General features: G+C 65.5%; 62 protein-coding genes and 1 tRNA gene (2 of these 63 only partly in view). 29 read left to right on the forward strand and 34 right to left on the reverse strand.

Annotation, left to right across the window (positions count from 1 at the left end):
• Together ACZLZY_RS17495 and ACZLZY_RS17500 are read right to left on the reverse strand one after the other, a co-directional pair.
• On the reverse strand, nt 1–157 hold the 5' portion of the coding sequence (locus tag ACZLZY_RS17495) for a helix-turn-helix domain-containing protein (RefSeq protein ID WP_472935490.1). It extends 254 nt beyond the left edge of the window; only the first 157 of its 411 coding nucleotides appear in the window; its start codon is at nt 155–157; the stop codon falls past the left edge of the window.
• 127 nt (nt 158–284) lie between these two features.
• Nucleotides 285–1040, reverse strand: coding sequence for an SOS response-associated peptidase (locus tag ACZLZY_RS17500; protein WP_472935491.1), 756 nt, complete (start codon nt 1038–1040; stop codon nt 285–287).
• A 71-nt stretch (nt 1041–1111) separates the two neighbouring features.
• Here ACZLZY_RS17500 and ACZLZY_RS17505 point away from each other — a divergent pair, with 71 nt between their 5' ends.
• Both ACZLZY_RS17505 and ACZLZY_RS17510 read left to right on the forward strand, forming a co-directional pair.
• Nucleotides 1112–1387: a helix-turn-helix transcriptional regulator gene (locus ACZLZY_RS17505; RefSeq protein ID WP_472935492.1), complete on the forward strand. Its 276-nt coding sequence runs from the start codon at nt 1112–1114 to the stop codon at nt 1385–1387.
• Nucleotides 1388–1536: 149 nt separating this feature from the next.
• On the forward strand, nt 1537–1734 hold the full coding sequence (locus ACZLZY_RS17510; protein WP_472935493.1) for a hypothetical protein: 198 nt from the start codon (nt 1537–1539) through the stop codon (nt 1732–1734).
• Nucleotides 1735–1831: 97 nt separating this feature from the next.
• Here the strand turns inward: ACZLZY_RS17510 and ACZLZY_RS17515 are convergent, their stop codons facing one another.
• Complete coding sequence (locus tag ACZLZY_RS17515; RefSeq protein ID WP_472935494.1) at nt 1832–2002, reverse strand: hypothetical protein; 171 nt, start codon at nt 2000–2002, stop codon at nt 1832–1834.
• 261 nt (nt 2003–2263) lie between these two features.
• Between ACZLZY_RS17515 and ACZLZY_RS17520 the strand changes: the two genes are divergently transcribed.
• A complete protein-coding gene (locus ACZLZY_RS17520) occupies nt 2264–2407 on the forward strand; it encodes a DUF1127 domain-containing protein (RefSeq protein WP_472935495.1) in 144 nt (47 codons plus the stop codon).
• A gap of 144 nt (nt 2408–2551) precedes the next feature.
• Here ACZLZY_RS17520 and ACZLZY_RS17525 read toward each other — a convergent pair whose 3' ends face one another.
• The 4 genes from ACZLZY_RS17525 to ACZLZY_RS17540 form a co-directional block, all read right to left on the reverse strand.
• Nucleotides 2552–2989, reverse strand: a complete 438-nt coding sequence (locus ACZLZY_RS17525) for a response regulator (protein ID WP_472935496.1) — start codon at nt 2987–2989, stop codon at nt 2552–2554.
• A 148-nt stretch (nt 2990–3137) separates the two neighbouring features.
• Nucleotides 3138–3581, reverse strand: coding sequence for a helix-turn-helix domain-containing protein (locus ACZLZY_RS17530; RefSeq protein WP_472935497.1), 444 nt, complete (start codon nt 3579–3581; stop codon nt 3138–3140).
• Between the two features lie 596 nt (nt 3582–4177).
• Nucleotides 4178–4429, reverse strand: a complete 252-nt coding sequence (locus tag ACZLZY_RS17535; RefSeq protein WP_472935498.1) for a hypothetical protein — start codon at nt 4427–4429, stop codon at nt 4178–4180.
• A 52-nt stretch (nt 4430–4481) separates the two neighbouring features.
• The gene (locus ACZLZY_RS17540) at nt 4482–4733 is read right to left on the reverse strand and encodes a DUF2934 domain-containing protein (protein ID WP_472935499.1); all 252 of its coding nucleotides are present in this window, start codon (nt 4731–4733) and stop codon (nt 4482–4484) included.
• 416 nt (nt 4734–5149) lie between these two features.
• Between ACZLZY_RS17540 and ACZLZY_RS17545 the strand changes: the two genes are divergently transcribed.
• Nucleotides 5150–5458 carry a helix-turn-helix domain-containing protein gene (locus tag ACZLZY_RS17545; RefSeq protein ID WP_472935600.1) on the forward strand — a complete coding sequence of 103 codons (309 nt, stop codon included), beginning with the start codon at nt 5150–5152 and terminating at the stop codon, nt 5456–5458.
• Between the two features lie 60 nt (nt 5459–5518).
• The gene (locus ACZLZY_RS17550) at nt 5519–5896 is read left to right on the forward strand and encodes a helix-turn-helix transcriptional regulator (protein ID WP_472935500.1); all 378 of its coding nucleotides are present in this window, start codon (nt 5519–5521) and stop codon (nt 5894–5896) included.
• Nucleotides 5897–5997: 101 nt separating this feature from the next.
• Here ACZLZY_RS17550 and ACZLZY_RS17555 read toward each other — a convergent pair whose 3' ends face one another.
• The 3 genes from ACZLZY_RS17555 to ACZLZY_RS17565 all read right to left on the reverse strand — a co-directional run bounded on the left by ACZLZY_RS17555 (nt 5998) and on the right by ACZLZY_RS17565 (nt 8743).
• Nucleotides 5998–8031 (reverse strand): hybrid sensor histidine kinase/response regulator, encoded by a 2034-nt coding sequence (locus ACZLZY_RS17555; protein WP_472935501.1) that lies wholly within the window; start codon nt 8029–8031, stop codon nt 5998–6000.
• Nucleotides 8032–8210: 179 nt separating this feature from the next.
• A complete protein-coding gene (locus ACZLZY_RS17560; RefSeq protein ID WP_472935502.1) occupies nt 8211–8447 on the reverse strand; it encodes a toprim domain-containing protein in 237 nt (78 codons plus the stop codon).
• A gap of 220 nt (nt 8448–8667) precedes the next feature.
• Nucleotides 8668–8743, reverse strand: a tRNA-Ala gene (locus ACZLZY_RS17565).
• Between the two features lie 266 nt (nt 8744–9009).
• Between ACZLZY_RS17565 and ACZLZY_RS17570 the strand changes: the two genes are divergently transcribed.
• Together ACZLZY_RS17570 and ACZLZY_RS17575 are read left to right on the forward strand one after the other, a co-directional pair.
• Complete coding sequence (locus tag ACZLZY_RS17570) at nt 9010–9312, forward strand: YggT family protein (protein ID WP_472935601.1); 303 nt, start codon at nt 9010–9012, stop codon at nt 9310–9312.
• 44 nt (nt 9313–9356) lie between these two features.
• Nucleotides 9357–9641, forward strand: a complete 285-nt coding sequence (locus ACZLZY_RS17575; RefSeq protein WP_472935602.1) for a DUF167 family protein — start codon at nt 9357–9359, stop codon at nt 9639–9641.
• A gap of 356 nt (nt 9642–9997) precedes the next feature.
• On the opposite strand, the gene ppa is transcribed toward ACZLZY_RS17575, so the two are convergent.
• On the reverse strand, nt 9998–10549 hold the full coding sequence (gene ppa / locus ACZLZY_RS17580; RefSeq protein WP_472935503.1) for an inorganic diphosphatase: 552 nt from the start codon (nt 10547–10549) through the stop codon (nt 9998–10000).
• Between the two features lie 207 nt (nt 10550–10756).
• Between ppa and ACZLZY_RS17585 the strand changes: the two genes are divergently transcribed.
• Together ACZLZY_RS17585 and ACZLZY_RS17590 are read left to right on the forward strand one after the other, a co-directional pair.
• Entirely contained in the window at nt 10757–12127 is a 1371-nt protein-coding gene (locus tag ACZLZY_RS17585; RefSeq protein ID WP_472935504.1) for an L-serine ammonia-lyase, read from the forward strand.
• Between the two features lie 190 nt (nt 12128–12317).
• On the forward strand, nt 12318–12842 hold the full coding sequence (locus tag ACZLZY_RS17590; protein WP_472935603.1) for a DUF2585 domain-containing protein: 525 nt from the start codon (nt 12318–12320) through the stop codon (nt 12840–12842).
• 93 nt (nt 12843–12935) lie between these two features.
• On the opposite strand, the gene ACZLZY_RS17595 is transcribed toward ACZLZY_RS17590, so the two are convergent.
• Entirely contained in the window at nt 12936–13442 is a 507-nt protein-coding gene (locus tag ACZLZY_RS17595; RefSeq protein ID WP_472935505.1) for a GNAT family N-acetyltransferase, read from the reverse strand.
• A gap of 144 nt (nt 13443–13586) precedes the next feature.
• Entirely contained in the window at nt 13587–13970 is a 384-nt protein-coding gene (locus ACZLZY_RS17600; RefSeq protein WP_472935506.1) for a PH domain-containing protein, read from the reverse strand.
• Nucleotides 13971–14104: 134 nt separating this feature from the next.
• On the opposite strand from ACZLZY_RS17600, the gene ACZLZY_RS17605 reads away from it, so the two are divergent.
• Nucleotides 14105–15754, forward strand: a complete 1650-nt coding sequence (locus tag ACZLZY_RS17605) for a flavin monoamine oxidase family protein (RefSeq protein ID WP_472935507.1) — start codon at nt 14105–14107, stop codon at nt 15752–15754.
• A gap of 305 nt (nt 15755–16059) precedes the next feature.
• Here the strand turns inward: ACZLZY_RS17605 and ACZLZY_RS17610 are convergent, their stop codons facing one another.
• On the reverse strand, nt 16060–16521 hold the full coding sequence (locus ACZLZY_RS17610; RefSeq protein WP_472935508.1) for a DUF3828 domain-containing protein: 462 nt from the start codon (nt 16519–16521) through the stop codon (nt 16060–16062).
• Nucleotides 16522–16713: 192 nt separating this feature from the next.
• A complete protein-coding gene (locus tag ACZLZY_RS17615) occupies nt 16714–17565 on the reverse strand; it encodes a polysaccharide deacetylase family protein (RefSeq protein WP_472935509.1) in 852 nt (283 codons plus the stop codon).
• A gap of 195 nt (nt 17566–17760) precedes the next feature.
• Here ACZLZY_RS17615 and ACZLZY_RS17620 point away from each other — a divergent pair, with 195 nt between their 5' ends.
• Complete coding sequence (locus ACZLZY_RS17620; protein ID WP_472935510.1) at nt 17761–18261, forward strand: GNAT family N-acetyltransferase; 501 nt, start codon at nt 17761–17763, stop codon at nt 18259–18261.
• A gap of 74 nt (nt 18262–18335) precedes the next feature.
• On the opposite strand, the gene typA is transcribed toward ACZLZY_RS17620, so the two are convergent.
• Both typA and ACZLZY_RS17630 read right to left on the reverse strand, forming a co-directional pair.
• The gene (gene typA / locus ACZLZY_RS17625) at nt 18336–20159 is read right to left on the reverse strand and encodes a translational GTPase TypA (protein ID WP_472935511.1); all 1824 of its coding nucleotides are present in this window, start codon (nt 20157–20159) and stop codon (nt 18336–18338) included.
• Nucleotides 20160–20387: 228 nt separating this feature from the next.
• Nucleotides 20388–22421 carry a M3 family metallopeptidase gene (locus tag ACZLZY_RS17630; protein ID WP_472935604.1) on the reverse strand — a complete coding sequence of 678 codons (2034 nt, stop codon included), beginning with the start codon at nt 22419–22421 and terminating at the stop codon, nt 20388–20390.
• 198 nt (nt 22422–22619) lie between these two features.
• On the opposite strand from ACZLZY_RS17630, the gene ACZLZY_RS17635 reads away from it, so the two are divergent.
• On the forward strand, nt 22620–23120 hold the full coding sequence (locus tag ACZLZY_RS17635) for a MarR family winged helix-turn-helix transcriptional regulator (protein ID WP_472935512.1): 501 nt from the start codon (nt 22620–22622) through the stop codon (nt 23118–23120).
• Nucleotides 23121–23291: 171 nt separating this feature from the next.
• Here ACZLZY_RS17635 and ACZLZY_RS17640 read toward each other — a convergent pair whose 3' ends face one another.
• From ACZLZY_RS17640 to ACZLZY_RS17655, 4 genes are all read right to left on the reverse strand, one after another.
• On the reverse strand, nt 23292–24302 hold the full coding sequence (locus tag ACZLZY_RS17640; RefSeq protein WP_472935513.1) for an LLM class flavin-dependent oxidoreductase: 1011 nt from the start codon (nt 24300–24302) through the stop codon (nt 23292–23294).
• 205 nt (nt 24303–24507) lie between these two features.
• Nucleotides 24508–24657: a lmo0937 family membrane protein gene (locus ACZLZY_RS17645; protein WP_472935514.1), complete on the reverse strand. Its 150-nt coding sequence runs from the start codon at nt 24655–24657 to the stop codon at nt 24508–24510.
• A gap of 165 nt (nt 24658–24822) precedes the next feature.
• Complete coding sequence (locus tag ACZLZY_RS17650; protein WP_472935515.1) at nt 24823–26043, reverse strand: argininosuccinate synthase; 1221 nt, start codon at nt 26041–26043, stop codon at nt 24823–24825.
• Nucleotides 26044–26198: 155 nt separating this feature from the next.
• Nucleotides 26199–27131: a phosphatase PAP2 family protein gene (locus ACZLZY_RS17655; protein ID WP_472935516.1), complete on the reverse strand. Its 933-nt coding sequence runs from the start codon at nt 27129–27131 to the stop codon at nt 26199–26201.
• Nucleotides 27132–27317: 186 nt separating this feature from the next.
• Between ACZLZY_RS17655 and ACZLZY_RS17660 the strand changes: the two genes are divergently transcribed.
• Nucleotides 27318–27959: a LysE family translocator gene (locus ACZLZY_RS17660; protein ID WP_472935517.1), complete on the forward strand. Its 642-nt coding sequence runs from the start codon at nt 27318–27320 to the stop codon at nt 27957–27959.
• A gap of 15 nt (nt 27960–27974) precedes the next feature.
• Here the strand turns inward: ACZLZY_RS17660 and ACZLZY_RS17665 are convergent, their stop codons facing one another.
• The 7 genes from ACZLZY_RS17665 to thpR form a co-directional block, all read right to left on the reverse strand.
• Nucleotides 27975–28631, reverse strand: a complete 657-nt coding sequence (locus ACZLZY_RS17665; protein WP_472935518.1) for a glutathione S-transferase family protein — start codon at nt 28629–28631, stop codon at nt 27975–27977.
• Nucleotides 28632–28773: 142 nt separating this feature from the next.
• Complete coding sequence (locus ACZLZY_RS17670; RefSeq protein ID WP_472935519.1) at nt 28774–29019, reverse strand: BrnA antitoxin family protein; 246 nt, start codon at nt 29017–29019, stop codon at nt 28774–28776.
• 55 nt (nt 29020–29074) lie between these two features.
• On the reverse strand, nt 29075–29548 hold the full coding sequence (locus ACZLZY_RS17675) for a hypothetical protein (RefSeq protein ID WP_472935520.1): 474 nt from the start codon (nt 29546–29548) through the stop codon (nt 29075–29077).
• 25 nt (nt 29549–29573) lie between these two features.
• The gene (gene rlmN / locus ACZLZY_RS17680) at nt 29574–30740 is read right to left on the reverse strand and encodes a dual-specificity RNA methyltransferase RlmN (protein WP_472935605.1); all 1167 of its coding nucleotides are present in this window, start codon (nt 30738–30740) and stop codon (nt 29574–29576) included.
• 258 nt (nt 30741–30998) lie between these two features.
• Nucleotides 30999–31505 carry an invasion associated locus B family protein gene (locus ACZLZY_RS17685; RefSeq protein ID WP_472935521.1) on the reverse strand — a complete coding sequence of 169 codons (507 nt, stop codon included), beginning with the start codon at nt 31503–31505 and terminating at the stop codon, nt 30999–31001.
• Between the two features lie 327 nt (nt 31506–31832).
• A complete protein-coding gene (locus tag ACZLZY_RS17690) occupies nt 31833–32216 on the reverse strand; it encodes a YkvA family protein (RefSeq protein WP_472935522.1) in 384 nt (127 codons plus the stop codon).
• 128 nt (nt 32217–32344) lie between these two features.
• Complete coding sequence (gene thpR, locus ACZLZY_RS17695) at nt 32345–32938, reverse strand: RNA 2',3'-cyclic phosphodiesterase (RefSeq protein ID WP_472935523.1); 594 nt, start codon at nt 32936–32938, stop codon at nt 32345–32347.
• A gap of 190 nt (nt 32939–33128) precedes the next feature.
• Between thpR and ACZLZY_RS17700 the strand changes: the two genes are divergently transcribed.
• Nucleotides 33129–33794, forward strand: coding sequence for a GNAT family N-acetyltransferase (locus ACZLZY_RS17700; RefSeq protein WP_472935524.1), 666 nt, complete (start codon nt 33129–33131; stop codon nt 33792–33794).
• A gap of 32 nt (nt 33795–33826) precedes the next feature.
• On the opposite strand, the gene ACZLZY_RS17705 is transcribed toward ACZLZY_RS17700, so the two are convergent.
• Entirely contained in the window at nt 33827–34486 is a 660-nt protein-coding gene (locus ACZLZY_RS17705) for an arylesterase (RefSeq protein ID WP_472935525.1), read from the reverse strand.
• A gap of 81 nt (nt 34487–34567) precedes the next feature.
• Between ACZLZY_RS17705 and ACZLZY_RS17710 the strand changes: the two genes are divergently transcribed.
• From ACZLZY_RS17710 to ACZLZY_RS17730, 5 genes are all read left to right on the forward strand, one after another.
• Nucleotides 34568–35311: an ABC transporter ATP-binding protein gene (locus tag ACZLZY_RS17710; protein ID WP_472935526.1), complete on the forward strand. Its 744-nt coding sequence runs from the start codon at nt 34568–34570 to the stop codon at nt 35309–35311.
• Nucleotides 35308–37899, forward strand: coding sequence for an ABC transporter permease (locus ACZLZY_RS17715; RefSeq protein ID WP_472935527.1), 2592 nt, complete (start codon nt 35308–35310; stop codon nt 37897–37899). Before ACZLZY_RS17710 ends, ACZLZY_RS17715 begins: the two co-directional genes overlap by 4 nt.
• A 176-nt stretch (nt 37900–38075) precedes the next feature.
• A complete protein-coding gene (locus ACZLZY_RS17720; RefSeq protein ID WP_472935528.1) occupies nt 38076–39998 on the forward strand; it encodes a methyl-accepting chemotaxis protein in 1923 nt (640 codons plus the stop codon).
• Nucleotides 39999–40249: 251 nt separating this feature from the next.
• On the forward strand, nt 40250–41014 hold the full coding sequence (locus tag ACZLZY_RS17725) for a Bax inhibitor-1/YccA family protein (RefSeq protein ID WP_472935529.1): 765 nt from the start codon (nt 40250–40252) through the stop codon (nt 41012–41014).
• A gap of 108 nt (nt 41015–41122) precedes the next feature.
• Complete coding sequence (locus ACZLZY_RS17730; protein WP_472935530.1) at nt 41123–41695, forward strand: GNAT family N-acetyltransferase; 573 nt, start codon at nt 41123–41125, stop codon at nt 41693–41695.
• A 48-nt stretch (nt 41696–41743) separates the two neighbouring features.
• On the opposite strand, the gene ACZLZY_RS17735 is transcribed toward ACZLZY_RS17730, so the two are convergent.
• The 3 genes from ACZLZY_RS17735 to acnA form a co-directional block, all read right to left on the reverse strand.
• Complete coding sequence (locus ACZLZY_RS17735; RefSeq protein ID WP_472935606.1) at nt 41744–42067, reverse strand: DUF2794 domain-containing protein; 324 nt, start codon at nt 42065–42067, stop codon at nt 41744–41746.
• 343 nt (nt 42068–42410) lie between these two features.
• Nucleotides 42411–43175, reverse strand: a complete 765-nt coding sequence (locus ACZLZY_RS17740; RefSeq protein ID WP_472935531.1) for a DUF1223 domain-containing protein — start codon at nt 43173–43175, stop codon at nt 42411–42413.
• Between the two features lie 382 nt (nt 43176–43557).
• Nucleotides 43558–46308, reverse strand: a complete 2751-nt coding sequence (gene acnA, locus ACZLZY_RS17745) for an aconitate hydratase AcnA (RefSeq protein WP_472935532.1) — start codon at nt 46306–46308, stop codon at nt 43558–43560.
• Between the two features lie 426 nt (nt 46309–46734).
• Between acnA and ccmA the strand changes: the two genes are divergently transcribed.
• From ccmA to ACZLZY_RS17785, 8 genes are all read left to right on the forward strand, one after another.
• Nucleotides 46735–47412, forward strand: coding sequence for a heme ABC exporter ATP-binding protein CcmA (gene ccmA, locus ACZLZY_RS17750; protein ID WP_472935533.1), 678 nt, complete (start codon nt 46735–46737; stop codon nt 47410–47412).
• Nucleotides 47409–48068, forward strand: coding sequence for a heme exporter protein CcmB (ccmB, locus tag ACZLZY_RS17755; RefSeq protein ID WP_472935534.1), 660 nt, complete (start codon nt 47409–47411; stop codon nt 48066–48068). Before ccmA ends, ccmB begins: the two co-directional genes overlap by 4 nt.
• Before the next feature lie 183 nt (nt 48069–48251).
• A complete protein-coding gene (locus ACZLZY_RS17760) occupies nt 48252–49007 on the forward strand; it encodes a heme ABC transporter permease (protein ID WP_472935535.1) in 756 nt (251 codons plus the stop codon).
• A gap of 12 nt (nt 49008–49019) precedes the next feature.
• Nucleotides 49020–49190, forward strand: a complete 171-nt coding sequence (gene ccmD / locus ACZLZY_RS17765; protein WP_472935536.1) for a heme exporter protein CcmD — start codon at nt 49020–49022, stop codon at nt 49188–49190.
• A complete protein-coding gene (locus ACZLZY_RS17770) occupies nt 49187–49801 on the forward strand; it encodes a DsbE family thiol:disulfide interchange protein (protein WP_472935537.1) in 615 nt (204 codons plus the stop codon). The genes ccmD and ACZLZY_RS17770 overlap by 4 nt, the downstream gene beginning before the upstream one ends.
• Before the next feature lie 66 nt (nt 49802–49867).
• Nucleotides 49868–50119: a type II toxin-antitoxin system ParD family antitoxin gene (locus tag ACZLZY_RS17775; RefSeq protein ID WP_472935538.1), complete on the forward strand. Its 252-nt coding sequence runs from the start codon at nt 49868–49870 to the stop codon at nt 50117–50119.
• Nucleotides 50116–50409, forward strand: a complete 294-nt coding sequence (locus ACZLZY_RS17780; RefSeq protein ID WP_472935539.1) for a type II toxin-antitoxin system RelE/ParE family toxin — start codon at nt 50116–50118, stop codon at nt 50407–50409. The genes ACZLZY_RS17775 and ACZLZY_RS17780 overlap by 4 nt, the downstream gene beginning before the upstream one ends.
• 4 nt (nt 50410–50413) lie before the next feature.
• The gene (locus tag ACZLZY_RS17785; protein WP_472935540.1) at nt 50414–50977 is read left to right on the forward strand and encodes an NUDIX hydrolase; all 564 of its coding nucleotides are present in this window, start codon (nt 50414–50416) and stop codon (nt 50975–50977) included.
• Between the two features lie 54 nt (nt 50978–51031).
• On the opposite strand, the gene ACZLZY_RS17790 is transcribed toward ACZLZY_RS17785, so the two are convergent.
• Together ACZLZY_RS17790 and ACZLZY_RS17795 are read right to left on the reverse strand one after the other, a co-directional pair.
• Nucleotides 51032–51847, reverse strand: a complete 816-nt coding sequence (locus ACZLZY_RS17790; protein ID WP_472935541.1) for a tellurite resistance TerB family protein — start codon at nt 51845–51847, stop codon at nt 51032–51034.
• A 123-nt stretch (nt 51848–51970) separates the two neighbouring features.
• Complete coding sequence (locus ACZLZY_RS17795) at nt 51971–52636, reverse strand: septation protein A (RefSeq protein ID WP_472935542.1); 666 nt, start codon at nt 52634–52636, stop codon at nt 51971–51973.
• 219 nt (nt 52637–52855) lie between these two features.
• On the opposite strand from ACZLZY_RS17795, the gene ACZLZY_RS17800 reads away from it, so the two are divergent.
• Both ACZLZY_RS17800 and ACZLZY_RS17805 read left to right on the forward strand, forming a co-directional pair.
• Nucleotides 52856–53149 (forward strand): type II toxin-antitoxin system RelE/ParE family toxin, encoded by a 294-nt coding sequence (locus ACZLZY_RS17800; protein ID WP_472935607.1) that lies wholly within the window; start codon nt 52856–52858, stop codon nt 53147–53149.
• 4 nt (nt 53150–53153) lie between these two features.
• On the forward strand, nt 53154–53297 hold the 5' portion of the coding sequence (locus tag ACZLZY_RS17805; protein WP_472935543.1) for an addiction module antidote protein. It continues 195 nt past the right edge of the window; 144 of the gene's 339 nt are visible here — the first part of the coding sequence; the start codon lies at nt 53154–53156; the stop codon falls past the right edge of the window.

The following is a 53297-nucleotide window of genomic DNA, read 5'->3' on the forward strand; positions in this document are numbered from 1 at the left end:
CGACATCAGCATCGCTGTATCGGCGGCGCGTGCCAGAGGTGCGCTGGGGCGAGATTAAATGGAGCTCTTCGTAGAAGCGTAGCGTCCGCTGCGTGAGACCGAGCATTGTAGCGACGTCGCTAATGGTATGCGGATACTCATCTTCAATCTTGGCCACGAGGGCTCCTGAAATGTGGGCCTATGCGGCTGCGGATTGGTTCTGGAAGGCGGTGTTCTTCTTAGGGAAGGTTTATTGATGGCGAAGGGCTACGGGGTAGCACATCGCTGTTGACGATTGCGTTCATTTAAGGCGCCAGGTGTAGCGGAGGGTAGTCAATCACTTTGCAGATCTTCGCCGTCCTGCCGATTGCCTCTGCCACAATCGCAAGCACACCCTCCGGCAACGGCTGCTGCAGCGCCTTAGCCAAGGACCAGTCGGCTCGCATCCACACGTCCATTTCCTTGGCCGTAGTGAGGATCACCTGCATCGCCTTGGGGTGAATGGCGCCGACAGTCGGGTTAAACTCTGTGGTAAGGAAGCCAAAGCAATCAACCGTAACCTCGCTCTCACGCGCTTTCCGGACGCTTGTCCATGTCGTCCAGATGCCAGCGAACGCCATTAACGGCCGATTGGCATTGGCTGCGAACCAGACAGGCTGCCCGGCTGCGCTATCCCATTCGCTGAAGGAGGTGAACGGCACCAGGCAGCGGTTTGCTGGGCCGAGCCACCGCGTCCAGTGCTTCGACGCGGTGTTCCTGATGTTCGTGGTGCCGGCGTCCGGTTCGGCCTTCAGCCAGGCGGGGAAGTCGTAAGGCTTGCCCTTCGCCTCGAGCTTGTCAGCACGCTTCTTCGTCGCCTGGAACAGCGCCTGCGACGAGCTCGGCATTCCCCATCGCACCATCGATAGTTCGCGCTCGCCGTCAACAGTCCCGACGATCGGCGCCGGATAGTCTGGAAAGATGCCCGGCATAGGCGGCATGTTGCCCGCCCGATCTCGCATCGCCCGCGTGAATTCCAAGATGGCCGCTTGGCCCTTCGTGACCGAATACAGATTACACATGCGAAGGATGTGGGATCATCGGCCGCCAAGAGGAGTCTCTTTGGCGCGATCGTCGACGGGAAGGATAGGAAATGGCGAAGCCGATCAGCGGCACGCCCGAATTCGGAATGTCGCGGGTTCAGGCGGCGCACCACATCGGCATTGGCGTATCGTTGTTCGACAGCCTAGTGGCTCAAGGGAAAGTGCCGCCGCCGCGCAAGATTGGCACTCGCCTGATTTGGCTTCGGCATGAGATCGAGGACGCGATCGAAAGCCTGCCCTACGCCAATGACACTACCGAGCGGCGTCCTGCCGAAAACTCGTTGGATGCCGCAATAGCCCGTCGAAACAGGGACAATGCCAAATGACAGAATGTCGTCATTTTGCCATGGCGATTTGGCTTCGATAAGGCTGCTTTTCGGAGCTAATTCCTTCGTGGAGGGCACACGGTCAGGACGCATTCCTTTGATAGGAGTTCTGAAGCGGTCGGTGTGCCCGATCATCCGAAGGGATCATTATGAACGACAACGCGGACCAAAAAAGGCGTTGCAATGGCACGCCGAAAGACGAGCGTGCTCGTGCAGTTCTCCATTACACAGCCCTTGCCATGGAAGCGAAAGTCTGGCGCACGCTTGTCGACATGGAAGTCGATGCTTCTGCGGCTTCCGGCAAGCTACAGTCACGCTTGATCGGCGATAGTCGATCACCAGCCTGACGCATAACTGGTCTGTTCCGTCGTCTCGCTGTAGCAGGTGCCCTTCAAGGCGGCGCTATCCTGATAGGGCAGCGCCGCCGACGATGGCATCCGAAAACTAGACCTGGCGCTTGGCCTTTTGCTCCCGGATCACCGTGTCCGCATGCGCTTCGTCTCGGCAGAAGATCGATGGCTGAAGCTGACCGCTTAGGTTGATCTTCACCAGCCAGTCCCCGCGGGAATCCTTGTGCTTGGTGAAGCTGTCTTCGGCCGTTGTCTTGAAGCTCATGTAATCCCCTGTTTTGGAAATCATGTCATGGGCGGACGGTCATGGAAATGTGGCGCAGCGGATGAGGCTGCCGCCGTGCTTCGGTAGGCATATTCCCCAGCTGCAAGGCTCACCAGCGCCGACGACATAGCGAAGAATGCTAGGGCTCCTATGCCTTCTTGGCGCTACTGCTTGGCCGGGGATGCGACCATATTCTGGATGTCGAATGAACGAACCGAACGGCTTCCACCGACGAGAAGCCGCCATCCTAAGGATAGTCCCATGAGCATTGCCCGCCGCTTCAACACATGGCGTCAGGTTCGCAACACGGCCGCCGAGCTGAACCGTCTCTCGCAGCGTGAGCTTGCCGACCTCGGCATCTCCCGCTTCAACATTCCGGAGCTCGCACGTCAGTCGGTGCGCTAACGAATTCACGATTTCGCGGCGGTCGTTCCTCCCCGATCCGACGCGAAAGGCCTAGCGGCTCCTCCCACCGCAACAGCCACATCCTGACGCCTTCGCCGGTCCTCCCCCGGCGAGGGCGTTTTCGTTCGTAGGACTGGCGTCTGGCTAAGTGGGTTGGATGTGCTGGCGGGTTTTGCTTTTTAACGGATCGGGTTTATTGCCCTCCGGTATAAGCTCTTGAAGCCGGTCGTAAACCGTTTCTGCGGAGAACGGTTTTCGCAGGAAGATAGCGGCGCCTGGCAAGAACCCGGGTTCTGGATCAGCGAGTCCCGACGCCACAAGGATCCCAATATCTGGCCATCGCTCGGCAGTCATGCGCGCCAGATCGAAGCCGTCCCGCTCCCCGGAGATATGGACATCCGTGAAAAGCAGCGTGATCTCGCTCGCATACTCGACCAAGACTGCTTCGGCTGTTTCGAAACTGCATGCTTCAAGTGGTCGGAAGCCTGCGTCGGACAGGATGTCCATGGCATGCATCAGGATCAGCGCATCGTCATCCACGACGAGGGCAAAGGGGCGACGATCATCAGCTATCTTGCTCATGGCATCTTGAATGATGCCTCGAATGAATTGGTTTCCTTAATGTAAGAGAAGCCATCAAATCTTTGGATAATGCCCTAATGAACAGGCCGCATCTTATCGCCTAGATCAACTTCGCTTCTTGGTAAGAGCAGCGCCGGCCCGCCCAGTCCTACTTGTCGACCAACAGGCCCACTGGCACATCTAGGACGTCTGAGAGAACCGCCAGCTCGAGGTTATGTGGCGTCAATCCCTGCTCAATTGCAGCGAGGCGCTCGTCTGTCATGCCAGCGTCGGCGGCGACATCGTGCTGAGATTGCCCTGAGGATTGGCGAAAGGCCTTCACCGCAGTTGTGCCGCCCTCGATCGCTTCGACGACAGGATCGGGGATTTCGAAATCGGTTTCGCTCATCGCATCCTCCTCGTCCGCGTTTGGTGACGCTGCCTGCTGAAGAGCGATGACGTTGGACTTCCGTTCCATGACCGCATCGAGAAGGGCCTGCCAGGACCGTGCCGCGGTCAGGTGACGCTCTCGAACCTGAGGAAGGGGTGAGGCCTCGGCTGCGGCGAGGCATTCCGCTAGGCGTGCCCGGTAGACCTCTTCACCATCCATCATCGTGGGCTTCCTTCCGTGGTTAGAATATTCATTGGCGGCGAGTTCCTGGCGGGTGGTGGAAGCTGGATCGGCTGTCCTTCCGCCCGCTCAGATACCTGCGTCTCCGCAGGTCAGTCGGCCTGTTCGTCTACGGCTAGAGATGATGCCGGGACTTTCGCGGCAAGCCGAACGCCAATGCCGCCGTCAGCCGTTGAGCCAGGTTCGAGAAATAGCACGCCGCTGTCCAGGAGGGCTCTTTCGAGGCTTCGGAGGGTAGAAGTGTTTCCAACCAGATCGCGCTTCATGGCCTCCAGCCGTTTGATGGTGGCGATAGAGACCCCGGACTTCTCGGTGACGGGAGAGGGCCCTACGAGGATCGCGAGCCTGCGCTGGGTTGGACCGCTGCTGGCTCCCATGGCCAAGGCGGCATCTGGGGATGAGGATGAAAGATGATCCTGCCCTTCCCGCTCCTGTTCCGCATCTGGATTTCGATCGGCATGATGTGGTCGGCCAACCGCCTTGCGAACTCGGCGGGTTGGATCACGCCGGAAATTGAGGCATGAAATGAAGAAGGGGGTGGGTACGATGTACCTGCCCCCTTTCCTCTATGCGGCCGTCTAGCTGGGCATGCCCTGCGTCGAGTCAGCGTCGTCGTCTGGATCTTCGCCCTCTTCAACAGAGATCACATCATCTCCGCTGTTTAGGTCGTCATCCTCGATCACGCCTACGCCATCCTCGTCGTCGGGGAGGATGACCGGCTCGCCGTTGCCGGGGTTCTGAGACGACTGATCCACCGGCTGCCGCGAGATGTCGCCGATGCCGCCGCCGTGGCTCGCTGTGTCGAGATTGCCGTCATTGTTCTTGGACATTATTTCCTCCGTTGATTGAAGGAGGAAGGGGCCGCCAAGCAAAGTCGTTCCGCTACCGGCTCGCTGCCGCCGGGCTGCCATTCGAGGTTCGGTGGATGATCTCCCGATCGCCCTCGATCTCACTGGAAGCCTGCGCCCAAAACTCATGCTCTCGTCCATCCGGACGCCCTGCTAGCTCCCACAGGATATACGCCCGGTCCCGAACTTTCGGCGTGTTATCAATTGTCATCTCGCCCACCCATTTTGTTGCACTGCGCCGGAGCTTTCTTATGCTCCTATGTGTTGCCAACTGAATTAGAGCCATGGGACCGCAGCACAATGCAGACTGTTAGCTGGAAGGATATTTCCTTCACTGAAGAAGCTGGCCCGACATCGTTCGGAAAATTGACCCTTAGAATTACCGATGAGCACATCGCCCGGTGGAAGGAAGATCCTGACGGTCGTTATGCCATAATGTCGGCAGCCGAGGGCATTTCGCATGCCGATCTCGGGAAGTTCTACCCTAGCCTTTGACGACGGCATCCATGATGCGGCAGCCTCTAAATATTCGGAGGAGTGCATCAGATGGACCCCGAGGTACAAACTACGGCTTGAGACAGCGATACTCCTATAACGCCTGGTCATTGGCCCTTTCCGCCGATCGGCCTCTCCCGCGATCAGGCGAGCATCCATCTCGGCATAGAACCGAAGGAATTCGAGCGCTTGGTCAGAACCGGAGAGATGCCGCAGCCTCGCCGTCTCGGATCTCGGGAGGTCTGGCATCGGCAGGAGATTGAGATAGCCTTCGCTCGGCTGCCAGCCGGTGGTGATCCGAAAGTAAAGGTTCAGTCTCCAACCGCTTGGAAGCCGAGTGCCTACACCCCCAGCAGCCTCGCGGAACGATGGTCATGCTCCGAACGGCATATCCGCAACATGGTCAAACGAGGCGACATTCCCGCGTTCCAGTTCGGCGGCAAGTTGCTCCGCATTCGAACGGTCGATGTCGAGGCGTATGAATCTGGCGGCGTCGCTTCCCTCCAAAGTAGGTAGACGAACCCGCTGCGCCACAGTCCTCCGCAGTTGCACCCAAGCTCCAAGCGAAGCGCCTCGATGTCAGATGACCACCGCCGCCCAGCCTATGTCAGCTCCAAAACATTGGCGGACGAGCTGATGATCAGCGAAAGCACCGTCTACGCGATTGTCAGATGCGGGGTCCTGCCGAAGCCGCTGAAGCTCTCGCCCGGCTGCGTCCGCTGGCGGTGGGAGAGCGTCGTGCTTGCGATAGATTCCTTGGCCGAGCCGATGACCGGGGCCGTCGAGGATGATGACGATCCCATCATGCAACGGATCAGGGCCGCGCAGCGAGAGGCCGAAGATCCCTTCATGGTGGCACTCAAAAACGCCGAGAGAGATAGGGACGCCCCAGCTGGGCCACCCAAGGTCCCGAAAAGGCGAAAACGGGTGCTGCCGCCACCAGCGATGGAATAGCGATTGGCTTTGAAAACTTCCTTTAACGAAGCCGATTTGGATGAAAAGCGGGCTGACTTTGCAACCGACCAAACGTCTCGCGACATTAGCAGCGCGAGAGACTATTCCCCCGAAATAATGCCCCTGATACGTCGGCCTAGGTCGTTCATATTAAATGGTTTCGTTACCACCTGCATGCCGGGATCTAAATGCCCGTGGCTTAAGACCGCGTTCTCTGCATAGCCGGTGATGAACAATACCTTCAGGTCCGGCAGCAGCTCGCGGGCCGCGTCAGCTACTTGGCGCCCGTTCATGCCATTGGGCAATCCGACGTCCGTTATCAGCAAATCGATTTTGGTCATCGCTTGGAGCGCTTTTAAGCCAGATGGTCCATCACCAGCTTCGACCGTCGTGTACCCGAGGTCCTCCAGCACATCCACCACCAGCATTCGAACAAGGGGCTCGTCATCAATGACGAGGACAACCTCACCGGTATGCTCGGCAACGGACATTTCGGTAGAGGACAGAAGTTCAACGCTAACCTCGTCCCTATGATTTCTCGGCAGATAGACGCAGACCATCGTGCCCTGCCCGACCTCCGAATAAATGCGGACCTGCCCGCCCGACTGGCGCGCAAAGCCGTAGATCATGGAGAGGCCAAGCCCAGTGCCGACGCCGATCGGCTTCGTGGTGAAGAACGGATCGAATGCCTTCGAAATCACGTCCTGCGTCATGCCGACGCCATTGTCCGAGACGCACATGGACACGTACTGACCCGGTGGCAGGTCCCTTTCTTGAGCGGCACGTGGGTCAAGCCAGCGGTTGCTGGTCTCAATTGTGATCTTGCCGCCATCCGGCATGGCATCGCGTGCATTGATGCAAAGGTTGAGAAGAGCATTTTCGAGCTGGTTAGGATCGACGAGCGTTGACCAAAGTCCTCCCTTGGCAACGGTCTCAACGCCGATCTCTGGCCCCACCGTCCTTCGGACCAATTCCTCCATGTCCGCTACGAGACGGTTCACGTCCGTAGGCTTTGGAGTAAGGGTCTGACGACGTGAGAAGGCAAGAAGGCGATGGGTCAAAGCGGCGGCGCGCTTGGTAGCCCCTTGAGCACCCAGCATGTAACGGTCGATCTCGGCAGCGCGTCCCTGTGTGATCCGCGTTTGCATCATCTCCAGCGATCCGCTGATACCGGCAAGCAGGTTGTTGAAGTCGTGCGCCAAGCCACCGGTGAGCTGCCCGACAGCTTCCATCTTCTGTGACTGGCGTAGAGCCTCCTGCATAACGTTCATTTCCGCCTGCGCCATCAGGCGAGCGTTGATGTCCTCGGCATTGTGGAAGGCTCCGATGATACGACCTTCCTCATCGTGGAGCGGAGCATAGGTCAACTGCCAGGCCGGCTTGCCGATCTCGGGGTTGCCGAACTCCTCCTCCGTCGTGAACCGTTCCCCTGTCAACGCACGTGCCATCAGCGCCCGCATGACAGGCCTCTGCTCTGGAACGAAGAGGTCAGGGAAGACATCCCCGATCTTCGTCATGAAGCCGTTTACTCGGAAAAACTCATCGTTATGCGCCTTGTTGAAGGCGATCAGGCGAAAGTCCGCATCGAATGCGCAGATGGGCGAGCTGTGGCTTTGGAAGATGTTTTCGTAGAGGAGGAGAGCCTGTCTGCGCTCCTCGCTTTGCCTTTCAAGCTCATCTCGGGCTCGAGACAAGACCTCGCGTGCTTCGACAATCTCCTGGATGTCGGTGCAGGTCCCGAACCACCGTGTAATCCGTCCTAAGGTATCGCGTACAGGCTGAGCTCGACCGAGCACCCATCGATATTTGCCAGACCGGTGCCGCAGACGATATTCAATATGGTAAGGCTCGCCTGTCTCCAGGCAGCGGCGCCAGATGCCCCACGCCATTTCCTGATCGTCAGGATGGAACATTCCGTTCCAGGCTTCACCATCCGTAGTGCCTGCCGGAACCCCGGTGAAATCGTACCAACGCTGATTGTAGAAATCGTGGAAGCCATCGGGGCGCGTCGACCAGATCATCTGATCGATCGAGCCCGCCAGTGCCTCGAACCAGGCCACCCGCTCTTCCAGCTGTGCTTTCAATTCTCCATCGCCAGTGTCCAGCCCTTGCGGGAAGGGAAAGGGATCACTCATGCGACGCAGGCCTTCCAGATCACTTCCGATTCAGGCGACATGCCTATATGCGGGAAGAAGGTACTCCAACGGTCACTCTGAATGGTTTAAATCCCAACCGAAAGTGTTCTTTCCGAAGTCCTCCTACCTGCCGGCATGTCATTCCAGCCCCGGCCCATCAGTGGCAGCTCGACGAATGCCTACCGGCTCTTATGGTTGAGGCGAGAGCACAAGGCGAATGCAGCCGCCTGACCAGTCGCGCTGTGGTCGTTGTCGCCGTAGATGAAAACCATCTTGACGGCTGCGGGTGGCGCGCATCGCTGTCGCAGTCCGGCCGTCAGCGCCGCCCAGGTGGACACGTCATGGATGATCAAGGCAGACAGCGCCGTCTCGATGCGCTCGGCAACCCCGATGACTTCCGTTGGCGACAAATCCAACGAACTCCTTGGCCCCAATGCAGAGATAGCTGCAGGCCTGCAGGCGAGAAAGGATCGGCGGCGGGAACGGCCACTGTTCGGACAACCTGCCGTCAGCCATGATGCTGACCTTGGAAGGAGACGAGGGCGCCAGCCGAAAGCAAAAGTGGGGACCGGAGTGGGGAAGCCTCCGGCTCGCTAGCCGAAATTGAAATGAAAACAATAAGTTAGGAAGGGGTTCTGGTGGAGCTGAGCGGGATCGAACCGCTGACCTCGTCATTGCGAACGACGCGCTCTCCCAACTGAGCTACAGCCCCATCCACCAGACGGCTGCATCTAGAGCGTGGGGACAGGGAGTGTCAAGCGCCGGGATGATGTGTCGGCGATACGGCCCGACGGGACGGCGCGGCCCGGCACCGAACCCGGGCCGGGAGGCGAAAGGCCTGCGGCGACAGTGCAGCCGGATGCGGCCGTTGATCGTCTTGCCGGAGCGGTAACGATGCCGGCGATCGCTCGGGGCCAACGCCTTGCGCGGCAAGGGCGGCATCGTTAGATGAAGGCCGATCTCCACGAAGGCTTCGCCATGCTCGCTGTCCTGCAAGTCGTCCTCCTCGTTCTCGATATGCTGTGGTGGCTGATCATCCTGTCGGCGATCGTCTCCTGGCTCTACGCTTTCAACATCGTCAATCCCGGCAACCAGTTCGTCGATCAGGTCGGGCGCTTCCTCTACCGCGCCACCGAGCCGCTGTACCGGCCGATCCGCCGCGTGCTGCCGGATCTCGGCGGCATCGATCTGTCGCCGCTGGTGGTGTTGCTCGCGATCTTCTTCCTGCAGCAACTGATCGTCCTCTACATCGCGCCGGCCGTGGTGCGGGCCGGCATCTGAGCGAGGCCTTCTTCGAGCGCCTGCCGGAGGGGCTCTCGCTCCGCATCCGGCTGACGCCGAAAGCCTCCGCCGACCGGATCGACGGCATCGGCGCCGCGCCGGACGGTCGTGCCGTGCTGATCGCCAGGGTGCGGGCCTTGCCCGAGGACGGTGCGGCGAATGCCGCCCTCATCGCGCTGCTGTCGAAATCCCTGAAACTGCCGAAATCCAGCCTGTCGCTCGCGAGCGGCGGCAAGGGGCGCGTTAAGACGGTGGTCGCCAACGGTGATTCCGCGGCGCTGTCGGACGCTCTGGCGCGGCTCGAGAGCCTGCTCGCCGGCGGCCATTAGGAAGGGCGCGACCTCACCGATCCCGCGTGAAGGGAGCTGACCTCAACGGTCGCGCGCTTAGGGAGCTGACCTCGACGATCATGCGTTAAGGGACCTGACCTCGACGGTCGTCATCCTCGCGCGCAGCGCGGGGACCCATGCCTCTGCTATGGCATCGCTGTCCGGCCCAGGAGTTGGCAGGTTACGTCCACCGTAGTGTCGCCTTCCGCGCCTCGGCATGGGTCCCCGCGCTTACGCGCGAGGATGACGAAACTTCGAGCGGGTGGCGCCTTCCGTGCGGAATAGCCTGCCCCGAAAACGACAACGACCGCGCCGGCAGGGCCGACGCGGTCGTTGTCAGGCGCTGGAAGGCGCGCTTACTTCTGCAGCGTGCCGGCCTTGTAGGCGGCGTCGCGGTCGACGGCCTCGAGGATCAGCTTCTTGGCCATGGCGCTGTCGCCCCAGTCGCCGATCTTCACCCATTTGCCGGGCTCGAGATCCTTGTAGTGCTCGAAGAAGTGGGCGATCTGCTGCAGCGAGATTTCCGGCAGCTGGTTGTATTCGGTGACGTTCTCGTAGCGGCGGGTGAGCTTCGGCGACGGCACGGCGAGGATCTTCTCGTCCTGGCCGCTGTTGTCTTCCATGATCAGCACGCCGATCGGCCGGCAGTTGATGACGCAGCCGGGGAACAGCGGGCGGGTGTTGCACACCAGCACGTCGATCGGGTCGCCATCGTCGGACAGGGTGTGCGGCACGAAGCCGTAATTGCCGGGATAGGTCATCGGCGTATAGAGGAAGCGGTCGACGAACAGCGCGCCGGCTTCCTTGTCCATCTCGTACTTGATGGGGTGGCCGCCGACCGGGCACTCGATGATGACGTTGATGTCTTCGGGCGGGTTGTTGCCCCGCGGGATGGCGTCGATGCGCATGGAAATAACCTTCCTTCGGATAATGCGCGCTGCTTACCGGGAAGCGAGCGGCCGTGCAACACGGCGGCGTGTTCGGGCGCTGCGCAAGGTTACCGCGACCCGTACGGCGACCCCGCCGATGTCGCGGATGGACACGGTGGCGACACGCGGCCTGCCTATCCTCGCTCTGTCCCGGATCCGCAGCCGGGACGCATTCTGGAGACGGGCATGATCAGCATTTTCGAGCTCTTCAAGATCGGCATCGGCCCGTCCTCGTCGCACACGGTCGGGCCGATGAAGGCCGCCTTCATGTTCGCCGAGGCGGCACGGCAGCAAGGCCTCGTCGGGCGGACGGTGAGACTGCGGGTCGACCTTTTCGGCTCGCTCGCCTGGACCGGCAAGGGCCACGGCACCGACAAGGCGGTGATCCTCGGCCTTGCCGGCATGCGGCCGGAGACGGTGGATGCCGATGCCGCCGACGCGACCGTCGCGGCTTTGTCGAAGGAGAAGCGGCTCGCCTTCGGCGGCGGGGCCCCGATCGACTTCGACCCCGCCCTCGACATCGTCTTCGACGGCATCTCGGAAACCCCGCAGCACCCCAACACGCTCGCCTTCGCAGCGCTCAATGCGGACGGGGCCGTCCTTCTGGCCCAGCGCTGGTGCTCGGTCGGCGGCGGCTTCATCGTCGAGGAGGCGGAGGTCGGCCAGCTCTCCGCCGACGAGCGCCCGGTGCCCTTCGCCTTCCGCAGCGGCCGCGCGCTGATGGCGCTCGGCGAGGAACACGGCCTGTCGATCGCCGAAATGGTGTTCCGCAACGAGTGCGCGCTGCGGCCGGCCGAGGAGGTCGAGGCGCACATCGCGCTGGTTCACCGCGCGATGATGGACTGCATCGACCGCGGCCTGACCCGCAAGGGCGAGCTGCCGGGCGGCCTGCAGGTTCGCCGGCGGGCCGCGGCGCTGCGCGAGAAGCTGGAAGCCGAGCGCACCGCCAACGACCGGCCGCCGCATCAGATCATGGACTGGGTCAGCCTCTACGCCATCGCCGTCAACGAGGAGAATGCCGCGGGCGGGCGCGTCGTCACCGCGCCGACCAACGGCGCAGCGGGCATCATGCCGGCGGTGCTGCGCTATTTCCGCGAGCACTGCCCGGGCGCGGCGATGGCAGGCGCGCGCGACTTCCTCCTCACCGCCACCGCGGTCGGCGGCCTGTTCAAGATGAACGCCTCGATCTCCGGCGCCGAAGTCGGCTGCCAGGGCGAGGTCGGCGTCGCCTGCTCGATGGCCGCGGCGGGGCTCGCCGCAGCGCTCGGCGGCACGATCGCGCAGATCGAGAACGCCGCGGAGATCGGCATGGAGCACCATCTCGGCCTCACCTGCGACCCGATCGGCGGCCTCGTGCAGATCCCTTGCATCGAGCGCAACGCCTTCGGCGCCGTCAGCGCCATCCAGGCGGCGTCGCTGGCGCTGCGCGGCGACGGGCGCCATGTCGTCTCGCTCGACAAGGTAATCCACACCATGCGGGAGACCGGGCGGGACATGCAGTCGAAATACAAGGAGACGTCGCAAGGGGGCCTGGCCGTGAATTTTCCGGAGTGCTGAGAAGCCTCGTTTCGCACCTCCGGGGCTGCGGAACTGACACGGCGGCCTTGCATCCGGTCGACATTTAACCGAGAGCCGAAGCCCGCCGGTTCGCGCGCCTTGTTTCCCGGTGCCCGCCCTTTCTTCCGGAGTTCGAATGCCCAGCAACGCCCGCTCTGCCCCGTGGCACATCCTCCTCGTGCTGGCGCTGATGGCCGCGACCGCCGCGATCCTCCTCGCGATGGGCCGGGTGCCGATCTGTCCTTGCGGGACCGTCTCGCTGTGGAACGGCGGGGTGAACAGCCCGGAAAACTCGCAGCAGCTTTCTGACTGGTACTCGCCTTCGCACCTGATCCACGGCTTCCTGTTCTTCGCCCTGTTCCGGTGGATTGCCCGCGGCCAGCCGCTGGGACTTCGGCTGGCGATGGCGATGGCGGTGGCGCTGGAGGCTGCCTGGGAGATTCTCGAGAACAGCCAGCTGGTCATCAGCCGCTACCGCGCGGCGACGATCGCGCTCGACTATACCGGCGACAGCGTGCTGAACTCGATGAGCGACATCGGCTTCATGATGCTCGGCTTTGTCCTCGCCGGACGCCTGCCGGTCTGGCTGACGGTGGCGATCGCGTTGTTCTTCGAGGTCTTCGCGGCGGTTATGGTCCGGGACAACCTGACGCTGAATGTCCTGATGCTCGTCTGGCCGCTGCAGGCGGTGAAGGACTGGCAAAGCGCGCTCTGACCCTCATGGGGTAGCCTTCAAGCCGGATTGGGCGGCATCGAACGAGCGGGATGAAAGCGCAGTACGAGGAGCGCACTTCTGAACGCGGTCGGCCTATCGCCAGACGAAGGCGACCTTGCGCAACGTCGTCTCTTCGAATGTCTCTTCACCCTCGGCAACGTCGGCGCCGCCGAGGGCGCCATAAAATTCCATCGCATTGTCGTTGTCGGCGAGCGCCCAGACGGCAATGCCGTTCATGCCGCGGGTGCGCAGCAGGTCACGCGCCGCCGCGAACAGCCGCCGGCCGAAGCCGAGCCCCTGGAATTTCGGCTGCAGATAGAGCTCGTAGATCTCGCCGTCGGCCAGCAGCGCCTTGGTGCGGTTGCGCCCGAGCGTGGCATAGCCGGCGATCTCGCCGTCGAACTCGATGACGAGGATCGCCGCCCGGTTGCCGATCGCCTGCCGCCACCAGTCCGGCCCGCGCCGCTGCAGCATGCGCGTCAACGACGAATAGGGAATGATGCCGCGATAGGCGCCTTGCCATGACGCTGCGTGCACCGAAGCCAGGTCGGCTGCGTCACCTTCTTCAGCAAATCTTACTTCGGCGGCTATCGTCTTCATGCTTTGGTAACCATAAGGGCGAAGGTTCGATCCGCCTGTTCCATCCATTTACTTCAAATCACTGCGAAGTGATCCTGTGCCTAAGGAATCGTACCGGCCGGTCATGGTCAACGACGGATTGACACAGTCCGCTGCTTTGCACCGTTATTTGCGCTGCAGCACACCTGTGGCGAGGGCGCGCTGAATACCGGCAACGTTGGAAGAACGCGACAATTGCCGGGTTACCGGCGTGCCTTGCGAGGAAATCCAGATCGTCAGTTCTGCATCCGTGTCGAAACTGCCGGCGGTTTCCAGCGAGAACATGGTGATCGAGCGGTAGGGGATCGAATGGATCTCGCGCTTGCGGCCGGTGACGCCTTGCTTGTCGACGAGGATCAGCCGGTGGCTGGTGAACACCATCAGGTCGCGGACGATGGAGAAGGCGAGGTCGATCTCCTCGTCCGGCACCAGGATCGGTTCGAGGTCGCGCCGGACGCCTTCGACATCGACGTCGCTGGCAAGGCCGAGCAGTCCGGACAAGAGTCCCATGTGCATTCTCTCCATCGAATGACGCCGCGCCGCGGCTGCTACCGTGCTTGCCGCATATAGGTCGGGGCGGCTATCAGTCGACGGCGCCGCCGGGGCGCGGGGGTGGACGCCATGAACAGTCGGATGGTTCTGCGATGAGCGGCGCGTCGAGTTTCGGGCCGGACTTTCCCTTCGCCTTCGACAGCTGGCTGAAGCATCCGTCGGGCCTCGGCGAGATCCCGGCCGCGAAGTACGGCGCGGAGGTCGCGATCATCGGCGCTGGGATGGCCGGGCTGGTCGCGGCGCACGAGCTGATGAAGCTCGGACTGAAGCCGGTGGTCTACGAATCCGGCCAGCTCGGCGGCCGTTTGCGCTCGCAGGCCTTCGAGGGCGCCGCCGGCATCGTCGCCGAGCTCGGCGCCATGCGCTTTCCCCGCACCTCCAGCGCCTTCTTCCACTATGTCGACGACCTCGGCCTCGCCACGCGTCCCTTTCCCAATCCGCTGACGGCGGCCGCCGGCTCGACGGTGGTCGACCTCGAAAGCGAGCACTTCTACGCCGAGACGCTGGCCGACCTGCCGCCGCTGTTCCAGGAAGTCGCCGCCGCCTATGCCGACGCGCTGGAGGAAGGGTTCGGCTATGCCTCGCTGAAGGCCGCGATCGCCGCCCGCGACGCTGCGGCGGTGAAGGCGATCTGGAACCCCCTCGTCTCGCTTTGGGACGAGCGGACCTTCTACGACTTCGTCACGACCTCGAAGCCGTTCCAAAAACTCACCTTCCGCCACCGCGAGGTGTTCGGCCAGGTCGGCTTCGGCACCGGCGGCTGGGATTCGGACTTTCCGAACTCGATGCTGGAGATCCTGCGCGTCAATGCGCTCGGCTTCGACGACGACCAGCACTACATCGTCGGCGGCGCCGAGCAGGTGCCGCAGGGGATCTGGCGCAAGGTGCCGGAGAAGATGGCGCACTGGCCGGCCGGCACGAGCCTTGCCGACCTCAACCACGGCGCGACACGCCCGGCCGCGGTGGCGATCAACCGGCTGCCGGGCGGGCATCTCGAGGTGATCGACCGCTGGGGCCGGCGCAACAGCTATGATGCCGTGCTCGCGACTTGCCAGAGCTGGCTCTTGACCACCGCGATCAAGACCGAGGAGAGCCTGTTCAGCCAGAAGCTCTGGATGGCGCTCGACCGCACCCGCTACATGCAGTCATCGAAGACTTTCGTGATGGTCGACCGGCCGTTCTGGAAGGACAAGGACCCACTCACCGGCCACGACGTGATGTCGATGACGCTGACCGACCGACTGACCCGCGGCACCTATCTCTTCGACAACGGGCCGGGCCAGCCGGGGGTGATCTGCCTCACCTATTCCTGGATGTCGGACGCGCTGAAGATGTTGCCCTTCACCGCCGAGCGGCGGGTCGAGCTGGCGCTCGACGCGCTGGCGAAGATCTATCCGACGGTCGACATCGCCGGCCACATCATCGGCGATCCCATCACCGTCTCCTGGGAATCGGACCCGAACTTCCTTGGCGCCTTCAAGGGCGCGCTGCCGGGCCACTACCGCTACAACGACCGCATGTACGAGCACTTCATGCAGGCAGCGCTGCCGCCGGTCGAGCGCGGCATCTTCCTCGCGGGCGACGACGTCTCGTTCACCCCCGGCTGGGTCGAGGGCGCCGTGCAGACCGCGCTCAACGCCGTCTGGGGCGTGATGGCGCAGTTCGGTGGCAAGTCGCCCGCCGACAATCCGGGGCCCGGCGACGTCTGGAACGAGCTGAAGCCGGTGCGGCTCAGCGACTGATCAGCAGGCGGTATTGTCGCAACCAGTAGAATTTCGTCATCCTCGCGCGCAGCGCGGGGACCCATGCCGAGACCTCGGAAGCAATTTTGCTCTGCTTTGCAGCGCTTGTTCTTCGCAGAAACGGTGGCTGAAACGGAGAGGCATGGGTCCCCGCGCTGCGCGCGAGTATGACGATCGTGAAGGTCTGCACTTTGCCGAAGTGTTGCAGTAATTGTGCCGTCAGGACCTGAGGCGATCCTGTCGATCAACGCACCGGACTGTCTGACGAGCGAAACCGAAGGCTACCAGCTGCTGCAAGCAAAACCTTACTCGCCGGCCTCTTCGAACAGGGTGCTGAGCTTCCAGGGGAAATCCTTGCCCCGCGACTCGATGTCGTCGACCTTCCAGCCGCCGTGCTCCTTGACCAGGCTGTAGTAGAGCACCGTCGGGTCGTCCATGTTGTCGAAGCCGACGGTGACGCTGGCGCCGGAGCCTGAAATCTTCGGCGTGCCGATCTTGAGGTTGGTGATCTTGAAATCCTGGCCGGCGATCACCGGATCGAAGTCCAGTGCGCCGATCTCGCCCTCCGGCGTCTTCGCCTCGTCGGCGGCATAGAGCCCGTTCAGCCGGTCCGAGAAGAACGGCTTGTAGTCCTCGACGCTGATGTCCTCGAGATAGGGAGCGTAGAGCGCGGTCAGCACCGCCTCCGGGCTGGCGAAGGGCTCGGCCCGTGCCGGGCTCGACAGGAGGGCGGAGAGAAACAGGAAGAGAAGGACAGGCAGGCGCATCGGATCATCCTCGCCGAACGGTGACGCCGAGGATTAACAGAGCCGATCGCCGGCGGACAGAGACGCCGTGAGCGGCTTTCAGTCGCGACTGCGGGCCGCCGGGAACCGTTGCGGATCCTGCCGGCGGCGGGGTCGCCGTCCAACATCCCAACCATCTGCGGTGCGATGCCCCTTAGAGGGTAGCTTACCGGATCAGGTGCCGGCGCCGATCAGAAGGTTCTGCAGCGACTGGTGCGAGTTCGAGGGGACGATGTTCACCACGGTGTAGCCGCGGCGCTTCAGCCCCGCCAGAAACTCCGGCAGCATCGCCGCCGTTCGGCCGTGGATGTCGTGGAACAGGATGATGCCGGATCCCCGCTGGTCGAGGCGGGCGATGCTGCGGCTCGCGACCTCGTCCGGCGTGCTGACGAAATAGTCCTTCGAATCGACGTCGGCATCGATGACGACGGTACCGCCCGCGGCCAGCGCGTGGCGGAGCGCCTTGGTGTCGGAGAGATAGGGAAAGCGGAAGAACGGCGCGGCTTGCACCCGCATCGGCGTCAGCGCCGCCGCAATGCTCTCCTGCCCCTCGCGGATTTCACCGAGCGCTTTTTCGGTCGAGAGTTTCGCGAGATCGGCATGGTGCTGGGTGTGCGAGCCGATGGTGTGACCATGGGCGGCGACCTTGCGCACCATGGACGGGTAGGCGCGCGCCATGCTGCCGACCATCAGGAACGTCGCCTTGACGCCGTTGGTGTCGAGCGTGTCGAGAATGCGGTCGGTGTATTTCGGCGAGGGGCCATCGTCGAAGGTGAGGACGACCTCGCCTTTCTGGAGCACGAGGTCCTTGACCGACTTGACGAGGATCGTCCTCCCGGTCAGCGCCGTCTTTCGGTCGCCGAGAAACGGCCCGGCCATCCGCAGCGGCACGCCTTCTGTGGCGGCATCGGCGAAGGCCAACGGCTTCGGCGCCAGCATGCCCGCGGTGTTCTTCGGGAGATTGGCACAACCGGCGCTCAAGATCAGGCAACAGGCGGCGGCAAGGGTGGAAAACGACCTGATCATGCAAATCTCTTTTCTCTTAATGCCTCCGCGGTTTACGCAATCATGGTTAACAGTCTCCTACACCGCTCGCCCCCGACCGGCGGCGTGGTAAGGTCTGGTGCAGGTTGGGCGTTGGCGGCGCGCCATGGCGCAGCTGGAAGCCCGCTGACGTCGATCTCACTTGGAGAGTGCCGGGATGAGGTGGGGGAGGACTGCATGACTTGCGATACAGACGCTGTGGACCCGAAGCGGGACCCTTCGGCTAAAGTGCCCGCGGGGCAGGCTCCGTCAGCGACAGCCACAGCGATCGAGATCGAGGTCACCGACGCTCCCGGCGCCGAGGATGCCGCGCGGGTGGTGGCGGGCCTCGTCGGCTTCAACGCGTCGACGGTCGGCCCGTCGAACCGGCAGACGCTCGCGGCGCTCCTGCGCAGCGGGGAGGGCGTCGTCGGCGGGGTGATCGGCTACACCGCCTGGGGCTGGCTCTACATCGAGAAGGTCTGGGTCGACGAGACGCTGCGCGGTCAAGGCTTCGCCGCCCGGCTGCTCGCCGCCGCCGAGGCCGAGGCGCGGCGCCGTCTCTGCCGCGGCATCTTCCTCGATACCTTCAACCCGGCCGCCCGCCGCCTCTACGAACGCGAGGGTTTCGAGGTCTGCGGCGAGATCGCCGACTTCACCGCCGGCCAGCCGCGGATGTTCCTGCAGAAACGGCTCTGAGACGCCGGCCTGAACGAAAAAAAGGCGGAGCCGAAGCCCCGCCTTTTCAAATGATACCGATCGCCAAGGGAGCCTTAGGCCGCCTTCGACTTCGAGTGCCGCTTGCGCTCGTTCGGGTCGAGGTAAAGCTTGCGAAGACGGATAGTCTTCGGCGTCACTTCCACCAGCTCGTCGTCCTGGATCCAGGAGAGCGCGCGGTCGAGCGTCATGCGGATCGGCGGGGTCAGCTTGATCGCCTCGTCCTTGCCGGACGCGCGCATGTTGGTCAGCTTCTTGCCCTTCAGCACGTTCACCTCGAGATCGTTCTCGCGGGTGTGGATGCCGATGATCATGCCCTCATAGACCTTGGTGCCGGACTCGATCACCATCGGGCCGCGGTCTTCCAGGTGGAACATTGCGAAGGCGACGCTCTCGCCGGCGTCGTTCGAGATCAGGACGCCGGTGTTGCGGCCGGCGAGCTCACCCTTGTACGGCGCATAGGAGTGGAACAGGCGGTTCATGATCGCCGTGCCGCGGGTGTCGGTCATCAGTTCCGACTGGTAGCCGATGAGGCCGCGGGTCGGGGCGTGGAAGACCAGGCGCTGGCGACCGCCGCCGGACGGGCGAAGCTCGACCATCTCGGCTTTGCGCTCGCTCATCTTCTGCACGACGATGCCGGCATGCTCCTCGTCGACGTCGACCACGACCTCTTCGATCGGCTCGAGCTTCTCGCCGTTCTCGCCGGTCTGCATGATGACGCGCGGACGCGAGATGCCGATCTCGAAGCCTTCGCGGCGCATGGTCTCGATCAGCACCGCGAGCTGCAATTCGCCGCGGCCGGAGACGTAGAACGAATCCTTGTCCTCGGCTTCCTCGATCTTCAGCGCGACGTTGCCCTCGGCCTCCTTGAGCAGGCGGTCGCGGATGACGCGGCTGGTGACCTTGTCACCCTCGGTGCCGGCGAGCGGCGAGTTGTTGACGATGAAGGACATCGTCACGGTCGGCGGATCGATCGGCTGGGCGACCAGCGGCTCGGTGACCTGCGGGTCGCAGAAGGTGTCGGCGACGGTGCCCTTCGAGAGGCCGGCGATGGCGACGATGTCGCCCGCCTCGGCATACTCGACCGGAACGCGCTCGAGGCCGCGGAACGACAGGATCTTGGTGATGCGGCCGGTTTCGAGCTGCGTACCGTCGCCGTGCAGGACCTTGACGGCCTGGTTCGGCTTGATCGAGCCCGACTGGATTCGGCCGGTGATGATGCGGCCGAGGAAGGGGTTGGCCTCGAGGATGGTGCCGATCATCTTGAACGGCTCGTCCTTGCCGGCGGTGTCCGGCTCCGGCACGTGCTTGACGATGAGGTCGAACAGCGGCTCGAGGCCCTTGTCCTGCGGACCCTCCGGCGCTTCGGCCATCCAGCCGCCGCGGCCCGAGCCGTAGAGGACGGGGAAGTCGAGCTGCTCTTCGGTCGCGTCGAGCGCCACGAAGAGGTCGAAGATCTCGTTCAGCACTTCCTGGTGACGCTCGTCGTGGCGGTCGATCTTGTTGATCGCGACGATCGGCTTCAGGCCGACCTTGAGCGCCTTGCCCAGAACGAACTTGGTCTGCGGCATCGGGCCTTCCGACGCGTCGACGAGGATGACCGCGCCGTCCACCATGTTCAGGATACGCTCGACCTCGCCGCCGAAGTCGGCGTGGCCTGGCGTGTCGACGATGTTGATGCGGACATCCTTCCACTCGACCGAGGTCGCCTTGGCCAGGATCGTGATGCCACGCTCCTTTTCAAGATCGTTGGAATCCATCGCCCGCTCTTCCTGGCGCTGGTTCTCGCGGAACGAGCCGGACTGGGAGAGCAGCTTGTCGACCAGGGTCGTCTTGCCATGGTCGACGTGCGCGATGATCGCGATGTTGCGGAGCTTCATTCAATACCACCGGAAAAGATTGGCGCGTCGCGGTGTTTCACGTGAAACAAAGTCGCAAAGCTTGCATGCGCGCTGCCTTACATGATTTTCCGCAGATGCGAAAGGTCTGAGGCAAAGCGTCTGTCCGGGAGATGGGGTCGGGCGTCGCCGATTGCCATCCCCGACACCGGGTGAGGGCCGTATGCCGGCCCGAGCGGCGACCCTCGACGCCCCGGCCGGCAAGCCCAGTCAGGCCGCGAAGCCGCGCTTGCGCAGGAGCGCCTGCGTCGTCGGCATGCGGCCGCGGAAGGCGGTGTAGAGCTCGGCGGCCTCGCGCGTGTCGCCGGCCGAGTAGATGTATTTCAGCAATTTCGCGCCGGTCGTCGTGTCGAACGCGTCGCCGGTCTCGGTGAATGCCTCGAAAGCGTCGGCATCGAGCACTTCCGACCACATGTAGGAGTAGTAGCCGGCGGAATAGCCGTCGCCCGAGAAGATGTGGGCGAAGTGCGGGGACCGGTGGCGCATGACGATCTCGCGCGGCATGCCGAGCCCGGCGAGGATCTCCGTCTCGCGCGCCATCGGATCGGCCGGGGCCGTGCCGCTCTCGTGCAGCGCGAGATCGACCAGCGCCGAGGAGGTGTATTCGACGGTGGCGAAACCCTCGTCGAAGGTGCGGGCGGCCTTCATCTTGTCGACCAGCGCCTGCGGCAGCGCCTCGCCGGTCTCGACGTGGCGGGCATGGCGCTCGAGCACCGAGGGCACGGTCAGCCAGTGCTCGTAGAGCTGCGAGGGCAGCTCGACAAAATCGCGGGCGACCGAAGTGCCGGACAGGCTCGGCCAGGTGACGTCGGACAGCATGCCGTGCAGCGCATGGCCGAACTCGTGGAACAGCGTGCGGGCGTCGTCGATCGACAGCAGTGCCGGTTCGCCGGGGGCGGGCTTAGCGAAGTTCATGACGTTGTAGATCACCGGCTTCTGGCCGCCGTCGAGTTTGTGCTGGCGCCGCAGGCTGCTCATCCAGGCGCCCGAGCGCTTGGAGGCGCGGGCGAAATAGTCGCCGAGGAAGGTGCCGATCTCGGCGCCGTCGGCATTGCGGACCCGCCAGATCCGAACGTCGGGATGCCAGGCCGTCGCCTCCGGCCGGCGTTCGAAGGACAGGCCGAACAGGCGGGACGCAACGTCGAAGGCCGCTTCGATCATCCGGTCGAGCTCGAAATACGGCTTCAGCTCCGCCTCGTCGAAATCGAACTCGGCCTGCCGGCGCTTCTCGGCGAAATAGCGCCAGTCCCAGGGCTCCAGCCGGGCATTGTCGCCCTCGGCGGCGGCGAGCGTCTGGAGCGCTGCGGCGTCGCCGAGCGCGCGCTCGCGGGCCTTGACCCAGACCTCCTCCAGCAGCGCGCGCACGGCGCCAGGCGTCTTGGCCATCGCGTCGTCGAGCTTGTAGGCGGCGAAGGACGGGAATCCGAGAAGCTTCGCCTTCTCGGCCCGCAGCGTCAGAATCTGCGCGATTAAGGTGCGGTTGTCGGTCGGGCCGGGGTTCTCGCCCCTCGCGATCCAGGCGCCGAAGGCCTTTTCGCGGAGGTCTCTACGGCTGGAGAAGGTGAGGAACGGCGTCACGATGGAGCGCGACAGCGTCAGCGCATAGCCCTCGATGCCGCGCTCGCGGGCCGCCTCGGCCATCGCCGATCGCGCGAAGTCCGGCAGTCCCGAAAGGTCGGCTTCGGTGAGAGGCAGGACGAAGTCGCGCTCGTCGGCGAGGATGTTCTGCGAGAAGGCCGTGCCGAGCTCGGACAGCGACGCGTCGACCTCAGCGAGGCGCTCGCGGTCGGCGCCTTGCAACCGGGCGCCGCCGCGCACGAAGCCGAGATGCACGCGGTCGAGCAGGCGCAGGTCCTCGGCCGACAGTCCCTCGACCGTGGCGAGGCTCTCGCGCTGCGCGAACACCGCCTCGATGCGGGCGAAGAGGCCGGCGTCGAGGGAGATCGCCGAGCCGTGCCGCGACAGTTTCGGCGAGATCTCGCGCTCCACTGCCTGAAGCGCCTCGTTGGTGTGAGCTCCGGCCAGCGTGTAGAAGGCGGAGGCGACGCGCGACAGCCGGCGGCCGGCCTTTTCCATTGCGCCAATGGTGTTGGCGAAGCTCGGCGCCGCCGGATCGGCAACAATCGCATCTATTTCGGCCCGATGAAGACCCATCGCCATTTCAAATGCCGGCGCGAAGTCGGTTGGCTTAAGCTTTGAAAAGTCGGGCCATTCCCCGCTGAAAGCATCTTGCCCCTCAGTCATCCCAACAGAATCGGCGGTGATGTCGATGAGATTTGCTGCCATAATCTTTGCAACCTTAGCAAACTGCGTTACAAGTTCTGTGAGCCTTAAACGGCTACGGAGTCTGAAGATAAACCGACATGACAGGCAGGCCGGAGGACATTCAGCAAGGCCCGTCACTGACTTCGTCGAGGTTACACTTTTTTCGAGAAGAGAACGATGACCCAGCTCATTCCCGGAAATTCCCTCGGCTTCCTTCTCACCGATCTATCGCGCCTGTTTCGCCAGGCGTTCGAGAGGGTCGTCGGCGGTGCCGGGCTCGAACTGACGCCCGGTGAAATCCGCGCCTTGGCCCAGGTCGCGCGCAACAGCGGCGCCCGGCAAGCCGTGCTGGCAGAGCTCATGGGCGTCGAGCCGATGACACTGTCGGCCTATCTAGACCGGCTGGAGGCCCATGGCCTGATCGCCCGGACGACCGATCCGACCGACCGGCGCGCCAAGGTGATCAGCCCGACGCCAGCAGCCGAACTTGTTTTCCAGCGCGTGCGGCCATTGGCAGCGCAGATCTATGCCGAGATGACCGCGGGAATCGACGAGGCGGATTTGCGCATCGTCGACAGCGCGCTGATCAAGATGCGGGCCAACCTCGTCAGCGAGCTGGAATCGGGCGGTCCGAAGCCGTCGATGCAAATGCCGGTCGTTGTCGCCAAAATCGCCTGACAAGACAGCGGCGCTGAAGACCGTCCGACGTACCAGCGACGTCCTATACCCCTGTAGCCATGCCTCAAGCAGCCCGTCGGTCGTTGCCGGCTATCGGCTGCCCGCGCCACGCATCCACGAGACCATCACGGTTCAGGCGCCCTTCTGGACGCCTGAACCGGCTCGTCTCCGCTATTCCGCGGCGACCTGCTGGGCGTAGGTGCCTTGCACAGCTTCGGCCGCGATGGCGAAGGATCGCAGCCGGTCGGCCTGTCCGTGGATCTGGCCGGTGATGATGATCTCGTCCGGCGCATAGCGGGAAACCAGCGCCGCGATCTCGCGCCTGACCGTCTCGGGCGAACCGGTGGCGGAGACTGAGAGAGCCTCGTCGACGCCGTGCTTCACCATCGGATCCAGCACCGCGTCGATGTCGTCCACCGGCCGCGGCAGCGGCCCCGGATGGCCGGTCCGCAGATTGGCGAAGGCCTGCTCCATCGAGCTGCGAAGGCGGCGCCCCTCGGCATCCGTCTCACCGGCAAAGACGTTCATCGCCAGCATGAAATATGGCTTGTCCAGATATTCCGACGGCCGGAAGGTCTCGCGGTAAACCTCGATCGCTTGCCCCAGCGCCGCGGGCGCGAAATGCGAGGCGAAGGCATAGGGCAGACCGAAATGGGCGGCGAGCTGCGCGCCGTAGAGGCTGGAGCCGAGAATCCAGACGGGGACGTTGGTGCCCATGCCCGGCACGGCGCGCACGCGCTGGTTGGGACCCGCCTCGGCGAAATAGGCGAGCAGCTCCATCACGTCCTGCGGGAAGTTGTCGCTGTTGTCGAGGCTGCGGCGAAGCGCGCGCGCCGTGTTCATGTCGGTGCCGGGCGCCCGGCCGAGGCCAAGGTCGATGCGGTCGGGGTAGAGCGTCGCCAGCGTTCCGAACTGCTCGGCGATCACCAGCGGTGCGTGGTTCGGCAGCATGATGCCGCCGGAGCCGACGCGGATCGTCTTGGTCCCCGCAGCAACGTGGCCGATCACCACGGCCGTCGCCGCGCTGGCGATGCCGGTCATGTTGTGATGCTCGGCGAGCCAGAAGCGGTTGTAGCCAAGCGTCTCGGCATGTTGCGCCAAGGCCAGCGAATTCGTCAGCGCGTCGGCAGCGGTGCCGCCTTCGGGGATCGGCGAAAGGTCGAGGACGGAATAGGGAAGCATCGGGTCTGTCCATCTCATGCGTGAGGCCATGAGATGGGAACGGCCGGCGTCGCTGTCCAGCATGGCGGGCGGTGCGGGCACCGGTGGAGCGAGGTCTGATAGCCCCGAAAGCCCTGCGGACTGGGGCTGCGACCGATCGGTAGAAAAAAAGCCCCACCGGTCACCGGCAGGGCTTTTTCGAAAGAGAGGTGGCGCTGGCCTGGCCTCAGATGCGGCGACGGCCCTGGATGATCTGCACGACGACGACGATCACGGCGATCACGAGCAGGAGGTGGATCAGTCCGCCGGCGACGTGGAACACGAAGCCGCCGAGAATCCAGGCGATCACCAAAATTACTGCAAGCGTCCAAAGCATCGAGCCGTCTCCTGATCTGGCAGTCCCACGGGCCGCCTCGCCCCATAATGGCCACAGCTGAAAGCCGTTCCGTCCGTGCCACAGCAAATCACGGCGGGCTATGGGGCCACGCTATCGGGAGAAGCGGCAACCCGCAGTTTCAACCGTGTGGCTGCCGTGCCCCGGCTAGAGCCGGTCGCGCTTACCGAGGGTGCGCAGGCGCAGGGCGTTGAGCTTGATGAAGCCCGCCGCGTCCTTCTGGTCGTAGGCGCCGTGATCGTCCTCGAAGGTGACAAGGGCGTCGGAGTACAGCGATTTCGGGCTGGCGCGGCCGGTGACGATGACATTGCCCTTGTAGAGCTTCAGCGTGACCGTGCCCTCGACATGCTCTTGGCTCTTGTCGATCAGCGCCTGCAGCATCTCGCGCTCGGGCGAGAACCAGAAGCCGTTGTAGATCAGCTCGGCATAGCGCGGCATCAGCTCGTCCTTGAGATGCGCGGCGCCGCGGTCGAGCGTCAGGCTCTCCACCGCGCGGTGGGCGGCGAGGAGGATGGTGCCACCGGGCGTCTCATAGATGCCGCGCGACTTCATACCGACGAAGCGGTTCTCGACGAGATCGAGCCGGCCGATACCGTTGTCGCGGCCGAGATCGTTCAGCGAGGCGAGCAGCTCGTGCGGGCGCAGCGCCTTGCCGTCGAGCGAGACGGCGTCGCCCTTGAGGAAGCCGATCTCGATCGTGGTCGCACGGTCCGGAGCTTCCTCCGGGCTGATGGTGCGCTGGTAGACGTAGTCCGGCGCCTCCTCGGCCGGGTCTTCCAGCACCTTGCCCTCGGAGGACGAGTGCAGAAGGTTGGCGTCGACCGAGAACGGCGCCTCGCCGACCTTGTCCTTCGACACCGGGATCTGGTGCTGTTCGGCGAAATTGATGAGGTCGGTGCGCGACTTGAAGGCCCATTCGCGCCAAGGCGCGATGATCTTGATGTCGGGGTTCAGCGCATAGGCGGAGAGCTCGAAGCGGACCTGGTCGTTGCCCTTGCCGGTCGCGCCATGCGCGATCGCGTCGGCGCCGGTCTCGCGGGCGATCTCGACGAGGCGTTTCGAGATCAGCGGCCGGGCGATCGAGGTGCCGAGGAGGTAGACGCCCTCGTAGACGGCATTGGCGCGGAACATCGGGAAGACGAAGTCGCGGCAGAACTCCTCGCGCACGTCCTCGATGTAGATTTCCTTGATGCCGAGCATCTCGGCCTTGCGGCGCGCCGGCTCCAACTCCTCGCCCTGGCCGAGGTCTGCGGTGAAGGTCACGACCTCCGCGCCATACTCGGTCTGCAGCCATTTCAGGATGATCGAGGTGTCGAGGCCGCCGGAATAGGCGAGGACGACCTTTTTGACGTCGCGCTGGTTTGCCATGCTCTTGTCCCACGAGAAACGAATTCGGTGGGGGCTCTATAGCAAGAGATGGCGGGGAAGAAAGCCGCCCCCGCGACATCGGCGGCGCTGCCGGGCCTTCCGATGCCGTCTCCTCGCCGTTTCGACCGAATTAGAAGTCCCTCAGGGCAGAGTGTTCAAGCCGACGGTGCGCCGGCGGGCCTTGGCATTGCCCGTCGCCTGTCGGGGACGAGGCGCCAGGCCACAGCCTGCAGCCGGGCGAGCCAGGCGGCCGCCGCGTGCCAGGCCGGAACACCGCTGCCCGCCACTACAGCGTCGATCCGCGCGGCGGCGGCAATGAGCGGCCGGCGGACGAGCAGCATGACGAGGCCGACGACGAGCCAGGACAAGACGACGTCCGACAGGAAATGGCCGCCGAAGGCGATGCGGTTCAGCGAGAAGAGCACCGCGGGGACGCTGAGGGCGAGCAGCACCCGTGCCCGCATCGCCCGCGGCACGATCAGCGCAACCGCGAGCATGGCCGCTGCCGAGGCGGCTTCGCCGGAGGTGAAGGAGCAGTTGCCGCTGCAGGCACCGGCGAACTGCCAGGGCGCGCTGAAGTCCAGCTGGCCGCCGAACTCGGCCAACTCGCGCGGGCGCGCCCGGCCGAACAGGTTCTTGAGGACGAGGTTCACCAGGAGGCCCGGACCGAGGGCATAGACGGACAGCAGAAACACCGCCTTGTGCGGCCGCATCACCCAGCGCGACGGCAAGCTGACGGCGGCGACGAAGAGACTGGCCACGGCGGCGGCCAGCAGCGCCAGCGTGGACAGCCGGTGCAACTCGCGCAGCCCCATCAATGCCGGATCGTCCTGCAGCGGGAACCCTTGGCCGGCGACGGCGAACCAGCGGGCGACGCCGAGATCGATCGCGGGAACGGCCATGAACAGGAAGCTGAACGCGAGGAGGAGCTGGGCGAGGAGGCCGATCGGTGCGGTCTCGGCCCTCTCAGCGAACCTTGCGGCAGCGCCGCGCATCAGAAGCGGCGCGGCGCGCGCGCCGTCCCGCAGCGCCGTTCCGACGGCCGATGCCGCCGTCCGCACCGCGGTGTCGCCTGTGGTCCAGTCCATGCGTCTTCCCCCCGATCGACGCCGAACCATGGCCGGGACGGGCGACAGGGAGATGACTTCCACGTTACCGCGGCATGACGTTGCCGAATAACGAGGGGTTCTGCGCGCGTTTCACGGTTTCGGGTGGCCGGGCCGGAGGGGCCGGGTTAGACCGGTCTCACCTCTCTACTGCAGGGATCGCGACGCATGGATTTCATTCCCGCTCTCGGGCCGCTTCTCGCCTTCACGCTCGCCGCCTTCGTCCTGACCATCACGCCGGGTCCGGACATGACGCTGTTCATCGGGCGGACCTTGAGCCAGGGCCGTATGGCGGGCATCGCCACCATGCTCGGCGCCTCCAGCGGCGTCCTCGTCCACACCACACTGGCGGCCTTCGGCCTGTCGGCGCTGGTCGCCGCGTCGCCGGAAGCCTTTGGCCTCCTGAAGTTCGCCGGCGCCGGCTACCTCATCTTCCTCGCGGTGCAGGCGATCCGCAGCGGCTCGTCGCTGCAGCTGGAGGCGGTGGCCGGCAAACAGCGCTCGCTCACCGCCAACTGGCTGACCGGGGTCGGCATCAACCTGTTGAACCCGAAGATCATCCTGTTCTTCGTGACCTTCCTGCCGAGCTTCGTGTCGGCGGGGGACCCGCATGCGACCGGCAAGCTGTTCTTCTTCGGCGTCTATTTCATCGTGCTGGCGGTGCCGATGAGCCTTGCCATGATCCTCGCCGCCGACCGTTTCGCCGCCGCGCTGAAGCGCCGGCCCAAGGTGATGCGCGGCATCGACTGGTTGTTCGCCTCGGTCTTCTCCGCCTTTGCCGTCAAGATCCTGCTGACCCCCGGTCGGTGAGGTCTTCGAATACCATCACGCGTAGGCGTAGGGCCCGCCGGCCTCCAGCGCCCTGATATAGGCCGGGCGGGCGTGGATGCGCTCGAGGAAGGCGCGGCAGTTCGGCCGGGCGCCAAAGCCGATGCGGTCCTTGCCGGTCTCCAGCGGAAAACTCATCATGATGTCGGCGGCCGAAAACTCCGGCCCGGCAAACCAGCCGGTGTCGGCGAGCGACTGCTCCCAGTAGTCGGCATGCGCCTGCAGTTGCGGCTCGAGGAAGGCACCGTCGAGCTTGGCGAAGACCGGCTTCATCAGCGGCCGCAGCAGTTTCGGCAGGCCGGAGGGGATGCGGGAGAAGACCAGCTTCATCACCAGCGGCGGCATCGCCGAGCCCTCGGCATAGTGCAGGAAATGCCGGTACTGCCAGCGGTTCGGCCCGACCGCCGGCGGGCCGAAGCCGCCGCGCGTCTCGGTGAGATAGTCGACGATGGCGCCGGTCTCGGCGAGCGTCAGCCCGTCCTCGGTGATCACGGGCGACTTGCCGAGCGGGTGCACGGCGCGAAGCTCGGCCGGCGCCCGCATGGTCTTCGGATCGCGCTGGTAGCGCTTGATCTCGTAGGGCGTGCCGAGCTCTTCGAGCAGCCAGAGAATGCGCTGCGAGCGGCTGTTGTTCAGGTGGTGAAGGATGATCATCCGGCCTAAGTGACGCGCCTGGCGCCAATGGCAAGATCATGCGGACAAGGACACCCGGGCATGACGGGGTCATGCGGCATCACGGGGTCATCCTCTCATGTCGCTGTCATGCGGGCATGCCCGTGTGCCCGCCGGCAGCTGGCTACTTGCCGGCGGCCTGGCGCAGCGCAACGTTGATGCGATCCTGCCAGCCCGGACCCTCGGCCTGAAAATGCTCGAGCACGTCGGTGTCGATGCGCAGCGAGACGAGTTCGCGCGCGCCGGGCGCGGCGGGCAGGCCGAGCGTGCGCTCGTCGATCCGCTCCGGCTTCTTCGTCACCTGCTTGAAGGCGGCCTCGGCGGCGCTGCGCGGGTCGCTCGGACGCCTGGTTCTTTCCGGCGGTCTCATGGAATGTCCTCTTGGGTTGAATGCGATGATGCTAGCACGGCTGGCCACGCTGCCGTCAGGGCGTCGGGGCGGTATCCACCGCTTGCGCCTCGGGAGGTCGCGCCACGGCCGTCCGGCGGGGGCTGCGCCAGCGGCCGGCAGCCCGTCCGGCGACGATCCAGTAGACCATGGCGAAGGCAAGGCCCGCGACGATCATCGCGGTCTGGACGCTCGCATGCGGCATGGCTTCGCCATAGGCCGAGCGCATGATGGCGAAGCCGCCAATGATGCCGGCGGCCATATGCAGGATCAGCGACCGCCAGCCGAGGCTCTCGGTGACCACCATGAACAGGCCCCAGGGGATCAGCACCGCGGCGCCGACCTGGGCCGACTGCGCAAGAAAGCCAAAAACCGCCTGCACCCAGAACAGCGGATCACCATCCGCCCCGGTCAGATCGATGAAGGGCCAGAGCAGCGCGAAGCCGGCGGTGAGGCACGCGAAGATGAAGGCGACCGGAATGACGAACAGGAAGCGCAGCACCGCGATCACGTCCGGCGATCCCGCAAGGCCGGTGTCACTGGCCGGCTGCCAGCCGTTCGGTCTTGCGCATGCGCTCGCTCTCCGACTTCAGCTGGCCGCAAGCGGCAAAGATGTCGCGGCCGCGCGGCGTGCGGATCGGCGAGGCGTAGCCAGCCTGGTTGACGACGTCGGCAAAGCGCTCGATCTGGTCCCAGTCCGAGCACTCGTAGTCGGTGCCCGGCCAGGGGTTGAACGGGATGAGGTTGATCTTGGCGGGAATGCCGGAGAGCAGCCGCACCAGTTCGCGGGCGTCGCCGAGGCTGTCGTTGACGCCCTTCAGCATGACGTATTCGAAGGTGATGCGGCGGGCATTGGAGACGCCGGGATAGGTCCGGCAGGCCTCGAGCAGCTCGGCCAGCGGGTACTTCTTGTTGATCGGCACCAGCACGTCGCGCAGTTCGTCGCGGACGGCATGCAGCGAGATGGCAAGGCCGACGCCCATCTCCTCGCCGGTGCGGGCGATCATCGGCACGACGCCGGAGGTCGACAGCGTGATCCGGCGCTTCGACAAAGCGAGGCCCTCGCCGTCGGAGACGACGGCCAGGGCCTGGCGAACATTGTCGAAGTTATAGAGCGGCTCGCCCATGCCCATCATCACGACATTCGAGACGAGGCGGCCCTCGGAGGGCAGGATGCCGCCCTCCGGCGTATCGGCATCGGGGAAGTCGCCGAGCCGGTCGCGGGCGACCATGATCTGGCCGACGATCTCGTCCGGCGTCAGGTTGCGCACCAGGCGCTGGGTGCCGGTGTGGCAGAAGGTGCAGGTGAGGGTGCAGCCGACCTGGGAGGAGACGCAGAGCGTGCCGCGGCCTTCCTCGGGGATGTAGACGGTCTCGATCTCGACCGGCCGGCCGGCGCCCTTGGCGGCGAAGCGGAACAGCCATTTGCGGGTGCCGTCGACCGAGATCTGCTCGTCGACGATCTCCGGCCGCGCGATGTCGGCGGTCTCGGACAGCTTCTGGCGGAGGTCGCGGGAGATGTTGGCCATCTGACTGAAGTCGGAGACGCCGCGCACATAAAGCCAGTGCCAGAGCTGCGCGGTGCGCATGCGCACCTGCTTGTCCGGCACGCCGGCACGGCGGAGCGCCTCGCCCAGCTGTTCGCGGCTCATGCCGACGAGATGGGGCTTCGCCTCGGTGGTCACCGCCTGCGGCCGCACCATGGCGACGGGCACGAGCGCTTCGCCGTGCGCAGGCGGCGTCGGTGCGAGATCGAGCAGTACGGCCATGGGGTTGCCTTCGTTCCGAGGACCATAGGCGGCCGCGGGCGTCATGATGTCAGGATCCCCTTCAAATGACGCCTTTGCGGCTTTTTCGCAAGGGCGCGGCGATCTCACGCGGTTTTGCGCGGGGAAAGCTGGCTCAAAACGACGAAAGCCGGACCCAAGGGCCCGGCTTTCGCGAGATCATTCGTCTCCTGCCTACTTGCAGGTGCCGATCGACTGGAGGGCGGCGGTGACGCCCGACAGCGAGTAGGTGTAGTGCGTGGCGGTCCCGCGCTGCGACTTCGCGTCGACCTTCATGTTGGTACCCTTGCGGAGCGAGGCGACGAGCTGCGGCTCCTCGGCGGCGTTTTCCATCCAGGCGGACTCGCCGCGGGTGAACAGCGTGTACTTCCGGCCGTCGATGTCGACGACGACCTTCGAGCCGTCCTGCATCTTGTAGCCCATCACCACCTGCGGCTCGTAGGAGACGCCCTGGCCCGGCTTCTGGGAAATCAGGAAGAAAATGTCGCCGTGGTCGACGCTCGCCGGCTCCATCGCCGTCGGCGTGGAGAGGATGTAGCAGACCTTGCCGCCCGAGGCGGTGTAGGAGTAGCTCCCCCAGGCGTTGAACTGCTTGATCCGGGTCGGTGTCTGCGCCGTAGCGGCAGCGCTCGACAAGACCAGGATGGCTGCCGCCGTGGTCAGGACATTCTTCAAAGACATGGCTCCCCGCTCGTCTGGTGATTGGCCATAGGCAAAGCTGCCCGGCCAGTTTCTGGACGCGACTTACGTTCAGTTTGCCTTAAAAGGTCTTGATGTCGGGTAAACGAACCGAGACTGGCGGCAAACGTGGATGAGGTTCTGATCGGCCGGGGCGCCCGCTTCGCAAACCTCCGGCTTTCCGATCCCGTCGCGCGCCATCACGAGTGAGCCAAGAATATTGGCGACAATTTGGCGATGCCCGCTCAGCGCGCGCTGGTTGTCCTCCGGTCGTCTTTTGCATGCGGGACAGCACGGGCGTCCACCCCATCGGGGCACACGAAGGCTTGATCAGCCTTCCTTCATCTCGCCGAGGGTTTCGGCCGCGCGGAGATAGTGTTCCGGCTTGATGTTGTGACGGACCGCGCCGAAAGCCGCCCAGAGAACGGCGATGTCGTCGGTGAAGCCGAGGCCGAAGAGGAAGTCAGGCACGATGTCGATCGGCAGGACGAAATAGGCGAGGGCGGCGAGAAGGATGCCCTTGCTCGACGATGGCGTCTCGGGATCGATGGCGCAGTAATAGGAGGCGACGACGTCGTCCATGAACGGCACGTGCCGCGCGGCGCGGCGCAGCGTGCTGAAGAACGAGCGGCGAACTTTCGTCTCCTGCTCGGCCTGCTTCTCGACCGTCGCCGGCAACAGGATTTCATCGATCTGGGTCTTCGCGATGGTCATGCGTCTCTCGTCTCTCCGCTTCCTCTGACCTTCAGATGGCGCTGAGAGATGACGGCTCAAGAGTTAGGGCATTGCCGATGCACGAGTTTTAGCCAAGCGGCCTGTCCGGCGCTCGGGCGAGACCTTTGTCAACGGCATTCGGCAAGGCCGCGCATCCGGCTGTCCTCGCCCTGCCGGTGGGCGGCGGGTGCAACCAGCGGGAAGCTCTCCTCGCGCACATAGGGGCCGCCGCCGACGGAGTCACGCGAAGACAGGAGCACGAAGCGGCTCACCGGAAAAAGCGGGGTGCCGAAAGGACCGCGACAAGCGAGATAATGCGCGACGTCGTCGATCTTCGGCTGGCGCAGCCGGGCCAGCGTCACATGCGGCACGAAGCGGCGCGGGTCGGCCGGCATGCCGAGGCGGCGGCAGACGCGGTCGATGTCGGCCTGCAGCGCCTCCAGTGGCGGCGAGACCTTGACGCCGGCATACAGCGAATGCGGCTTCTTGGAGCCGAAGGCGCCGACGCCGTCGAGCGCCAGCTGGAAGGGCGCACGCTCGATGCGGTCGAGGGCTGCCACCATCTCGTCGGCGAAGCGGGCATCGACGTCGCCGATGAATCGCAAGGTGATGTGGTAGTTCTCGACGTCGATCCAGCGGGCCGACGGCATGCCGCCGCGCAGCAGGGACAGGGCCAAGGCCGCATCGCGCGGGATCTCGATGGCGGTGAACAGACGCGGCATGAGAACTTCTCCGCAAATCAGTTGGCCTTCGCGGCGAGCCTTTCACCTTGAACCCGGCGATTCAAGCACCCCGGCGGCAGAAGCGCCCCCGCGATGGCTTGCCGCGGGTGCAATGCACAATTACTTTCGCCCCACACCGGCCAGTTCGCCTTGATGCCGGCAGGCCGCCTTGCGGGAGGAGCGACAGACCATGGATGTCCCGATGCCCGCCGCGCCGCCATCCTCCACCGACGACCTTGCCCCGGCCGTTCCACCGCCGCGGCGTGCCACAGCGCCAAGCTTTGCCATCCGCCGCATGCACCCGCCCGAACACGCGGTGATCGCGGACCACCTGAAGCGTCTCGACCCCGAGACGCGCCGGCTGCGCTTCGGCAATCCGGTGAACGACGCCTTCCTCGAGCGCTACGCCGCGCTGGCGCTCGGCGAGGACGCCGTGGTGTCCGGCTGCTTCATTCGCGGCACGATGCGGGGTGTGGCCGAACTGCGCTTTCTCGACGATGGGCGCCGGGAGGCCGAGGGCGCGTTCAGCCTCGAGCCGGATTTCCAGGGTTTTGGCCTCGGCGCGGCGCTGTTCGGCCGCACCATCGCGCTGGCCCGCAACCGCGGCGTCCGCCGCCTCTATCTGACCTGTCTCAGCGAGAACCGGCGGATGCAGCGCATCGCCCGCCGCCACGGCGCCGAACTGTCCTTCGTCGAGGGCGATGTCACGGCTGATATCCGCCGGCCCTATGCCGACGCAGGGAGCCTTGCCGAAGAGGGAAGGGGCGATGCCTTCGTCGTCGCGCGGCTGGAATGGCGGCAGCGTTTTGGCGCCCTCGGGGTGTCCGTCCGCCGGCTCGCGCGCGGCGGCGTTTGAGCGACGAGGGCTTCCGGCTTCCATGGTCGGCGTCAGTCCGCCGGCTTCGCCAGCGCATCGAGTTCCTTGATCACCGCGGGCAGGATCCGCTCGACGATGACCGCGACGCCTTTCGGATTCGGGTGCATGCCGTCGGCCTGCGTCAGCGCCGCCTCGCCCGCCGACCCGTCGAGGAAGAAGGGATAGAGGGAGACACCGTAGGTCGACGCCAGCCGGGCGTAGATCGGGTTGAAGGCGGCAGCATAGTCCGGTCCCATGTTCGGCGGGGCGATCATGCCAGCGAGCAGCACGGGGATCCGGCGCTCCTTCAGCCGCTTCAGCATGGCGTCGAGGTTGCGCTCGGAAATCGCCGGCGCGATGCCGCGCAGCGCGTCGTTCGCGCCGAGCTCGAGGATCACGAGCTTGGCCGTGTCCGGCACCGACCAGTCGAGACGGGCAAGGCCGCCCGTGGTGGTGTCGCCGGAGACGCCTGCATTGGCGACGGTGACGGCATAGCCCTTGGCGACAAGCGCCGCCTGCAGCTGCTCCGGAAAGGACTCGCCCGGCCCGACGCCGAAGCCCGCCGAGAGGCTGTCGCCGAAGGCGACGACCTCGGTCGCCGCCTTCGGCGCGGTCTGCGCCACGGCGGCGGCTGGGCTCAACGCCAATGACAATGCCGTCAGGATCAGGGCGAGCGGTTGGAAGCGTGGCATGGCGGTCCCATATTGCGAAACGTTCGGCCCCGGTGCCGCGGCCTCTCGACGTCCTCTCCAGAGATATAGGAACAGATCCGCGTGACAGAACCGGCGATCCGATTACAGAACGTTCATCTGACGCTGGGCACCGGCCGCACCTCGGTGCACGTCCTGAAGGGCATCGACCTCAACGTCGCGCGGGGCGAATCCGTCGGCATCGTCGGCCCGTCCGGTTCCGGAAAGTCGACGCTCTTGATGGTGCTGGCGGGCCTTGAGCGGGCCGATAGCGGCCTCGTCGAGATCGCCGGGCAGGCGCTGGGCACTCTTTCCGAGGATCAGCTCGCGACCTTCCGTGGCCGCAACATCGGAATCGTCTTCCAGTCCTTCCACCTCATTCCGAACATGACGGCGCTCGAAAACGTCGCGGTTCCGCTGGAGCTCGCCGGGCATCCTGACGCCTTCGAGCGGGCGGCGCGCGAACTTGCCAATGTCGGGCTGAAGGATCGCGTCACGCATTATCCGGGCGAGCTGTCCGGCGGCGAGCAGCAGCGCGTGGCGATGGCACGGGCGCTGGCGCCGGAGCCGGCGATCCTCATCGCCGACGAGCCGACCGGCAATCTCGACGAGACGACGGGTGTCGCCATCGCCGACCTGCTGTTTGCCGAGCAGGCGCGGCGGCAGATGACGCTGGTGCTCGTCACCCACGACAAGCGCCTCGCCGCCCGCTGCGGCCGTGAGGTCGCGGTGCGCAGCGGCAACATCGAGGCGCCGGCGGTAGCAGAACTCCCGGCCGGAAATCCGCCCGCGCCATCGCATGGCTCCACCGGGGTGCCGCTGCGATGACGGCGGTCGATGCGGCCGCGGCGCCGGCGGCGGCCCGCAGCGTCGCGCCGGGCGCCCGCCGCGCGCGGCTGAAGCTGGCCTGGCGTTTTGCGCTGCGCGAGATGCGCGGCGGGCTGTCCGGCTTCTACATCTTCCTCGGCTGCATCACCCTCGGCGTCGCCTCGATCGCGGCGGTGAATTCGGTGTCGTCAATGATGACCTCGGGCATCGAGCGCGAAGGCCGCTCCATCCTCGGCGGCGACATGCGCTTTACCTTCGTCCAGCGCGAGCCCTCCGGCGACGAGCGCGCCTTTATCGAGGGCCTCGGCGCGGTGTCGAAGGCGACCTCGATGCGCTCGATGGCGCGGCTTGCCGACGGCAGCGACCAGTCGCTGGTCGAGGTCAAGGCGATCGACGCCGCCTATCCGCTCTACGGCACGCTGGAGACCGTCCCCGCCGCGCCGATCGCCGACCTCCTCGCGCCGCGCGACGGTCGCCTCGGCGCGTTGGCCGCACCCGAGCTCCTGGAACGGCTGAAGATCCAGCCCGGCGCCGTTCTGAAGCTCGGCACCGCCGAGGTGGAGATCCGCGGCACCATTGCCCGCGAGCCGGACCTTCTGTCCGACGGCTTCAATTTTGCACCGCGGCTGATGCTGTCGGAAGCCGGCCTTGCCGCGACCGGCCTGATCCAGCCCGGCAGCCTGATCGAGAACGCCTACAAGGTGAAGCTGTCGAGCGGGAACGCCAAGACCGCGTCGGCGGCCGCGAACGATCGGTTTCCTTCGGCCGGCTGGAGCATCCGCACCTCGGACCGCGCCGCGCCCTCGCTCCAGCGCAACATCGAGCGGTTCTCGCAGTTCCTGACGCTGGTCGGGCTGACGGCGCTGATCGTCGGCGGCGTCGGCGTCGCCAATGCGGTGAACGCCTATCTCGATTCCAAGCGGGCGGTGATCGCGACCTTCAAGAGCCTCGGCGCCGGCGGCAGCTTCGTCGTCACCATCTATCTCATTCAGATCATGCTGCTGGCCGTGGTCGGCGTCGTCTGCGGCATGGTGCTCGGCGCCATCGCGCCCTTCGTCACCGCGCGTTTCCTTGAAAGCGTGCTGCCGGTCGCCGCCAATGCCTCGGTGTATCCTGGCGCGCTGGCGCTGGCGGCGGTGTTCGGCCTCCTCACCGCGCTCGCCTTCGCCCTCCTGCCGCTCGGCCGCACCCGCGACGTGCCGGCAACGGCGCTGTTCCGCGACGCCACGGCCGTCTCGGGCGTGCGCATGCGCTGGGCCTATCTCGGCGGCGCGATCGGCCTTGCCGTCGTCATCGCGGCGCTGGCGCTGCTGATGGCGAGCGACCGCAAGGTGGCGGCGATCTTCCTCGTTGCCACGGCCGTCGCCTTCCTCATCCTGCGGGCGGTCGCCTGGGCGATTCAGGCGCTGGCCCGGCGGGCGCCGCGCGTGCGCTCGACGCCGCTGCGGCTCGCCATCGGCAACATCCACCGGCCGGGCGCGCTGACGCCCTCGGTGGTGCTGTCGCTCGGCCTCGGCCTGACGCTGCTGGTGACGCTCGCGATCATCGATACCGGCCTGCGCCGGGAGATTTCGACGGGCCTTGCCGACCGGGCGCCGAACTTCTTCTTCGTCGACATCCAGAATGCCGAGATCGCGCCGTTCCGGGCCGAGATCGAGAAGCTGGCGCCGGGCGCGAAGCTCGACGCCGCACCCATGCTGCGCGGCCGGATCACCCGGATCAACGGGCAGGAGGTCGCCAAGATGGAGATCCCGGCCGAGGGCGGCTGGGTGCTGCGCGGCGACCGCGGCGTCACCTATGCCGCGACCAAGCCGGAAAACTCCAACCTCACGGCCGGCGAATGGTGGCCGGCCGACTATAGCGGCGTGCCGCTGGTCTCGTTCTCGGCCGAGGAGGCCGGCGAGCTCGGCCTGAAGATCGGCGAGGAAATGACGGTCAACGTCCTCGGCCGCGACGTCACCGTGAAGATCGCGAACTTCCGCACCGTCGAGTGGGAATCGCTGTCGATCAACTTCGTCATGGTGTTCTCCCCCAACACCTTCGCCGGCGCGCCGCATGCCTGGCTGGCGACGCTGTCGATCCCCCGCGCCACACCGGCGACCGAGGCGGCGGTGATGAACGGCATCACCAATGCCTATCCGGCGGTGACCACCGTCCGGGTGAAGGAGGCGCTCGACACCATCAACGGGCTGATCGCCCAGCTGGCGCTGGCGATCCGGGCGGCTGCCGCCGTCGCTCTCGTCGCCTCGGTGCTGGTCCTGTCGGGGGCGCTCGCCGCCGGCAACCGCAACCGCATCCACGATGCGGTGGTCCTGAAGATGCTGGGGGCGACGCGCCGGGTGCTGATCGGCGCCTTCACCACCGAGTACCTGCTGCTCGGCCTTGCGACCGCAGCGTTTGCGATCGGTGCCGGCGCCCTGGCTGCCTGGTTCGTGGTGTCCTCGATCATGAAGCTGCCGTTCACCTTCGACTGGACGGTCGCGTTGACGACGCTCATTGCCTCGCTGGTCCTGACCGTCGGTTTCGGTCTTGCGGGCACGTGGCGGGTGCTGGGGCAGAAGGCGGCGCCGGTACTTCGGACTCTCTGACATCCGTAAGCTTGGCGAAGTAAAGGGCGTTGGTAAGTTTGGGGTAGCAGTTCCTATCCTTTGCTGTCCGACTTAAGGGAATTTTTAGCCGGCTACTCTAACCTTGTCTTTTCAAGAGGCGGGGGTGCGGTCGAAGCAAGACCTTCTTCCCTGAAGCCTGGGAGGTCGAGTTTTTGATGCGTTTTGCCAATCTGTCCATCGCCAAGAAGATCGGCGTCGCCTTCGCCGTGATGATCCTCGGTTCTGCGGCGATGGGCGCCGCGATGCGCTCGAACATGCAAAGCATTGAGGCCGCACGCACGCGCGCTGAATTCGACAATACCGTCATCGCGACGACGCTCGAGGCGCGGGGCGCCCTGACTCGGCAGGAGAACTCGCTGCGCGGCTTCCTCGTCACCCGCGACACTTATTATGCCGACCGGCTGAAGAAGCACCGGGCGACCTTCGAGAAATACCTGGCGGACATGACGGCATCGCCCGGCATCACGCCGGAGCTGACCGCCACGGTCGCCAAGATCAACTCCGATCTCGCGGCCTGGCACGCCAACATCGCCGAGCCGGCCATCGCCCTCGCCGCCAAGCCGGCGACCTATCCGCAGGCCGTGGCGCTGCTCGGCTCGGACGCGGCGTCGGGCTATATCGACCCTGTCGAGGAGGCGCTCGACGGCCTGAAGGAACAGAAGCGCGCGTCGATCGCGGAAGAGACAGCCGCGCAACTCGCCGCCTTCTCGACGGCACAGACCACACTGTTCGCTGGCATGGGCCTGCTGATCGCGGCAGCAGCAGCTCTGGCCGTGATGCTCTCGCGCGGCATCGGTCGCCCGGTCATCGCCATGCGCGACGCCATGCAGCGGCTGGCCGATGGCGACAGCAGCATCGAGGTGCCCGCGCTCGGCCGCAAGGACGAGGTCGGCCAGATGGCCGGCGCCTTCGACAAGCTGAAGCAGGTGTCCCTCGAGCACGAGCGGCTGGAGGCGGCGGCGGAACAGACCCGCCAGTCGGACGAGCAGCGGGCGGTTCAGTCCGCCGAGGAGGCAGAGGGCTATGTGCGGGCGCATGAGTTTTTCATGCGCGAGGTGCAGACCGGCTTCGAGCGTCTCGCCGCGGGTGATCTCCTGGCGCGGCTAAACCACCCGTTCTCGCCCGATTACGAGGGCATCCGCTCGCTGTTCAACGACAGTGTGGCTTCGCTGGAGCAGGCGATGGCGGCGGTCGTGCAGTCGATCGACGCGATCCGGACCGGTCTTGGCGAGATCACCGTTGCCTCGAACGATCTCTCCCACCGTACCGAGCAGCAGGCGGCCAGTCTTGAGGAGACGGTGGCGGCACTCACCGAGGTGACGCGCGGCGTGAACCAGACGGCGGAAGGCGCCGCCAAGGCGCAGGTCGGCGCCGCCGATGCGCAGCAGAATGCCGAAAAGGGTGGCAGCATTGTCGGGCAGGCGGTGGCGGCCATGCAGGAGATCTCCGACTCCTCCGACAAGATCGGCAAGATCATCGGCGTCATCGACGAGATCGCCTTCCAGACCAATCTCCTCGCCTTGAACGCCGGCGTCGAGGCGGCGCGGGCGGGCGAGGCGGGCAGGGGCTTTGCGGTCGTCGCGCAGGAAGTGCGTGGGCTCGCCCAGCGCTCTGCCGAGGCCGCCAAGGAGATCAAGAACCTCATCTCGACGTCGAGCCGGCAGGTGGGCGAGGGCGTCGAGCTGGTCACGGCCTCCGGCCATTCGCTGGAGGAGATCGTCACCCAGGTGGCCGCCATGTCGAGCGTCGTCGGCCAGATCGCCAGCAGTGCCCGCCATCAGGCGACCAGCCTGCGCGAGGTCTCGGTGGCAGCGGACCAGATGGACAAGGTCACCCAGCAGAACGCCGCCATGGTCGAGCAGACCACCGCGGCCGCCCAGAGCCTATCGCACGAGACCGAGGATCTGGCGGCGCTGATCGGCCGCTTCAAGCTCTCGGTCGCCTCTGCAAGGCCGAAGGCTGCGCCTTCCAGCCCGGTGCGCACCGCAAGGCCGAGCGCGCCCGTCGTGCAGCTGCGCCAGACCGCACCGCAACGCGCCGAGCCGCAGAACGCCGCCGACAGCTGGGAAGAGTTCTGACCGCAAGGTTCTCGGCGGCAGCTTTACCCGTTGCCTCGACCAGAGGCTTTGCGCCGGACCGCGGCTAACGGAGATTTAACCCGCTTCCCGCCGGTTTAGCGGGCCTTGCCACCGCGGCTGGCCTTGTGCGGGCGGGGTCAAGGCCGCATATTGTTGGAAGGCAAGCTGGGCGGTCCCGCCAGCGGCGCCTCGGCCTCCCTTTGCATGGGCCGGGCCGACACCCGACGGGACACGCAGAAAAGGAGTTTTCCATGGCTGACAACTGGAATCAGGGCGCGCGCAGCGTCCCCACCGCCGGTTCGAGGGTCGATGTCACCATCGACCAGGGCCTGCGGACCTACATGCTGAAGGTTTACAACCTGATGGCGCTGGGTCTCGCCATCACCGGTGTCGCCGCCTACGCGATGTTTTCGCTCTCGGTGGTCACCAACGGCGCCGGCGACATCACAGCGCTGACGCCGCTCGGTCAGGCCGTATTCGGCTCGCCGCTGAAGTGGGTGCTGATGTTCGCGCCGCTCGGCCTCGTGATGTTCCTCTCGTTCCGGGTGGACAAGATGAGCGTACCGGCCGCGCAGATGACGTTCTGGGCCTATGCCGGTCTCGTCGGCCTGTCGCTCGCGACGATCTTCATGGTCTACACGCAGGAATCCATCGTCCAGGTGTTCTTCGTGACCGCCGCTTCCTTCGGCGCGCTGTCGCTGTTCGGCTACACGACCAAGCGGGACATCTCGGCCTGGGGCTCGTTCCTGTTCATGGGCGTCATCGGCATCCTGATCGCTTCGGTGGTGAACATCTTCCTGGCGTCGAGCGCGCTGTCCTTCGCCATCTCGGCGATTGGCGTGCTGGTCTTCGCCGGCCTCACCGCCTACGACACGCAGCAGATCAAGGAAATGTACTACGAGGGCGACGGCACCGCCGTAATGGGCCGCAAGGCGATCATGGGCGCGCTGCGTCTCTACCTCGACTTCCTCAACATGTTCATGTTCCTGCTGCAGCTGTTCGGCGACCGCCGCTAAGCCGCATTCGAATTGACATCAAGAAAGGGCGACCCTCGGGTCGCCCTTTTCTTTTGGCCGGGTTCTTGCCAAATGACCGCCTGACAGATGCCAGATCAAGGATCGCCGATGAGTGCCCATGCCCTGCGGGAGGCTGTTCGAGCCGACGTCCCACGCCTGACGGAGATCTACGCGCACGCGGTGCTGAACGGTACGGCGTCCTATGAGCTGGATCCGCCGACCGAGGCCGAGATGTTGGCGCGCTTCGACAGCCTGAAGGCGCAAGGCTACCCCTATCTCGTCGCCGCCAACGGCGCGGGCCGGGTCGTCGGCTACGCCTATGCCGGTCCGTTCCGGACGCGGCCAGCCTATCGCTGGTCGGTAGAGGACGCGATCTACATCGCGCCCGAGGTGCACGGCCACGGCGTTGGCCGCTCGCTGCTGCTGCGATTGATCGAGGAATGCACCGCCAAGGATTTCCGCCAGATGGTCGCGGTGATCGGCGGTTCGGAGCATGTCGCCTCGATCCGGCTGCACGAGCGCGCGGGCTTTCGCACCATCGGCATCTTCCAGGCGTCGGGCTTCAAGTTCGGCAAGTGGATCGACACCGTGCTGATGCAGCTGCAGCTTGGCGAGGGCGCCAGGAGCCTGCCCGACGAGGCGGCCTATCCCGGCAGCCTCTACACCCCGGCCGGCAGCTGACGGCGGCGGAGCGGCCTGTCGCTCCGGGATAACCCGGCGGCGAGCGTCTCAGACCAGCTTCAGCGCCTTGTCGAAGACCTTCAGCACGGTTCCGAGCTCGTGGCCGCGCTTCATCACCAGGCCGCCGGCGGCGACCACACTGAACGCGCCCTGGCGGCGGGCGAGCTTCGGGTTCTTTTCGATCCGGAACAGCGGCATCTCGCTGGTGCGGCGGAAGATCGAGAACACCGCGCGGTCCTTCAGCATGTCGATGGCATAGTCGCGCCACTCGCCGGCGGCGACCATGCGGCCGTAGACGTTGAGGATCTCGGAGAGCTCGCGACGGTCGAAGGATACGATCGGGGCGGGGCTACGGGCGGCGTTGAAGTCGATGAGCGTCGCGGTGCTCTCGCTGTTCGAAGCGGCGTCAGCCAAATCAGATCCCTTTCCGATGATCGACCTTGCCGGGCCGACCAGGATGCTAGAGCATCCCCTTTCAGTCCCCGGATGGTCGCATGAAACATCGAACCCGGCAAAAGATTTTCAAGCCCGGGACGCGCTGCGTGCGCCGGAGCAAGGTCTCGGCTGCTTCTCGATGCGCCTCTAGCATGGCCGGGGATGAGCGGCGGATACCCGCGCATCCTGCCAAGAGGTGGCGCTGACCCGGTTAGGGAAAGACGCTGAGGCCTCAAGAGGGCAGACAGCTATTCCTGCATCCTTTCGGATGCGCGTTCCGCTAAAATTCCAGCGCCGCTGCGGCGAGGATCGGGCCGGGTCCGCCCTTGTCGCCCAGCGCCTGAAGCACCGCGGCATAGCCGTTTTCGCCGTCCTCCGGCTTCAGCATGGAGACGGGGATGTCCACCGCCAGCGGCTTGCCGTCGAGCATGCCGAGGATGCGCCAGTCCCGCACCGCATGCGAGTTGACGAGGGTCATGCCCTTGTTCTCGCCGGTGTCGACCACCGTCCGCGTCGCCCGGTTATAGGTGATCAGCATCAAGACCGGGGTCTTGCCGCCAGGAACGGTCAGGGGGCCGTCCGCGGTGATATGGAGCCGGTCGCCTTGCAGCACCAGCGAGACCGAGGCCTTGCCGTCGGTCAGCGCCGTTTCGCTCACCGCCTTGTCAATCTCCGCGGCGCGCGAGCCGACGACGTCGCGGCGACCGTTGACGATCGCCTGCGGCGTATAGATCGTGCCGGCGTTGAACGCTTTCGCGTAGGCGCGCTGCCGCTCGGTGTTGGTGCGCGACCCGTGGGGATCGGTCCAGCCCATATAGTCCCAGTAGTCGACGTGGTAGGCGAGGGCGATGATGCCGGGATCGGCCGCAAGCTTGCTGAGGATTTCTTCGGCCGGCGGGCAGGAGGCGCAGCCCTGGCTGGTGAAGAGCTCGACCACGCCCCGCACGGAGCGGCTGTCGGCGGACATGTCCTGGCCGATCGCGGGAGCGGCGGCCAGCATGCCGAAGCCGATCAGGGCGGCAAAGGCGATCGCCCGGCCGGTCATGTGGTTCTACCTTTTCGCGACAAGACGCTCGTCTGCTCCGCTTGGCCGATGGTCCGACGGAGTGTCCGTCGCGCTGGCGATGATCCGCCGCGAAGAGGCGCGGGAAACAGCTCGCGCCGTCTGGATGTTCGGCTGCACCCTAGGGTGGCCAAGGCCGATCCACCAGTCAATTGGCAGTGAAAGATTGGTCCGGCTCCTCGGCCATTCCGTGATGAGCCGGGGAAGAGATGCTCTCCCGCCCGGGCAAAACGATGGCGGAAAAGGTGACGGTGCCGGGATGTCCGAAAGGAAATGAGGCACCGGGCGGCTTTCCGCCGATGCAAAACGCCGCCGGATCTCTCCGGCGGCGTCACTGTTCAGGCCATCAGGCCTTCGCGGCGGTTCAGGCGGCGAGGCGGCGCAGCACGTACTGCAGGATGCCGCCATTGTTGAAGTATTCGAGCTCGTCCAGCGTATCGATGCGGCAGAGCAGCGTGACCCGCTCGGTGCTGCCGTCGGCGCGGGTGATCACCGCCTCCATCTTCTGGCGCGGCTTGACCGTGGTCAGGCCTTCGATGGTGATCTTCTCGTCGCCGGTCAGCCCCAGCGTCTGCCAGGACGTGCCTTCCTCGAAGACGAAGGGCGCGATGCCCATGCCGACAAGGTTCGAGCGGTGGATGCGCTCGAAGGACTGCGCGATGACGGCGCGCACGCCGAGAAGGTTGGTGCCCTTGGCCGCCCAGTCGCGCGACGAGCCGGTGCCGTATTCCTTGCCGGCGAAGACGATCAGCGGAACGCCCTCTTCCTTGTACTTCATGGCGGCGTCGTACATCGCCATGACCTCGCCCGAGGGCTCGTGCTTGGTCATGCCGCCTTCGATGCCCGGCACCATCTGGTTCTTGATGCGGATGTTGGCGAAGGTGCCGCGCATCATCACCTGGTGGTTGCCGCGGCGGGCGCCGTAGGAGTTGAAGTCGACCGGGCGGACCTGGTGGCTGACGAGATAGTCGCCGGCCGGGCCGTTCGCCTTGATCGAGCCGGCCGGGGAAATGTGGTCGGTGGTGATCGAGTCGAGGAAGAGCGAGAGGATGCGGGCGTCGTGGATGTCGGTGACGGGCACCGGCTCCATGGTCATGCCCTCGAAGTAGGGCGGGTTCTGGACGTAGGTCGAGCGGTCGTCCCAGTCGTAGGTCAGGCCGCCGGAGACGGCGATCTTCTGCCAGTGCTCGTCGCCCTTGAAGACGTCGGCATAGCGGGTCTCGAACATGTCGCGGGTGACGGTGGCGCGGACGATCTCGGCGATCTCCTGCGTCGTCGGCCAGATGTCCTTCAGGAAGACGTCGTTGCCGTCATGATCCTTGCCGAGCGACTCCGTCGTGATGTCGACGAACATCGAGCCGGCGATGGCGTAGGCGACGACCAGCGGCGGCGAGGCCAGGTAGTTGGCGCGCACGTCCGGATTGACCCGGCCCTCGAAGTTGCGGTTGCCCGAGAGGACCGAGCAGGCGACGAGGTCGTTCTGGGTGATCGCCTCGGAGATCGCCTCCGGCAGCGGGCCGGAATTGCCGATGCAGGTCGTGCAGCCATAGCCGACGAGGTTGAACCCCATCGCGTCGAGGTCCTTCTGCAGGTCGGCCTTCTCAAGATATTCGGTGACGACCTGGGAGCCGGGCGCGAGCGAGGTCTTCACCCAGGGCTTCACCTTCAGGCCCTTGGCGTGCGCCTTGCGGGCGACGAGGCCGGCGGCGACCAAGACGTTCGGGTTGGACGTGTTGGTGCAGGAGGTGATCGCCGCGATCACCACGTCGCCGTCGGCGATGCCGTGCGTCGCGCCCTCGACGTCGTAGCGGGAGACGGCCGGGCTGTCGAAGGCGCCGGTGGCCCCCTCGGAGACGAAGCGGGCCTCGTCGGCCGAGGTCTTCTTCTTGTCGCCCTGCAGTTCGACGAGCGCGGTCTTGAAAGACGACGCGGCCTCGGTCAGCGCGACGCGGTCCTGCGGGCGCTTCGGGCCGGCGAGCGAGGGCACGACGGTGGAAAGGTCGAGCTCGAGGAAGTCGGTGAAGACCGGGTCGGTGCTGGTCTCGTCGCGGTACATGCCCTGGGCGCGCGAATAGGCCTCGACCAGCGCGATGCGGTGCTTGTCGCGGCCGGTCGCCTCGAGATAGCCGATGGTGTCCTTGTCGACCGGGAAGAAGCCGCAGGTGGCGCCGTATTCCGGTGCCATGTTGGCGATCGTCGCCTGGTCTTCCAGGGTGAGGTTCGAAAGGCCTGGGCCGAAGAACTCGACGAACTTGCCGACGACGCCCTTCTTGCGCAGCATCTGCGTGACGGTGAGCACGAGGTCGGTCGCCGTGGTGCCTTCCGGCAGCTTGCCCTCGACGCGGAAGCCGATGACCTCCGGGATCAGCATGGAGACGGGCTGGCCGAGCATGGCCGCTTCCGCCTCGATGCCGCCGACGCCCCAACCGAGGACCGAGAGGCCGTTGACCATGGTGGTGTGCGAATCGGTGCCGACGAGGGTGTCGGGATAGGCGATGGTCTCGCCGTTCTCTTCCTTGATCCAGACGGTCTGCGCGAGATATTCGAGGTTCACCTGATGGCAGATGCCGGTGCCGGGCGGCACGACGCGGAAGTTCTGGAAGGCTTCCGAGCCCCAGCGCAGGAAGGTGTAGCGCTCGCCGTTGCGGTCGTATTCGACGTCGACGTTCTTCTTGAACGAGTCGGCCTGGCCGAAGAAGTCGACCATCACGGAGTGGTCGATGACGAGATCGACCGGCACCAGCGGGTTGACCTTCTTGGGGTCGGCGCCGAGCTGGCGGGTGGCATCGCGCATGGCCGCGAGGTCGACCACGGCGGGCACGCCGGTGAAGTCCTGCATCAGCACGCGGGCCGGGCGGTAGGCGATCTCGTGCCCGGCCTTGCCGCGGTCGTCGACCCAGTTGGCGCAGGCGCGGATGTCATCGGCCTTGACGGTGCGGCCGTCTTCGTTGCGCAGGAGGTTTTCGAGGATGACCTTCATCGAGAACGGCAGGCGCGAGGCGCCGGTGAGGCCGTTGCGCTCTGCTTCCTGCAGATCGAAGTAGATGTAGGGCTTGCCGTCGACGTGAAGCGTCTTGCGGCATTTGAAGCTGTCTGGGTGCGACACGGGCGTCATTCCTTCCCGAACTGGATGATTGTCCGAAAGGCGAACGCCTGCTCGCGCCAAAGATGCGCCTGAAGGTGCGGGTACGACCATTTCCGCATGTCCGCCCCGAAACCCACCGGTGCCAGATGGGGATTCTCTCTTCGGCGCTAACGTTCCACCCCGGTCGCTGGTGTGGTTGCGGCCCTTATAGGCAAGTTTGTAACGGCTATAAAGGGCGTTGCACCGCGGAATGGGCGATTATCCGCAAGGCCCGGCCGATGGCGAAAGCCCCGCGCCATGCTGGACGCCCCGGCGCGATTGCGGCAAAGCATCGGGCATGATCGCTGGCCGCTTCCCTTCGATGTCGCACGACCCCCACCGTTTCGCGGCCGCCCGCGCCGGAGATCGCTTCCGTCCGAACCGCTGCGTCGCCCCGCTGATCGAGGCCAGGGTTTCGTGAGGCTTGTCGCCACAACCCTTTCGGCCGCGCGCGGCGGCACGGTGATCGTCGGGCCGCTCGATTTCACCCTCGCCGCCGGAGAGGCGCTGCTGGTGACCGGAGCGAACGGGGCCGGCAAGTCGACGCTCCTGCGCACGCTCGCCGGCCTCTTGCCGCTCGCCGGCGGCACGCTGACGGTCGAGGGGATGGCGACCTCCGACGGGGAGGCGGCCCGGCGCACCGGCGAGGTCGCGCATTTCCTCGGCCACCGCAACGCGATGAAGCCGACGCTGTCAGTCGGCGCCAACCTCCGCTTCTGGCAGCGTTTTCTCGGCGGCCCCACGCTGTCGATCCCGGCAGCGCTCGCCGCAGTCGGCTTGCCCGACGTCTCGGGTCTCCCCTTCGGCTACCTTTCCGCCGGCCAGCAGCGGCGGGCCTCGCTGGCGCGCCTCCTCGCCGTCCGCCGGCCGCTGTGGATTCTCGACGAGCCGACGGCGGCGCTCGATGCGGGCTCGCAACAACTGTTCGCCGAGCTCCTCGCCGCCCATGTGGCCGGTGGCGGCATGGCGATCGCCGCGACACACCAGCCGCTCGGTGCGGGCATGCGCGAACTGCACCTTTCGCCGAGGGTCCCGCTGCCCGCCGGTTCCGTCCTCAGCCCGGCCGACCTTGCCGCCGCCGAGGGCTGGCTGTGATCGCCGTCTTCCGCCACGATTTGCGGCTTGCCTTCGCCGGCGGCGGCGGCGCGACGACCGGCATCATCTTTTTCCTCGCCGTCATCGCCACGGTGCCCTTCGGCATCGGTCCCGACCTCAATCTCCTTGCGCGCATCGGCCCGGCGATCCTCTGGATCGGCGCGCTGCTCTCGGCGCTTCTGACGCTCGACCGGCTGTTCCAGGCCGATCGCGAGGACGGCACGCTCGACCTCCTCGTCATGGGCGACACGCCGCTGCCGCTGGTGGTTCTGGCCAAATGCCTGGCGCACTGGGCGGCGAGCGGCCTGCCGCTGGTGCTGGCGACGCCGGTGCTCGGTCTGTTCCTGGCGCAGGAGCCGCTCGCCATGGGCGCGGTGATGCTGACCCTCCTCGTCGGCACCCCCGCGATCACGCTGATCGGCGCCGTCGGCGCGGCGGTCGCGGTCGCCTTGCCGCGCGGGGGGCTTCTCGTCTCAGTGCTGGTGCTGCCGCTGGCGATCCCGGTGCTGATTTTCGGCGTCTCGGCGAGCTATGCCGCCGTCTACGAGCCCGATCCCTTCCTGCCGCCGCTGATGATTTTGGGCGCCCTGACGCTGTTCTTCGCCGTGCTCGGCCCGATCGCGGCAGCCGCAGCGCTGAAGCACGGGGGCGACTGACCTTACTGTGGCGAGGGGAGCAGCGGCGATCGACTCGCGTCACTGCGGCGACAGGGCTACCGTGGCAGCCGGCGCCGCCGGGGCGAGCCACCGGGTCCGTGGTCTCCCGGCACAGGCCAGATCCCCGCGCGTTCACCCAAATGTCTATTTGCGCGGCATTTGCACTGCTTCTAAAGTAACGGCATGACCGACCTCTCCGCGACCCCCGGCCGCTTCGCCCTCCTTGCCAATCCGACGCGTTTCCTGGCTTTGTCCGGGGCGGTGCAGCCTTGGCTGTATGGCCTGACGGTGGCGGCGCTCGCGGCCGGGCTCTATCTCGGCCTCACCGCGCCCGACGACTACCAGCAAGGCGCGACGGTGAAGATCATGTTCATCCACGTGCCCTTCGCCTGGCTCTCGATGATGGCCTGGACGGTGATGTCGGTCTCAGCGCTCGGCACGCTGGTCTGGCGCCATCCGCTGGCCGACGTCGCGGTGAAGGCGGCAGCGCCGATCGGCGCCGTGTTTACCGCGCTGGCGCTGATCACCGGCTCGATCTGGGGCCGGCCGATGTGGGGCACCTGGTGGGTGTGGGATGCCCGGCTGACCTCGGTCTTCATCCTGTTCCTGATGTATCTCGGGCTGATCGCGCTGACGCGGGCGCTGGACGATCCCGGCCGCTCGGCGCGCGCGGCGGCAATCCTTGTGCTGGTCGGCTTCGTCAACATCCCCATCATCAAGTTCTCGGTCGACTGGTGGAACACGCTGCACCAGCCGGCGAGCGTCATGCGCGCGGGCGGGCCGTCGATGCCGGCGGTCTTCCTCTGGCCGCTGCTGGTCTCCGCCATCGGCTTCACGCTGCTGTTCTTCGCGCTCCACCTCACGGCGATGCGCACGGAAATCCTGCGCCGCCGCGTCCGCGCGCTGACGAAACTGTCGCTGCGCGCCGCCGACGCCTGAACGGATCTCATCATGCAGAACGACTATTTCGGCTTCATCGCCTCGGCTTACGGCATTTCCGCCGTGGCGCTGATCGGCCTCGCCACCTGGGTGTTCCTCGACGCCCGCGCCCGCCGCGCGGAGATCGCGGCGCTGGAGGCGAGCGGGCTGCGCCGCCGTTCGTCGCGTGGGCCTTCGGCATGAGCGGCGACGCGCTATCCGCCCGCCGCCGGCGTCCCTCGCTCCTCGTCCTCCTGCCGTTCCTCCTGTTCACGGGCCTTGCCGGCCTGTTCCTGTTCCAGCTGGTTTCCGGCCATGATCCGCAGGAGATTCCCTCAGCACTGATCGGGTCATCCGCGCCTCCGACCGACCTGCCGCCGCTCGACGGCATGACGCTCGCCGACGGCGCACCGGTGCCCGGCCTCAATATCGCCAACAGTGACGGGCGGCCGATGCTCGTCAACATCTTCGCCTCCTGGTGCGGGCCGTGCCGGCAGGAGCATCCGCTGCTGATGGAGCTCGCCAAGGACAAGCGCTTCCGGCTGGTCGGCATCAACTACAAGGACCAGCCCGACAACGCCCGCCGCTTCCTCGGCGGCCTCGGCAATCCCTACGCCGCCATCGGCACCGACGTCTCCGGCCGCACCGGCATCAACTGGGGCGTCTACGGCGTGCCCGAAACCTTCCTGGTCTCGGCCGATGGCAAGATCCTCTGGAAGCAGACGGGCCCGTTCAGCCCGGAGGACGTGTCGGGCAAGCTCTACCCGGCGCTGGAGAAGGCGCTGGCGGCGGGCGGCAAGGGCGCTGCCGGCTGAGCGATTGTCCGGTGTCTCTGCCATCCATCTTTGCTATTCTGGCGATGATTGGCGAAGGAGACTTCCATGGGAGACATGCAGGCGATCGGGCTGGGCGCCCATTTCGAAAGCTTCATCGACCGGCAAACCGAATCCGGCCGCTACGAGAATGCACGCGACGTTCTCGTTGCGGCGCTCCGTCTTCTGGAGCGGGAGGAAGCGAAGCTGGATTGGCTCCGCCAAGAGATTGCCAAGGGCGAGGCCAGCGGCCCGGCGGTGCCCTTCGATCTCGATGAGTTTCTGGCGGAGATGGAACTGGAGACGAAGGACGCGCCGTGAGCCCGGTCCAGTTCCTGCCCGAAGCGCGTGCCGATCTCCAGGACATCCACCGTTTCACGCGACGCCATTTCGGCCGAGCGCAGGCCGATGTCTACGTCACCCATATTTCGCAGATCTGCTCTCTGATCTCCGACGGCTATCCCGGTTCACGGAACGAGTCGGCAACGCAGCCGGGTCTCTTCTCACACCGTGTGCGGGCGCACCGAGCGTTCTTTCGCCGAGGACCGGATGGCGGACTGATCGTCGTCCGCATTCTTCACGACGCCATGAATTTCGAGGACCATCTGTAGCCGCATGCTTGACCCCGCCTTCACCACCCGCATCCCCGACGGCGACAACCAGCCGCGAAAGATCTGCGACCATTGTGGCTTCACCGCCTACGAGAACCCGAAGATCGTCGTCGGCTCGGTCGTCAGGCACGAGGGCAAGATCCTCCTCTGCCGCCGGGCGATCGCGCCGCGAGAGGGGTTCTGGACCATCCCAGCCGGCTACATGGAGCTGAACGAGACGCCGGAGGATGGCGCACGCCGAGAGGCCTTCGAGGAGGCGACAGCGCAACTGCGGATCGAGCGGCTGCTGGCGGTCTATTCGGTGCCGCGCATCAGCCAAGTCCAGCTGATCTATCGCGCGACGCTGGAGACGCCCGGAATTGCCGCCGGCGTTGAAAGCCTCGAAGTGGCGCTGTTCGAGCCGGACGACATCCCGTGGGACGATCTCGCTTTCCCCTCGGTGCACTGGGCGCTGCGCCACGACATCGCGGCCGAGGAGGGCGCGTCGCCGGTGCCTTTTGGCAATCCCGACGACGCGACCGGAGACCGCATGCCGGACGGCAGGCTGCTGCCAACCGGCGAGTTCTAGGCGACCCTCTGGCGCCTTGCATCCAGCTCGATGCAAAGCGCCGAGCGTCAGCCGTCAGGCGACGGCTTCTTCCGTCGTCTGGCGAACCTGCGCCGTGAGCTCTGCCGGCAGGTTCAACTTGGTGGCCAGCTGGTCGAGATAGGCTTTTTCCGCCGGATGATCGGGATCGATGGCGAGCAGCGAGGCGGTGTAGACCTCGATAGCCGCTTCCGGCGTCGTCGCGCCGGCGACGAGATCGTCGATCGAGAGGGGCTTGCGCATCTCGTCCATGACGAAGCCCTTCTCCTCCGCGTCGAGGCCGAGATCGTCGATCCGCCCGAAGATCGCCTCCTGCTCGCCGGCATCGATGTAGCCATCGGCCTTCGAGGCCGCGATCATCGCCGAGAGCATCAGCCGCGCGCGGGCATCCTCCTGGCCTTCGGGAAGGAAGGCGGTGCCGGAGGGCGTGGGCAGTTCGCCGGCGGCCGTTGGCGCCGCGAGCTGCGGCAGCGGCGAGGCGCCGGGCAGGGCCGGGCGGGCATTGTTGGCCTGATAGGTCTGGTAAGCCTTGTAAGCGAGGCCCGCGACGACGGCGGCGCCGCCGAGCTTCAGCGCGGTGCCGCCCATCTTGGCGACTCCCTTGCCGCGGAACAGCTGCGAGGCAAGGCCGCCAGCAAGGCCCCCCGACAGCGCCGAGGCGCCATGGGTGCGGATCAGCCCGCCGATCGTATCCTGGAGGGAGCCGCCGCCGGAGCCGCCGCCGCCGCCCAGCAGGCCGCCGACGCCTGAGAGCGGACCGCCCTGGCTCTGCCGGCTGTCCTGGTTGCCATCTTGACCTTGCGCGCCGGGGGTGCCGAGGAACTGGCCGAGAAGCTTCTGCACGTCGAACATCGAGAATCCTTGCGATGAGGGGCGGTTGGATCCGATATCGGGACGCCTCCGCCGCTTCGCAATGGTCGGGACCCGGCTTCCTGCGCCAAAACGACGCGGTCACCGGATCGCCGGTCTCGTCGGTCATTTCTTCGGTTTGACGTATTCCTTGACGAGCGGCTCGGTCGCATGCCGCTGCAGCAGCGGGATCTGGAACAGCATGAAGGCCATGGTGATCGGCATGGTCGCCCAGACCTTGAAACCGGCCCAGAAGTCCGTCGAGAAATTGCGCCAGACCACTTCGTTGATGACAGCCATCGCCAGGAAGAAGATGCCCCAGCGCAGTGTCAGCTTGCGCCAGCCGGCATCGTCGAGCTTGAACGCCTGGTTGAAGACGTAGCCGAGCAATGGACGGCCGAAGAGAAGGCCGCCGAGCAGGATCACCGCAAACAGCGTGTTGACGATGGTCGGCTTCATCTTGATGAAGGTCTCGTTCTGCAGCCAGAGCGTCAGTCCGCCGAACACCACGACGAAGAAGCCGGACACCAGCGGCATGATCGGCAGCGTGCGCGTCAGCGCCCAGGACACCGACAGCGCGATGATCGTGGCGGCCATGAACAGAGCGGTGGCGATGAACAGCGGCCCGCCGAGCTCGGCCAGCGCCGGAAAGTGCCCGGCCAGCCACTCGCCGCGCGAATTGGCGAAGAAGAACACCACCAGCGGCCCGAGCTCGAGCGCGAACTTCAGCAGCGGATTGATCTGCTTCTCCTCCGGCGCGTTCGGGGAGCCCTCGATCAGATGGTCGGCCATGGAAAATTCCTCTTTGTCCTGCCGCTAGAGCCGGAAGACGACGGATGTGAGGCTTCTGCCCCCTCCGTGTCGCGTTTCTCGGATGTCTCATGCCAGTCTGCGTCGGTCTTGTCTTGCCTTCGAACGAAGACGGCGCACGGGTATTTCGAACTTCCAACCCAACTTTGAAGCAAGGCGCGGTGTGCTTGACCCCATGTCGTGTCTGCGCGACAAATGGCAATGGAAGTCAGGCGGCTTGCAGAGTTCGATCGCTGGATATCGAGGCTCCGCGACAGTACCGCCGTGCTGAGGATCACCCGCCGGATCGCGCGTCTTGAACAAGGGCTTCTCGGCGACGTGAAAGCCGTCGGTGACGGCCTGATGGAGGTGCGGATCGATCACGGTCCTGGCTACCGCCTGTACTTCGCACGGCGGGGAAGCATTCTCATCATCCTGCTGTGCGGTGGTGACAAGAGCACGCAGCAGCAGGACATCCTGCGCGCCAGACTGCTGGCACGGGACATCGAGGAGTAACGCCATGGCAGACAAGATCCGGGTGGACGACCTGCCGAAATGGGACGCTGCCGATTATCTGGCTACGCCGGAAGCGCAGGCCGAGTACCTGTCCATGGTCATGGAAGACGGCGATGCCGGCGAGATCCGGGCAGCCTTGAGCGCCATC

The sequence above is a fragment of the Mesocryomonas lacus genome (assembly GCF_055730135.2).

Coding starts and splice junctions, on each gene's coding strand:
- ACZLZY_RS17500 (WP_472935491.1), bottom strand. CDS start 1,040: ATGTGTAATCTGTATTCGGTCACGAAGGGCCAAGCGGCCATCTTGGAA.
- ACZLZY_RS17505 (WP_472935492.1), top strand. CDS start 1,112: ATGGCGAAGCCGATCAGCGGCACGCCCGAATTCGGAATGTCGCGGGTT.
- ACZLZY_RS17510 (WP_472935493.1), top strand. CDS start 1,537: ATGAACGACAACGCGGACCAAAAAAGGCGTTGCAATGGCACGCCGAAA.
- ACZLZY_RS17515 (WP_472935494.1), bottom strand. CDS start 2,002: ATGAGCTTCAAGACAACGGCCGAAGACAGCTTCACCAAGCACAAGGAT.
- ACZLZY_RS17520 (WP_472935495.1), top strand. CDS start 2,264: ATGAGCATTGCCCGCCGCTTCAACACATGGCGTCAGGTTCGCAACACG.
- ACZLZY_RS17525 (WP_472935496.1), bottom strand. CDS start 2,989: ATGAGCAAGATAGCTGATGATCGTCGCCCCTTTGCCCTCGTCGTGGAT.
- ACZLZY_RS17530 (WP_472935497.1), bottom strand. CDS start 3,581: ATGATGGATGGTGAAGAGGTCTACCGGGCACGCCTAGCGGAATGCCTC.
- ACZLZY_RS17535 (WP_472935498.1), bottom strand. CDS start 4,429: ATGTCCAAGAACAATGACGGCAATCTCGACACAGCGAGCCACGGCGGC.
- ACZLZY_RS17540 (WP_472935499.1), bottom strand. CDS start 4,733: ATGGCTCTAATTCAGTTGGCAACACATAGGAGCATAAGAAAGCTCCGG.
- ACZLZY_RS17545 (WP_472935600.1), top strand. CDS start 5,150: ATGCCGCAGCCTCGCCGTCTCGGATCTCGGGAGGTCTGGCATCGGCAG.
- ACZLZY_RS17550 (WP_472935500.1), top strand. CDS start 5,519: ATGTCAGATGACCACCGCCGCCCAGCCTATGTCAGCTCCAAAACATTG.
- ACZLZY_RS17555 (WP_472935501.1), bottom strand. CDS start 8,031: ATGAGTGATCCCTTTCCCTTCCCGCAAGGGCTGGACACTGGCGATGGA.
- ACZLZY_RS17570 (WP_472935601.1), top strand. CDS start 9,010: ATGCTCGCTGTCCTGCAAGTCGTCCTCCTCGTTCTCGATATGCTGTGG.
- ppa (WP_472935503.1), bottom strand. CDS start 10,549: ATGCGCATCGACGCCATCCCGCGGGGCAACAACCCGCCCGAAGACATC.
- ACZLZY_RS17585 (WP_472935504.1), top strand. CDS start 10,757: ATGATCAGCATTTTCGAGCTCTTCAAGATCGGCATCGGCCCGTCCTCG.
- ACZLZY_RS17590 (WP_472935603.1), top strand. CDS start 12,318: ATGGCCGCGACCGCCGCGATCCTCCTCGCGATGGGCCGGGTGCCGATC.
- ACZLZY_RS17595 (WP_472935505.1), bottom strand. CDS start 13,442: ATGAAGACGATAGCCGCCGAAGTAAGATTTGCTGAAGAAGGTGACGCA.
- ACZLZY_RS17600 (WP_472935506.1), bottom strand. CDS start 13,970: ATGGGACTCTTGTCCGGACTGCTCGGCCTTGCCAGCGACGTCGATGTC.
- ACZLZY_RS17605 (WP_472935507.1), top strand. CDS start 14,105: ATGAGCGGCGCGTCGAGTTTCGGGCCGGACTTTCCCTTCGCCTTCGAC.
- ACZLZY_RS17610 (WP_472935508.1), bottom strand. CDS start 16,521: ATGCGCCTGCCTGTCCTTCTCTTCCTGTTTCTCTCCGCCCTCCTGTCG.
- ACZLZY_RS17615 (WP_472935509.1), bottom strand. CDS start 17,565: ATGATCAGGTCGTTTTCCACCCTTGCCGCCGCCTGTTGCCTGATCTTG.
- ACZLZY_RS17620 (WP_472935510.1), top strand. CDS start 17,761: ATGACTTGCGATACAGACGCTGTGGACCCGAAGCGGGACCCTTCGGCT.
- typA (WP_472935511.1), bottom strand. CDS start 20,159: ATGAAGCTCCGCAACATCGCGATCATCGCGCACGTCGACCATGGCAAG.
- ACZLZY_RS17630 (WP_472935604.1), bottom strand. CDS start 22,421: ATGACTGAGGGGCAAGATGCTTTCAGCGGGGAATGGCCCGACTTTTCA.
- ACZLZY_RS17635 (WP_472935512.1), top strand. CDS start 22,620: ATGACCCAGCTCATTCCCGGAAATTCCCTCGGCTTCCTTCTCACCGAT.
- ACZLZY_RS17640 (WP_472935513.1), bottom strand. CDS start 24,302: ATGCTTCCCTATTCCGTCCTCGACCTTTCGCCGATCCCCGAAGGCGGC.
- ACZLZY_RS17645 (WP_472935514.1), bottom strand. CDS start 24,657: ATGCTTTGGACGCTTGCAGTAATTTTGGTGATCGCCTGGATTCTCGGC.
- ACZLZY_RS17650 (WP_472935515.1), bottom strand. CDS start 26,043: ATGGCAAACCAGCGCGACGTCAAAAAGGTCGTCCTCGCCTATTCCGGC.
- ACZLZY_RS17655 (WP_472935516.1), bottom strand. CDS start 27,131: ATGGACTGGACCACAGGCGACACCGCGGTGCGGACGGCGGCATCGGCC.
- ACZLZY_RS17660 (WP_472935517.1), top strand. CDS start 27,318: ATGGATTTCATTCCCGCTCTCGGGCCGCTTCTCGCCTTCACGCTCGCC.
- ACZLZY_RS17665 (WP_472935518.1), bottom strand. CDS start 28,631: ATGATCATCCTTCACCACCTGAACAACAGCCGCTCGCAGCGCATTCTC.
- ACZLZY_RS17670 (WP_472935519.1), bottom strand. CDS start 29,019: ATGAGACCGCCGGAAAGAACCAGGCGTCCGAGCGACCCGCGCAGCGCC.
- rlmN (WP_472935605.1), bottom strand. CDS start 30,740: ATGGTGCGGCCGCAGGCGGTGACCACCGAGGCGAAGCCCCATCTCGTC.
- ACZLZY_RS17685 (WP_472935521.1), bottom strand. CDS start 31,505: ATGTCTTTGAAGAATGTCCTGACCACGGCGGCAGCCATCCTGGTCTTG.
- ACZLZY_RS17690 (WP_472935522.1), bottom strand. CDS start 32,216: ATGACCATCGCGAAGACCCAGATCGATGAAATCCTGTTGCCGGCGACG.
- thpR (WP_472935523.1), bottom strand. CDS start 32,938: ATGCCGCGTCTGTTCACCGCCATCGAGATCCCGCGCGATGCGGCCTTG.
- ACZLZY_RS17700 (WP_472935524.1), top strand. CDS start 33,129: ATGGATGTCCCGATGCCCGCCGCGCCGCCATCCTCCACCGACGACCTT.
- ACZLZY_RS17705 (WP_472935525.1), bottom strand. CDS start 34,486: ATGCCACGCTTCCAACCGCTCGCCCTGATCCTGACGGCATTGTCATTG.
- ACZLZY_RS17715 (WP_472935527.1), top strand. CDS start 35,308: ATGACGGCGGTCGATGCGGCCGCGGCGCCGGCGGCGGCCCGCAGCGTC.
- ACZLZY_RS17720 (WP_472935528.1), top strand. CDS start 38,076: ATGCGTTTTGCCAATCTGTCCATCGCCAAGAAGATCGGCGTCGCCTTC.
- ACZLZY_RS17725 (WP_472935529.1), top strand. CDS start 40,250: ATGGCTGACAACTGGAATCAGGGCGCGCGCAGCGTCCCCACCGCCGGT.
- ACZLZY_RS17730 (WP_472935530.1), top strand. CDS start 41,123: ATGAGTGCCCATGCCCTGCGGGAGGCTGTTCGAGCCGACGTCCCACGC.
- ACZLZY_RS17740 (WP_472935531.1), bottom strand. CDS start 43,175: ATGACCGGCCGGGCGATCGCCTTTGCCGCCCTGATCGGCTTCGGCATG.
- acnA (WP_472935532.1), bottom strand. CDS start 46,308: ATGACGCCCGTGTCGCACCCAGACAGCTTCAAATGCCGCAAGACGCTT.
- ACZLZY_RS17760 (WP_472935535.1), top strand. CDS start 48,252: ATGACCGACCTCTCCGCGACCCCCGGCCGCTTCGCCCTCCTTGCCAAT.
- ccmD (WP_472935536.1), top strand. CDS start 49,020: ATGCAGAACGACTATTTCGGCTTCATCGCCTCGGCTTACGGCATTTCC.
- ACZLZY_RS17770 (WP_472935537.1), top strand. CDS start 49,187: ATGAGCGGCGACGCGCTATCCGCCCGCCGCCGGCGTCCCTCGCTCCTC.
- ACZLZY_RS17775 (WP_472935538.1), top strand. CDS start 49,868: ATGGGAGACATGCAGGCGATCGGGCTGGGCGCCCATTTCGAAAGCTTC.
- ACZLZY_RS17785 (WP_472935540.1), top strand. CDS start 50,414: ATGCTTGACCCCGCCTTCACCACCCGCATCCCCGACGGCGACAACCAG.
- ACZLZY_RS17790 (WP_472935541.1), bottom strand. CDS start 51,847: ATGTTCGACGTGCAGAAGCTTCTCGGCCAGTTCCTCGGCACCCCCGGC.
- ACZLZY_RS17795 (WP_472935542.1), bottom strand. CDS start 52,636: ATGGCCGACCATCTGATCGAGGGCTCCCCGAACGCGCCGGAGGAGAAG.
- ACZLZY_RS17800 (WP_472935607.1), top strand. CDS start 52,856: ATGGAAGTCAGGCGGCTTGCAGAGTTCGATCGCTGGATATCGAGGCTC.